At 39.8% G+C, this 57671-nt stretch carries 40 protein-coding genes (1 of these 40 running past the window's edge); 20 read left to right on the forward strand and 20 right to left on the reverse strand.

Annotation, left to right across the window (positions count from 1 at the left end; translation table 11 throughout):
- Positions 1–179: 179 nt before the first annotated feature.
- Together AC0UMU_RS05760 and AC0UMU_RS05765 are read right to left on the reverse strand one after the other, a co-directional pair.
- Positions 180–644 carry an alanyl-tRNA editing protein gene (locus tag AC0UMU_RS05760; protein ID WP_031258594.1) on the reverse strand — a complete coding sequence of 155 codons (465 nt, stop codon included), beginning with the start codon at positions 642–644 and terminating at the stop codon, positions 180–182.
- A 227-nt stretch (positions 645–871) separates the two neighbouring features.
- Positions 872–1330, reverse strand: a complete 459-nt coding sequence (locus tag AC0UMU_RS05765) for a hypothetical protein (RefSeq protein WP_009319636.1) — start codon at positions 1328–1330, stop codon at positions 872–874.
- A gap of 229 nt (positions 1331–1559) precedes the next feature.
- Between AC0UMU_RS05765 and AC0UMU_RS05770 the strand changes: the two genes are divergently transcribed.
- The 4 genes from AC0UMU_RS05770 to gap all read left to right on the forward strand — a co-directional run bounded on the left by AC0UMU_RS05770 (position 1560) and on the right by gap (position 6328).
- On the forward strand, positions 1560–1934 hold the full coding sequence (locus AC0UMU_RS05770; RefSeq protein WP_009319635.1) for a hypothetical protein: 375 nt from the start codon (positions 1560–1562) through the stop codon (positions 1932–1934).
- A 140-nt stretch (positions 1935–2074) separates the two neighbouring features.
- Entirely contained in the window at positions 2075–3727 is a 1653-nt protein-coding gene (locus AC0UMU_RS05775) for an outer membrane protein assembly factor BamD (RefSeq protein ID WP_288641115.1), read from the forward strand.
- Positions 3728–3852: 125 nt separating this feature from the next.
- The gene (panB, locus tag AC0UMU_RS05780; protein WP_009319633.1) at positions 3853–4671 is read left to right on the forward strand and encodes a 3-methyl-2-oxobutanoate hydroxymethyltransferase; all 819 of its coding nucleotides are present in this window, start codon (positions 3853–3855) and stop codon (positions 4669–4671) included.
- Positions 4672–5323: 652 nt separating this feature from the next.
- A complete protein-coding gene (gap, locus tag AC0UMU_RS05785; RefSeq protein WP_009319632.1) occupies positions 5324–6328 on the forward strand; it encodes a type I glyceraldehyde-3-phosphate dehydrogenase in 1005 nt (334 codons plus the stop codon).
- Positions 6329–6388: 60 nt separating this feature from the next.
- Here the strand turns inward: gap and AC0UMU_RS05790 are convergent, their stop codons facing one another.
- Positions 6389–6715 (reverse strand): hypothetical protein, encoded by a 327-nt coding sequence (locus tag AC0UMU_RS05790; protein WP_022601183.1) that lies wholly within the window; start codon positions 6713–6715, stop codon positions 6389–6391.
- Positions 6716–6948: 233 nt separating this feature from the next.
- Here AC0UMU_RS05790 and AC0UMU_RS05795 point away from each other — a divergent pair, with 233 nt between their 5' ends.
- The 4 genes from AC0UMU_RS05795 (at position 6949) to AC0UMU_RS05810 (ending at position 13126) form a co-directional block, all read left to right on the forward strand.
- Complete coding sequence (locus AC0UMU_RS05795; protein WP_009319630.1) at positions 6949–7629, forward strand: LexA family transcriptional regulator; 681 nt, start codon at positions 6949–6951, stop codon at positions 7627–7629.
- Positions 7630–7900: 271 nt separating this feature from the next.
- Positions 7901–11074 carry a glycoside hydrolase family 2 TIM barrel-domain containing protein gene (locus tag AC0UMU_RS05800; protein ID WP_288641117.1) on the forward strand — a complete coding sequence of 1058 codons (3174 nt, stop codon included), beginning with the start codon at positions 7901–7903 and terminating at the stop codon, positions 11072–11074.
- A 162-nt stretch (positions 11075–11236) separates the two neighbouring features.
- Entirely contained in the window at positions 11237–11995 is a 759-nt protein-coding gene (trmB, locus tag AC0UMU_RS05805) for a tRNA (guanosine(46)-N7)-methyltransferase TrmB (protein ID WP_288641119.1), read from the forward strand.
- Between the two features lie 12 nt (positions 11996–12007).
- Positions 12008–13126: an Mrp/NBP35 family ATP-binding protein gene (locus tag AC0UMU_RS05810; protein ID WP_009319626.1), complete on the forward strand. Its 1119-nt coding sequence runs from the start codon at positions 12008–12010 to the stop codon at positions 13124–13126.
- 102 nt (positions 13127–13228) lie between these two features.
- On the opposite strand, the gene AC0UMU_RS05815 is transcribed toward AC0UMU_RS05810, so the two are convergent.
- From AC0UMU_RS05815 to AC0UMU_RS05895, 17 genes are all read right to left on the reverse strand, one after another.
- The gene (locus AC0UMU_RS05815; protein WP_009319625.1) at positions 13229–13822 is read right to left on the reverse strand and encodes an acyl carrier protein phosphodiesterase; all 594 of its coding nucleotides are present in this window, start codon (positions 13820–13822) and stop codon (positions 13229–13231) included.
- Positions 13822–15012 (reverse strand): formate-dependent phosphoribosylglycinamide formyltransferase, encoded by a 1191-nt coding sequence (gene purT / locus AC0UMU_RS05820; RefSeq protein WP_009319624.1) that lies wholly within the window; start codon positions 15010–15012, stop codon positions 13822–13824. Before purT ends, AC0UMU_RS05815 begins: the two co-directional genes overlap by 1 nt.
- 272 nt (positions 15013–15284) lie before the next feature.
- A complete protein-coding gene (locus tag AC0UMU_RS05825) occupies positions 15285–16883 on the reverse strand; it encodes a DUF5123 domain-containing protein (protein WP_009319623.1) in 1599 nt (532 codons plus the stop codon).
- 23 nt (positions 16884–16906) lie between these two features.
- On the reverse strand, positions 16907–18754 hold the full coding sequence (locus tag AC0UMU_RS05830; RefSeq protein WP_022390359.1) for a RagB/SusD family nutrient uptake outer membrane protein: 1848 nt from the start codon (positions 18752–18754) through the stop codon (positions 16907–16909).
- A gap of 34 nt (positions 18755–18788) precedes the next feature.
- Positions 18789–22031, reverse strand: coding sequence for a SusC/RagA family TonB-linked outer membrane protein (locus AC0UMU_RS05835; protein WP_288641122.1), 3243 nt, complete (start codon positions 22029–22031; stop codon positions 18789–18791).
- A gap of 390 nt (positions 22032–22421) precedes the next feature.
- Positions 22422–24056, reverse strand: a complete 1635-nt coding sequence (locus tag AC0UMU_RS05840) for a glycoside hydrolase family 43 protein (RefSeq protein ID WP_288641123.1) — start codon at positions 24054–24056, stop codon at positions 22422–22424.
- Between the two features lie 71 nt (positions 24057–24127).
- Entirely contained in the window at positions 24128–25105 is a 978-nt protein-coding gene (locus tag AC0UMU_RS05845) for a pectinesterase family protein (protein WP_288641125.1), read from the reverse strand.
- A 337-nt stretch (positions 25106–25442) separates the two neighbouring features.
- Positions 25443–25649: a winged helix-turn-helix domain-containing protein gene (locus tag AC0UMU_RS05850; RefSeq protein WP_009319618.1), complete on the reverse strand. Its 207-nt coding sequence runs from the start codon at positions 25647–25649 to the stop codon at positions 25443–25445.
- A 362-nt stretch (positions 25650–26011) separates the two neighbouring features.
- The gene (locus tag AC0UMU_RS05855) at positions 26012–27229 is read right to left on the reverse strand and encodes a glycoside hydrolase family 88/105 protein (RefSeq protein ID WP_022601176.1); all 1218 of its coding nucleotides are present in this window, start codon (positions 27227–27229) and stop codon (positions 26012–26014) included.
- A 48-nt stretch (positions 27230–27277) separates the two neighbouring features.
- Complete coding sequence (locus AC0UMU_RS05860) at positions 27278–29140, reverse strand: GDSL-type esterase/lipase family protein (protein ID WP_278714676.1); 1863 nt, start codon at positions 29138–29140, stop codon at positions 27278–27280.
- A gap of 33 nt (positions 29141–29173) precedes the next feature.
- Positions 29174–31822, reverse strand: a complete 2649-nt coding sequence (locus AC0UMU_RS05865; RefSeq protein WP_473979893.1) for a DUF4957 domain-containing protein — start codon at positions 31820–31822, stop codon at positions 29174–29176.
- Between the two features lie 203 nt (positions 31823–32025).
- Complete coding sequence (locus AC0UMU_RS05870) at positions 32026–35445, reverse strand: pectinesterase family protein (RefSeq protein WP_278714677.1); 3420 nt, start codon at positions 35443–35445, stop codon at positions 32026–32028.
- A 21-nt stretch (positions 35446–35466) separates the two neighbouring features.
- On the reverse strand, positions 35467–37131 hold the full coding sequence (locus tag AC0UMU_RS05875; RefSeq protein ID WP_278714678.1) for a pectinesterase family protein: 1665 nt from the start codon (positions 37129–37131) through the stop codon (positions 35467–35469).
- A 93-nt stretch (positions 37132–37224) separates the two neighbouring features.
- Positions 37225–38826, reverse strand: a complete 1602-nt coding sequence (locus AC0UMU_RS05880) for a LysM peptidoglycan-binding domain-containing protein (RefSeq protein ID WP_022601167.1) — start codon at positions 38824–38826, stop codon at positions 37225–37227.
- A 16-nt stretch (positions 38827–38842) separates the two neighbouring features.
- Positions 38843–39487 (reverse strand): DUF5683 domain-containing protein, encoded by a 645-nt coding sequence (locus AC0UMU_RS05885; RefSeq protein WP_288641127.1) that lies wholly within the window; start codon positions 39485–39487, stop codon positions 38843–38845.
- A 76-nt stretch (positions 39488–39563) separates the two neighbouring features.
- On the reverse strand, positions 39564–40451 hold the full coding sequence (locus tag AC0UMU_RS05890; RefSeq protein ID WP_009319610.1) for a ParB/RepB/Spo0J family partition protein: 888 nt from the start codon (positions 40449–40451) through the stop codon (positions 39564–39566).
- Between the two features lie 51 nt (positions 40452–40502).
- Complete coding sequence (locus AC0UMU_RS05895; RefSeq protein ID WP_022390364.1) at positions 40503–41267, reverse strand: ParA family protein; 765 nt, start codon at positions 41265–41267, stop codon at positions 40503–40505.
- A gap of 291 nt (positions 41268–41558) precedes the next feature.
- On the opposite strand from AC0UMU_RS05895, the gene surE reads away from it, so the two are divergent.
- The 12 genes from surE to AC0UMU_RS05955 form a co-directional block, all read left to right on the forward strand.
- Positions 41559–42344, forward strand: a complete 786-nt coding sequence (gene surE, locus AC0UMU_RS05900) for a 5'/3'-nucleotidase SurE (protein WP_288641129.1) — start codon at positions 41559–41561, stop codon at positions 42342–42344.
- A 9-nt stretch (positions 42345–42353) separates the two neighbouring features.
- Complete coding sequence (locus AC0UMU_RS05905; RefSeq protein ID WP_288641130.1) at positions 42354–43136, forward strand: M48 family metallopeptidase; 783 nt, start codon at positions 42354–42356, stop codon at positions 43134–43136.
- 39 nt (positions 43137–43175) lie between these two features.
- Positions 43176–43595 (forward strand): GNAT family N-acetyltransferase, encoded by a 420-nt coding sequence (locus AC0UMU_RS05910; RefSeq protein WP_022601164.1) that lies wholly within the window; start codon positions 43176–43178, stop codon positions 43593–43595.
- A 511-nt stretch (positions 43596–44106) separates the two neighbouring features.
- On the forward strand, positions 44107–44592 hold the full coding sequence (gene argR / locus AC0UMU_RS05915) for an arginine repressor (RefSeq protein WP_009319605.1): 486 nt from the start codon (positions 44107–44109) through the stop codon (positions 44590–44592).
- 81 nt (positions 44593–44673) lie between these two features.
- Complete coding sequence (locus AC0UMU_RS05920) at positions 44674–45234, forward strand: GNAT family N-acetyltransferase (RefSeq protein ID WP_009319604.1); 561 nt, start codon at positions 44674–44676, stop codon at positions 45232–45234.
- A 29-nt stretch (positions 45235–45263) separates the two neighbouring features.
- Entirely contained in the window at positions 45264–46466 is a 1203-nt protein-coding gene (locus AC0UMU_RS05925) for an argininosuccinate synthase (protein ID WP_009319603.1), read from the forward strand.
- Positions 46467–46529: 63 nt separating this feature from the next.
- On the forward strand, positions 46530–47498 hold the full coding sequence (gene argC / locus AC0UMU_RS05930) for an N-acetyl-gamma-glutamyl-phosphate reductase (protein ID WP_009319602.1): 969 nt from the start codon (positions 46530–46532) through the stop codon (positions 47496–47498).
- 19 nt (positions 47499–47517) lie between these two features.
- Positions 47518–48642 carry an aspartate aminotransferase family protein gene (locus AC0UMU_RS05935; protein WP_288641136.1) on the forward strand — a complete coding sequence of 375 codons (1125 nt, stop codon included), beginning with the start codon at positions 47518–47520 and terminating at the stop codon, positions 48640–48642.
- Between the two features lie 202 nt (positions 48643–48844).
- The gene (locus AC0UMU_RS05940; protein ID WP_288641138.1) at positions 48845–51871 is read left to right on the forward strand and encodes a T9SS type A sorting domain-containing protein; all 3027 of its coding nucleotides are present in this window, start codon (positions 48845–48847) and stop codon (positions 51869–51871) included.
- 448 nt (positions 51872–52319) lie between these two features.
- A complete protein-coding gene (locus AC0UMU_RS05945; RefSeq protein WP_195596374.1) occupies positions 52320–54212 on the forward strand; it encodes a T9SS type A sorting domain-containing protein in 1893 nt (630 codons plus the stop codon).
- Between the two features lie 110 nt (positions 54213–54322).
- Positions 54323–57646: a SusC/RagA family TonB-linked outer membrane protein gene (locus tag AC0UMU_RS05950; protein ID WP_288641141.1), complete on the forward strand. Its 3324-nt coding sequence runs from the start codon at positions 54323–54325 to the stop codon at positions 57644–57646.
- Positions 57647–57661: 15 nt separating this feature from the next.
- Positions 57662–57671 carry the 5' end (the start) of a SusD/RagB family nutrient-binding outer membrane lipoprotein gene (locus AC0UMU_RS05955; RefSeq protein ID WP_288641143.1) on the forward strand. Its footprint extends 2018 nt past the window's final position, so the window shows 10 of its 2028 coding nt (coding positions 1–10); its start codon is at positions 57662–57664; its stop codon lies beyond the right edge, outside the window.

Here is a 57671-nt window from a genome sequence, read left to right on the forward strand (position 1 = left end):
TAACTGCCTGCAAATAACTCAATTATACACAAAACTTTTTTGAATAAAAAGCTACGTGATAGGGATGTTGAGCTTTCTTTATGCTCACTCGGGCTCAGCGTTACCTCTTTTCCGCAAAATCTCATATACCCAACGGTTACATAAAAAAAATTCCTCCGATTACTTTTCTATAGACAGTTTTATTGCACCAATTTAAAACGAATACGCAAACGCCCGTCTGCATAATCATGACTGACAATCACAAACTGTCCTATTTCTGAAGTATTTTTTACATGCAAACCAACACAAAGACAATCATCATAATCTCCAATACGCACAATACGTACCGTTTCACTGACATGATCCGGCAAACGCTTCATATCAAATTTATCGCAAGCGTCTTCTTTAGAAATATAATCAAAAGTCACAGGTAAATTTTGCTTTATAATATCATTTACACATTGCTCTACTTTCTGTATCTGTTCTTTTGTAGGTGCTTCGGCTAAAAGATAATCACACTTTGATTTTTTCTTTTCAATATGTGCACTAACAGCTCTTCCGCATCCAAACAAATTCATCATAGTCCTATTCAAAATATGTTCCACCGTATGCATTGGCGGATATTCTTGTTTATTATGCTCATTCAATTGTAATTGTTGTTCCATAATAGCACTATTTGCCATATAATCTATAGATAAAGATAGCATATCGAATTTTATTTACAATCGGGGAAATCTTTATCTGTAAATAGCTATTCTTTTTTCAAATTTCCATTCCAAAAATAAAATCATCTACACAAATCCATCGTCACAATATAACCGGCGACTATTCCTACAACATAGCCTTTAGAGAGACAAATATAACGACAAAATTCGAGAAAACATCTGCACGGTCACACATCTCCTTTTAAACAAGGAATAATTTTTTGAACAAAATTTATATTTTTACGATCAACACAAATACAAAATGAACAAAGTTCAATATCATAAGAAATCAACATCACAGGTATATGATAGTTTAATTGAATAGCAAACTCATTAGCGAGCAAACGATCTTTCCATTTCATAAAAATCGCCGCACACCCCGTAAACAAATCGACCTTTGCAAACTTACTCAACGCATTACACAAATCTTCTTTTTGACATAATTTATTTATAATCAACGTATAGCAAACTCCAGAACTAATAGTTCGCACAACAGCAACATTAAATTGTTCCAAGACCTGAAATACACGAGTAGAAAACTGATACAATGGCAAACTATAATCAGACTTAACTTTGAGGATAAAAACATCCGGCTCTACCGCCATTAATTTTGTGCTAACGCGACAATCTTCTTTTTCAAGTACCATATTTAAATTATTCCTTTATGAATATTTTCCATTTTAGCAAAATCTCTTTTCCATTTTGAAAAGGTCATTTTCAAAACAAGAAAAAACAAATCCTTCACATCAATCCAACAAACAATTAATAATTAAGATATTAATCGAATAATTACAAAATATGTCAAGATTCTGCACACTGTTTGTTCTTTAATTTTATAAATAAAAGTACATATACCATACCAAAAAAAACAGAATTATGAATCGCAAAGAATTAATGCTTCAAAGTCAATCTGTTACTCAGATAGCGACAGATTTAATCAAAAACACAAATACCCCTTCTTTTACAGTAATATTCATGCAACAATTTACAAATAGCATCATAACTACAGGAGGACTTATCGATGCAATTTGTATGGATTATGCCAGCGTAAACACCCCTAAAAGACTCAATACAGCGATAGAAGAACTACACAAAGCTATCCATATTATACAAATGTTGTCTCAGGCTTCTGCCATAAATGTAACTTTAGCCAAAGCTTTTTTCGAACAAAGTAGCGAATTACTAAAACTAATCTTAACCGGAATATACGAATTTCAAAATAAAAAGAGTCCCGTCCAACAAGAACTATAAAACTTATATATACAGCTTAAAACTCAAAAAAAGAGCAAGATATTTGCAACTTATGATACAAGAATAGTATATTTGCAATTACCAAAAAGTACAAAAATTAAGGAATCTTGATTTAATGCGTATTATAATAATTGAAGATTATGAAACAGCTCATCACTTTTCGACCATACAGTAAAATTTTTTCTTATCTATTTATATCGACATGCTTACTAACATCATTTACGGTTCATGCTCAAAAAGCGAACAAAATATTCGAGTTGCTTCAAGAAAAAAAAATCTCCAAAGCAGTAGAAAAACGAAATAAAGTATATACGACAGACAGTAAAAGCGACCTGATTTTAGTAGATATTTGCGACTGCGTTTTGTTCAATACACCTGAATATAAAGGTTATGATCCATATCGAGCTTATGCTTTACTCAACACCACAATTACACATCAACAAGATAAAGATGTCAAAAAATTTTTGACCAAACACAAAACATCTTTTGCTATAATTAAAAAACAGATCGAAGAAAATATTCTCAACGATGCAAAGAAAAACAATACAGAAGCTGCCTTTGCACGGGCAATCGAAGCCTGCAACGAATGTTTTTATCTTCAAGAAGCCAAACAGCTACAAGAGGATATCGCATATAATAACGCAATAGAAAAAGCAGATATAGATAGCTATAAATATTTTCTAACTCATTATCCCGAATCTGAGAGAGTTCCCGAGATTACCCGTCTCGCCGATAAAATAATATTCTCAAAATTAGACAATACAATAGAGGCTTACAGTGCGTTTATACAACAATACCCACAATCGGAACTTGTCCCCGAAGCACAAAACCGGATTTACCAACTTGCATACAAATATGCAACAGAGCAAAACACTAAAGAAGCATACGTAAATCTTTTACAAAGATATCCGACTCATCCCCAAAAAGATGAAATCACCAAAATTATTGAAGATATCGACTATAACCATTTCATAAACGGAATGAGCTTATATGCTTACAACAAATTTATAGCAGATCACCCGAATTCTCCATATATAGAAAAGCTGAATGAAAAAATGGCCTTGATAAACAAGTCCCAATTTCATACAGAAGCTGAAGGATTGAAAGGCTATGTAAAAACGACTTTCGAAAAAGTAGAAACAAAAAACACAAACGGAAAAACCACTACAAGCAATATAAGAAATACATACAACGAATTGGGGCAGCTAACACTTCACGAACAAACTTCCGGGTCGAGCACACAAGGAAAACAGTATTATTACCACCCTGACAACACATTAAGCTCTGTTGTAACGGCAAAAGGAAATGAAAAATATATTTATAAAGGCTCATTATTACAAAAAATCACTTTCGTCAATACTAAAAAGCGGGAAACGACACAAAGTACTTTCAAATATGATGCAAATAACCGATTAATAGAGCGTACCGATTTCGTAACAGGAGTTAAAGGTGGCATAAAAACACAATATACCTATAACGCAAACGACAGCCTTGTTTCAACTAAAATTTTTAAAGCTAATCTGCCCAAGAATACTACAACGGCAACTTTTAGCAACAACAAAAAACAAAATGAAACAAATATCAATGGAAGGCTCAAAACAGTACATACCTACACATATAATGATAAGGGAGATTTATCCAAAGACAGTATAAATACAAATGGAAAATCAAGCGAGATAACGTATGAATATACCTACGACACACAAGGCAACTGGACAACCCGAACTCAATATAATGACGGGAAAGTAAAAGAGATGATACAACGTGATATAGAATATTATTCTTATAAATAAAAGTAATAAATTTTAGAAATATCCGGTATTCAAAATTTGAATACCGGATATTTCTTTATCATCGGATCTCATAATCCCGAAAATAAGATTTACCTTTGTCGCCAAATAATAATTAAAAGAACAGCATGTCAACTTATACTGAAGATTTACGAAAAGTAACCACCCGTCGCTTAGCTGAAATGAAACAACGGGGAGAAAAAATATCTATGCTTACAGCATACGATTATTCTATGGCCAGCCTTATAGACCAAGCCGGCATGGATGTTATATTAGTAGGAGACTCCGCATCTAATGTTATGGCAGGAAATATAACCACCTTACCGATGACATTAGATCAGATGATATATCACGGAGTTTCTGTAGTAAAAGCAGTCAAGCGGGCACTCGTTGTCGTAGATATGCCTTTCGGATCTTATCAAGGTAATTCCAAAGAAGCAGTCGCATCTGCAATTCGGATCATGAAAGAAACCGGAGCTGATTGTGTAAAGATGGAAGGAGGAGAAGAAATAAGAGAATCTATCGAGAGAATATTAAGCGCAGGAATACCCGTTATGGGACATTTAGGATTAACTCCCCAATCCATTAACAAATTCGGCACTTACACCGTCCGAGCCAAAGAAGAGGCAGAAGCCCAAAAACTGATCAAAGATGCACATCTACTTGAAGAGATCGGATGCTTCTCTATCGTCCTCGAAAAAATTCCCGCAAAATTGGCTGAACGTGTCTCTACCGAGCTAAGTATTCCTACAATCGGTATCGGAGCAGGAAATGGCACAGACGGACAAGTCTTGGTAATGCACGATATGTTGGGAATCAACAAAGGCTTTTCGCCGAGATTTCTGCGCAGATATGCCGATCTACACACAGTAATAACCGAAGCCGTACAAGCATATATTAATGATGTGAAAACACGAGATTTCCCCAACGAAAAAGAACAATATTAAGAATTTGTCTAAAACCGATCGATATAGGACTTTTGAATCCTATATCGATCGGTTTTTTATCTTTACAGATCACAGAAAATCAACCATTCTATCATTCTACAAAACTGAAAATTCTTGGAAATCGCTCCTATTGCAATCCAAATAAAACCCCGAATATCTCTGACAAAAGAAAACGCGTTGGGGAATAATTACCACTCAACGCGCTTATTGTTTTATATAAAATAGTCTTCGCTTACATTTTTAAAAAGAAGGGTTGTCTCCCGACAACCAATTCTTTAATACCTTAAATCTAATACCATGAAAAAACTGATACAAATATACCCGAAGATTTCTTATTCTCCAAATTCATCAAAAGCAAAATGCTAATTTTTAACTATTATTACGCAAAACAAGACAATCAGTTAACACTTCAAGTCAAAAAGATCATTTTGTAATCCGGAGAAAGCAAAATAGAAGGATATAAGCTAAAAGCTTTAATCTGAAAATTTTAATAAAGAATTTTTTCTTTATTTTTAAGCAGAAAATGCGTTGTTTATAAATAAAATGCTTACCTTTGCAACGCAAATAAAAATGAAGTGCTTTGTTTTCTAAACAAGACACGTACAGAGAATAAATTTGTATTTTATAATAAACCCTTAAAAGTTTTATTACAATGATTAAAGTAGGTATTAACGGTTTTGGACGTATCGGACGTTTCGTTTTCCGTGCAGCTCAAAAAAGAAATGACATTGAAATTGTAGGTATCAACGACCTTTGCCCAGTAGATTATTTAGCATATATGCTAAAATATGATACAATGCACGGTCAATTCGACGGTACTATCGAAGCAGACGTTGAAAAAAGCCAATTAATCGTAAACGGAAAAGCTATCCGCGTAACAGCAGAAAGAAATCCCGAAGATTTAAAATGGGATGCTATCGGCGCAGAATACGTAGTTGAATCAACAGGACTTTTCTTGACTAAAGAAAAAGCTGAAGCTCATATCAAAGCCGGTGCTAAACGTGTGGTTATGTCTGCTCCTTCTAAAGACGATACTCCTATGTTCGTTTGTGGTGTTAACCACAACACTTATGCAGGACAACCGATCGTATCTAACGCATCTTGTACAACAAACTGTTTAGCTCCTATCGCTAAAGTTCTTAACGACAAATTCGGAATCCTTGACGGTTTGATGACTACTGTTCACTCAACTACTGCAACTCAAAAAACAGTTGACGGTCCTTCTATGAAAGACTGGAGAGGTGGTCGTGCAGCTTCTGGTAACATTATTCCTTCTTCTACAGGTGCAGCAAAAGCCGTAGGTAAAGTTATCCCTTCGTTGAATGGTAAATTGACCGGTATGTCTATGCGTGTCCCGACTTTGGATGTTTCTGTTGTAGACTTAACTGTAAATTTGGCAAAACCGGCTACTTACGAAGAAATTTGCGCAGCAATGAAAGCAGCTTCTGAAGGCGAATTGAAAGGTATACTCGGATATACTGAAGACGCAGTTGTTTCTTCTGACTTCTTAGGAGATCCTCGCACTTCTATTTTCGATAAGAATGCAGGTATTCAATTAACCCCGACTTTCGTAAAAATCGTTTCTTGGTATGACAACGAAATCGGTTACTCAAACAAAGTTCTGGATTTAATTGCACACATGGATACTGTAAAATAAGTATTTCACGATATACAATAAAAAAGGGCATCAAATTTGATGCCCTTTTTTATAACCAAATTATCCAGTAAGATATTCATTAATAAAACAAATTGCTTTTCGAGCAGCATCCCGGACTGATCCAATAATCTCAACCTCTCCGTCTTCATATCTCAAATCAGCATCAAAACGGAATTGAACAAGTTTCCTCTTCATTTTATCAAACTTTACTTCACACCATAAAGACAAATTCTTGCCCTTAAACTCTACATCATAATCAGATCGATACCGTACTCCACACACATCATCATAAGAAAAAAAAATAATAAAATGACTCGCACATAACAATGCTAATTGTACGGCATCTATTCTCATAATTACAACACCTCCTTTTTCTATTGCGCCCATATCTTCTCATTATTTTACCCCAATTTCATACCCATTACCTCTAAATTACACAAAAGACCGAAAAGGATATAAGCACGTTATTAATTGTTAATTAACCATTTACAAACCATATAAAAGCAAGAATCATATAGTGATATATAATCCTTATCATTATCTTTGACACCACAAAATTATAGTTATAAAACCATACATTTATGCTATAATTATAAAATCATACCCTTAAAAAAATTATTATGCCTCAAGAAGAACTTATATCCCGCATTCGAGAATTAATCAAAGAAATGAATATTTCTCAAAACGAATTTGCCGACCGCATTAAAATAGACCGCTCCAATTTTTCAAAACATATAAATGGAAAACTTCCCATTAGCGATTCCCTATTAAATAAAATTGTTGTCAGTTTGGGTATATCCAAAGAGTGGCTCAATTCCGGTGAAGGAGAAAAATACTATATGGCTGCACACCGCCAAACAATATCTTTACCGACAAATGTCATACACACCAATGGGCAAAGAGGAGCTAAAGTATATGATATAGATGTTACTGCCGGCCCCATAGGAAGGAGTCTCATATTCTCGACAGAAAACCTCATCGGGTCGATAGACGTTCCGTTCATAAATAACGAAAATAGTATCGTCCGGGTAAGTGGAGACAGTATGCAACCGGTCATTTGCAACGGAGATATGGTAGCCATCAGAGAAGTCAAAAATCCTAACCTTATATTTTGGGGACAAATTTACGTAGTATTACTAGACGACTATCGCATGGTCAAATATATACGGAAACACACCGATCGAGATATGGTAATCCTCAGAAGTGCCAATCCCGAATACGATGACATAGAAATTCACAAATCAGAAATTCGGGATTTATTCATTGTCGAGAACATCATTCGTTTCGATAGCCGTATGTAATAAATTACAATTGTTAATAAAATATCAAGTTTTAACTAATTAAATTTAAAACAAAGCAGAAAATTAAGGATTAATTTGGTGGAAAAAACTTTTATAGCTTATATTTGTATCAGTTTTTCATGGTATTTAGATTTAAGGTTAATAACAAAGATTGGTTGCCGGGAGGCAACCATTTCTTTTTTAAGAAATCTGCCATCCTTCGCACTTTTTTCACATTGTAATATTCAGAATAAATTTCTACATTTGAAAACATAACCAATACACACACAACATGAAACACTTTTTTAAAACCGTTTTGCTGTTATCAGCAACGCTTCCCTGTTTTGCACAAACTCCACCAGAAATTCAAGATGCAAACATAATAGGAATCAACAAATTACCGCCACGAACGGCAATCTGGCCAGCTCCCTCGGCACAAGAAGCCCAAAACACAAATTACGAACATTCTGTATGGGTCAAATCTTTAAATGGCAAATGGGACTTTTTCTGGTCTCCCGATCCTCAATCAAGACCCGTAAACTTTTATAAACCAGAGTTCAACCGCAATGACTGGAAAAAAATCGAAGTCCCCTCTATAATAGAACGGCAAGGCTACGGAACACCTTTATATGTCAACTCTACTTATCCATTCAAAGTAAATCCGCCTTTTATTATGGATGAGCCTAATCACAAATATACGACTTTTAAACAGCGAAACCCTGTAGGATCATTCTGCCGGACATTTCTGCTACCAGAGGAGTGGGGAAACGATAAAGAGATTATCCTTCATTTAGCCGGAGCAGGACCTGCAGCATTTATATGGATCAACGGAGAAAAAGTCGGTTACACCCAAGATCCTCGGCTTCCGGCAGAATTCTCAATCAATAAATACCTCAAAAAAGGAGAAAACCTTTTAGCCATCGAAGTCTATAAATATTGTGACGGTTCATATCTCGAAGACCAAGACTTCTGGAGATTAAGCGGCATTTTCAGAGATGTGTTCATTCGTGCCGTGCCCAAAATATCTTTATGGGATATATACGCCCAACCCGAATTAGATTTATCTTCACACAAAGGCAAAATAAACCTACATTACACTCCTGCCAATTTTACCGAAAAAAGAGACAGTGACTACAAAATAAATATATCGGTATTTTCTCCATTAGGAAAGAAACTGGTCAATAAAAATTTTAAGATCAAAGATTTCGCTCCCGGATTCGGGAAAGAGAGCAAATTGCCTGCCATAGAATTAGACACCGTACAACTATGGTACGACGAATCTCCTATACAATATAAAGTTCTCGTTGAGTTGAGCAAAAAAGGAAAAACAATCGAGGCCTATAAACTTCCCGTTGCTTTTCGTAAAATAGAAGTAGACGGGAATAAAATACTCTTGAACGGAAAAAAATTTAAAATCAGAGGAGTAAACCGACATGAATTTTCACCAGATCAAGGGTGGGTAATTTCAAAAGAAGAAATGATCAAAGATCTCGAGCTCATGAAACGAGGAAATGTCAACTTTATACGTAATGCCCATTACCCGAATGACCCCAGATGGTATGAACTGTGCGATCAATACGGAATTATGATAATGGACGAACCGAATATCGAATCCCACGGATTAAGCTACCTGAGAAAAGTTCTTCCTGCCGACCTTCCCGAATGGAGCAAAGCCTGTATCGACAGAATGCAACGAATGGTCATACGAGACCGACAATATCCTTGCGTTACAATGTGGTCTTTGGGAAACGAAGCCGGATATGGAAATGCCTTTGTAGAAATGCGGAAAATAACTCACCGATATGATCCGGAACTCCGATTAATCCAATATGCCGATATGAACAGAGTGGCAGACATAGACAGCCAGACCTATCCCACAGCAGACTGGCTACGGCAACATCTGAAAGGAAAAGCCGTAAGAAAAGGAGAACGAGGAGAATCGACCAGCATAGAACAACATGGAAAATACCCGTCGGGAAAACCGTTCCTGCTAAGTGAATATGCTCATGCCCAAGGAAATAGTCTCGGAGATTTAATCGACTATTGGGAACTGATCTACAAGCACGATATGCTCATCGGCGGATTTATTTGGGATTGGGTAGATCAAGCACTATGGAAAGACCCGAGCAATCCCTCAGCCGGATATTTATACGGAGGGGATTTCGGAGATTTTCCAAATGACAAGAACGGCTGCATCGATGGGTTGATAAGTGCCGATCGCATTCCGCACCCCCACTACTATGAAATGCAAAAAGTTTATCAGCCTGTCGCATTTAGATTGATAGATAGCCAACCGCTCACGATCGATGTGACAAATCGATTGTTAACAACTGATCTCAATAAATACGACTTCAAATACCAGATACAAGAAAACGGGAAAATAACATCAGAAGGCATATTGCCGGAAATCTCCGTTTCCCCATGCTCCTCTCGAAAAATAACATTACCCGACCACATACGATATGACCTTAAAAAAGAAAACTTTCTAAAAATATCCATGCAACTAAGAGAGCCAGAAATCTGGGCAAAAGAAGGCTTTACGGTAGCATGGGAACAATTCAAGCTAAACGATATAAAACCCAGTATCACATTAGCAATGCCAAAAGCCTCAAATCCGGCAATATTATACGAGTCCGACACTCTATATACGATCAAAGGAGACTTTTTCGAAGTAAAATTCAATCGTAAAAACGGAATGTTATCCTCTTATTCGATCAATAACAAAGAACTCATCAAAGTTCCCGTACGATTCAACTTCCGCAGAGCATTGACCGATAATGACAGAGGTTGGAAAGTAGGAGAAAAAATGAAAATCTGGCAAGACGCAGGTCTGTGCTACACCGTACAACAATTCCAGATTATTTCGTCGGACAAAGACAAAACCGTCATCAAAGGAGAATATACATTCACCGATTCTAAAGCAACCGCCACCATAGAACATTCAATTTTCGCCAACGGAACTATTGAAATCGACTATAACATTTCCATACCCCAAGACCTTCCTAACATTCCCCGTATCGGATTACAATTCGAAATAGAAAAAGAACTCCAGAATATAGATTGGTATGGACGAGGACCGCACGAAAATTACATAGATCGAGAATCCGGAGCTGCAATAGGTATATACCAAACGACTTTGGACCAATGGACTACTCCATACGTACGCCCCCAAGAAAATTCGAACAGAGGAGGCATACGTTGGTTACGATTCAGTCAAGGAACTCATCAACTACAATTCTCAGCAGTAGGAGAGCCGTTTTGTGCAAGTGCATGGCCATATACCATAAGCACTCTTGAACAAACCACTCATGATTTTGAACTGAAAATGCATAACAATATCATCGTCGATATCGATTGCAACCAAATGGGTGTAGGCGGAGATTGCTCGTGGGGACTGCCCGTACTGCAAAAATATCAGATAAAACCGGGTAAATATCAATACAAATTCATAATCTCTGCAAAATAAAGATATCTCGATATCTACTGAATTAAGTTGATTCCGCAATCTCTTTTCAGTAGATATCGTATATTACGATTATTCATTCATACTTCAAGGCTCAACGTTCTAATAATTTATCAAAAAATCCGTATCTTCGCTAAGTTTTTAATATTTATCAAGAACAGGTTTATGGGCAAAAACAAACTACAAAAATTTGATGATATGAATTCTTTCTCCCACGTATTCCAATTCCCTTTCTCCACATTACGAGAAAAAGGATTCGAAATGAAAGGAAAATGGAATTCCGATTTTTTCAAAAATAATAATCCTATCGTTCTCGAATTGGGATGCGGAAAAGGAGAATACGCCGTAGGATTAGCCCGAAAGTATCCTGAAAAAAATTTTATCGGAGTAGATATAAAAGGGGCACGTATGTGGACAGGAGCTAAAGACGCCTTGGAAAACGGTATCGCAAACGTTGCATTTCTCCGGACAAATATCGAGCTCATTACAGAATTTTTCGCAGAAAACGAAATTTCAGAGATCTGGATTACATTTCCCGATCCCCAAATGAAAAAAGTCCGGAAAAGACTCACTTCAACCCGTTTTATGGATCTATACCGGCAAATACTTAAACCCAACGGAATCATTCACCTGAAAAGCGACAGCAATTTCATGTACACTTATACTTGTGAAATGATCAAGGCAAATCATTATCCGGTCAATATACAGACCGATGACCTCTACAATTCAGATATAACCGACGAGATACTCGAAATAAAAACCTTCTACGAACAACAATGGCTCGAAAGAGGTTTATCAATCAAATATATACAATTTATCTGCGAACCGAGACCCGTTCTCATCGAACCCCAAGTCGAAATAGAATTCGATAGTTACCGGAGTTTTAATCGCAGTAAACGAAGTGCAAATTCAAGCAGAATATAAATACAAATTATTATGGCATTATATCCTAAACTTATTACAGACGCACTAAGTAAAGTGCGTTATCCGGGAAACGGAAAAGACCTTGTATCTGCCGGTATGGTAGAAGACGATATCCGCATCGACGGAAATAAAGTGAGCTTTTCTCTTATTTTCGAAAAACCGAATGATCCATTCATAAAATCAGTTGTAAAAGCTGCAGAAACAGCAATCCTCACATATGTCGGGGAAGATGTCGATATAAAAGGAAACATCAACATCAAGTCCCGACAAGCCCAACGTCCCGAACCGGGGAAGCTATTGCCACAAGTCAAGAACGTCATTGCCGTATCATCAGGTAAAGGAGGTGTAGGGAAATCGACCGTAGCTGCTAACCTTGCCGTAGCTTTAGCACAACAAGGCTACAAAGTCGGATTATTGGATGCCGATATATTCGGCCCTTCCGTTCCCAAAATGTTCGATGTAGAAGATGCACGCCCATACGTAGAACAAATAGGTGGTAGAGATTTGATTCTTCCGGTTGAAAAATACGGCATAAAAATACTATCTATCGGTTTTTTTGTAGATAAGGATAGCGCAATCATATGGCGAGGCGGAATGGCAAGTAATGCTCTCAAACAATTAATTGCAGATGCCGACTGGGGAGAACTCGATTATTTTATTCTCGATTTACCCCCTGGTACAAGCGACATACATCTGACTATTGTACAAACCCTTGCCATTACCGGAGCAATCGTAGTAACAACACCACAAGAAGTTGCACTTGCCGATGCCCGTAAAGGAATCGATATGTTTACAAACGAGAAAGTTAATGTCCCAGTACTCGGACTTGTCGAAAACATGGCATGGTTTACTCCGGCAGAACTCCCGGAAAACAAATATTATCTTTTCGGGAAAGAAGGAGGAAAACGTTTGTCCGAAGAACTAAATATCGCACTACTGGGACAAATACCGATCGTACAAAGTATATGTGAGGGTGGAGACATCGGCAAACCCGTAGCTCTCGATCCCGACTCGATTACCGGCATGGCTTTTGCCGATTTGGCTCGCTCTGTCGTAGAAGCTACCGATATTCGAAACAAGACACAGAAACCGACCCAAATCGTAGAGACCCATAAAACTGTAAAACCGTAAGAGACTGTTTTATATTATATAACAATAGATTTCACCCTTTCCTGATTTACAGACAGAAAGGGTGAAATTCATTTTTATACTTCTAAAAGCCTGTCTAAATCTTCACCGACTACACTCCTCCGGCCTCATACTCTCTGCATAATTCGTCACATCCGGAAAAAAAGAATAAAAACAATCTTGAAAATAATCATAGTTATCGACAAAATATCGTTGCAATTTATTTATATCGAAAGGCACACCCCGATACTCTACCATAATTCCGACAGACTCCATCAATCCTTCTACGGTACGATAACAGCACAACCGGTTAGTAAATATAAAATGCCACATAAAACGACGGATACGAACAGGCAAATAAGAATAATTCAAAACTAAATCAAAATAAAATTTTCGGGAAAAAGAGGACAAGGAAACTGAGGAATAATTTTCAAAATCTCTTGCTAAATAATGATCGAAAAAAAGATCGGGAAGAATACCGCCATACCGTCCGAACTCCCGATTTAAAAGAGCGACCATCTCCCGTACAAGCGGATGATGGTCGGTATAATTATCTATCAAACGATGCAAACGAATTCCTGATCTCAACTTATACGGATAATGTTCCGGAATACCTCCTTTAACAGCATCTGCGATAAAGCCGCCTACTCTAATTTGCGGAGAACTGCCCGAAAGATAAATATGTGCCAGATAATTCATTATCTGGGAAGAACATTTATTTTTAGTTTCTTATAAGCCCGTTCCGCTTTAGCCAGCGCCTCCTCCACTGTATCGGCACTGGCAAGAATCACGCCCAACCGACGGTGTCCTTTCACTTCCGCTTTACCGAAAATACGCAATTGAACATCCGGTTCGGACAACACTTCTTCCAGATTGTCGAACTCTACCTTATCCGTATCTCCTTCTACAACAATTGCTTTCGAAGCCGAAGGACGATAAAAACGTACTCCCGGAACAGGTAAGCCCAAAACAGCACGGGCGTGTAAAGCAAACTCCGACAAATCTTGAGAAATCATTGTTACCATACCCGTATCATGAGGGCGCGGGGAAACTTCACTGAAAATCACATCATCCCCTTTCACAAACAATTCCACACCGAAAATTCCCCAGCCGCCTAATGCGTTCGTTATTTTCCCGGCAATCTCTTCTGCCCGTTTCAACGCTTCTGCACTCATAGCTTGCGGTTGCCAAGACTCCCGATAATCACCGTCGACCTGATGATGTCCGATCGGTTTAAGAAAGGTCGTCCCTCCTATATGCCGCACGGTCAATAACGTAATCTCGTAATCGAAATCCACAAATCCCTCGACAATTACACGACCAGCTCCCGCCCGGCCGCCTTCCTGTGCATACTGCCACGCTTTATCCATATCTGCCATCGAACGCACAAGGCTCTGTCCGTGTCCTGAAGAACTCATAATAGGCTTCACCACACACGGGACTCCGATTGTTTTAACCGCCTCATTAAACTCTTCCCGAGTCGAAGCAAATTTATATGTCGAAGTCTTTATACCTAAAGTCTCGGCTGCCAATCGGCGAATCCCCTCCCGATTCATCGTCAGATAAGCGGCATTCGCCGTAGGAGTAACATGAAACCCTTCTTTTTCAAGTTCCACCAAAGTAGAAGTAGCGATCGCTTCTACTTCCGGAATAATATAATCAGGCTTCTCCGCCTCTATAATTTCCCGTAAACGTACTCCGTCCAACATCGAAAGGACATATGAACGATGAGCTACTTGCATAGCTGGAGCATTAGGATATTTATCCAGAGCTACGACTTCTACTCCGTACCGTTGCAATTCGATTGCAACTTCTTTACCTAACTCTCCTGAACCGCATAGAAGAGCTTTTTTACCGACTTCAGATAAGGTTGTTCCTATTTTTGTCATATTCGTCTGTTTTGTGTGTCCTCAAAGGTACATCAAAAAATTAATATAAAAATAAGTTTTGAAAATTAAGAGCTTGTCAAAGTTTTACTCGGGGATCGGTTTGAGAATTTCTTTCGTTTTTACGAGGAGGATAGCAGGTTATCCGACAAGTAAAAAATTCGAAAATAACCTGATAATATTTCCTTATCGGAAAATTTAGAATAGAATAAAAACGAAAAGAGGCATCCGTAATATCCGGATACCCCTTCTCTCATCCAAGTATTTAAAGCGTATTATGGTCTCCAAATAGGATCACCGGCACTATCCTTTCCAATAAAGGATGCATCCTTAATCAAGAAATTTCCGGAAGAAGGATCAGTAAACAAATCTGCCGCCGACTTTTCATAATCGATTACACCATCCATCGATGAAGGAGCAAAATCTGTTGTTTTATAACAATTCGTAAATGTCGGTTTGGTCGGAGCTTTAGTCACTTTAGGAGTTCCCGAATAAGCCGACCCGAAAATACAATTTACAAACTCGAATGTAGTCAAAGATTGAGTGGCATTAGCTAAATCTACTAAATATTTGCCATCCAAAACCGTCTTATTAAATGTACAATCCGAGAATGAAATAACATTATAAGCCGTAGGAGCATTCTTTGCCCGTAATAAATACTGAATGCCATCGAACGTCGAATTAGTTACGACAATCGATTTATATCCTCCTCCCGCACTGGCTTCACTTTGGAATACTCCATAATCTTTCAGATCTCTTATTGTCGTATTATTTACCGTAACTTCCGGAGCTAACGGCGACGTACTGCGTAAACTGAATATTCCACGCATATTTTCGATAATGCAATTATCGATCTCTATCTTATCGAGTTGAGTCTGATCTGCCTCACCTTTTATCACATAAGAAGCTTGCGTCCCAGAACCGATAATATGAACATTCTCAAGAGTCAGAGACGGCATTTGAGTAAAATTGAATTCTTTCATTTTAATTATCGGCAAATTGGTTCGGTTCGCTTCAGTAACAATACCTTTTATCGTTACAGATTTACCCACCGGAATGATAAAGCCGGTATCAGAGCCATCTTCCGTTACTACATTCAAAGTTGTCCCCGCAGCAATTTTGATCAAAATATTCCCTTGTGTAGTTGCCGCTATCAATGTATTGATATTCTCAGTAGTCGTGTTATCGATTTCTATAATATCGGTACCCGGAAGCACATCGGGCAAAGTTGTTACATCATCTTCATCGAAGAGTGTCGCCCCGTCATAAGCCTCCCAATGATAAGTCGTCAATGCGGTCAGATTTTCAAAAAGAAGAGTATTATCAGCTAACTCCGCAGCATCCTCAACCGACTTTACGATCGCACCCGCAGCATCTTTTAAAACAATCTTTGTCACATTATTGACCGATCCCTCCGGAACTATCCATGACAAACGTATCCATGTTGCATCTACCGTGGTAGAAAATTCCACGTTTACCAGTTTTTTTGTAGTAAAAGTTATCACCTGAGAATACTTAGATTCAGGTATTCCCTGAGTAGACATACACTTGATACGTGCCCAATAATCCGTATTCGGAGTAAGCCCCGTTGCCGTATAAGCATTTGTTGTTATTTCCTGATTCTCTCCGTATGTTTTATAAACTTCGGCAAAATCTTCCGTAAGACTCAGCTCTATAAGATAATAGCTGGCTGCCGGAATATTTTTCCATGTAAAATCGACAGTCGTCGAAGTTTCATTCGTCGTCTCAAAAGAGACCGGAGAAAACAACCGATTATAGCTTTCATCCACATCGAACTCCGAATCGAGACAAGAAACAAGCCCCGTTGCCAGTACGATGACCGAAGACAAAATTATATATTTTATATTCTTCATTTTCACGTAGTATTAATGGTTAATTAAAATCCGTAACTGTTAGACAGTTTGCCTTGAGATGAGCTGATAGTCGATTCGTGGATCGGGAACAGATGGCGACAATAATAAACTTTATCCAATCCGCCCAAAATAGCATCGATCTTATCACTGGCTTTAGCGATATCCGTATCCTTTTTCTTAAACCAATTCACGCTATCCCAATCTTTTCCTTCTACACCTTCAGGAACACCGTTTTCACCAAAATAATCGACAGACGATTTATCGATAGTAGATCCGTCGGAATTATACTTAAAGTAAACAAGTTCCGGCAGAGTTATCTCATATTCTCCTGCATACATTTGTTTTAAAGTCGTACGATACTCTGCAACTTTCTGACTCAATTCTCCCCAACGTATCAAATCGAATTTACGAATCGCCTCTCCTCCGAATTCAAACATACGTTCATCCTTGATCACCTGCATCAAATCAGAAGCATTATCGACATAAGCATCTACTTTCGTAGCCTGCAAAGCATCAGAGAAATTACGTCTCCGCACCTCTTTCACATAAGCACGGGCTTCACCAAGGTTTCCATCACCGCCATTCTCCGCAAGCCATACATTTGCTTCCGCAGCCATTAACAACACATCCGAATAGCGCATAATACACCAATTGATACCCGTCATCAATTTATTCGTGGCCTCTTTATTCTGTGTAATATAAGCTTTCAAATTACGCACATCCCACTTTGCAAACGTAAATTCATACAGATTACTAAACATCTCTTCTTTTTCCGTTCCCGATTTATTATAATTATACGGAGCGATAGTTACATCACGACGCATATCATCCCGATCAAAACTATACAAATAATAAGCATTGGTCACAACTTGCACCGAATTATTACGCCCATAAATCGCACTTTGATAAAAACGAACACCGGAAGTATATCCTACCTCACCGCTAAGTCCGAGACCAAGACCGACTTCAAACAGATCTTCACTCTTCTCTCCATATTTCTGCTGAGTCTGGTTATCAAACACTTTCGCAAAAGTGTCTTCCAGACCATGAGGATTATTCGGATCTTTAATAATCGCATTGCAATTTTTCAATGCTCTCTCATAATAAGACTTCTGTACAGAAAAATCAGGAGTTTTCAAAGGGAAGCCCGGAAGATTACGCATAGAATATCCGGCACAAGCCAAACTCATACGAGCAGCCAACCCATAAGCAAAACCCTTTGACACACGTTCCACATTAGCAGAAGATTCCAACCAAGGCAAATACCCGGCAGCCTCCTCGGCATCAGCAATAATATGTTCATATATTTCATCTCTATCCGTTGCCGGCAGATAAATATTCGACCCATCACTATTGGTCGGCTCATCCTTAAAAGGAACGTCTCCGAAATTCCGAACTACTTCAAAATAAAGCAGTGCCCGCAAAGTCAAAGCCTCCCCGAGATATTCTCTCATTTGAGCTTGTTCATCAACTGTTCCGGATTTTAACAATTCACTGTTCCGGATACCGTCAATAGCGACACTCGCCATCTCTATCGTCTTATAAATTGCATCCCATTCTTTAGAAATAGCTGTATTATCAGAAGTCCCGTTATAATTTGCCAAACCGGAATTCTTCGTATCCGTAGGATTAGAAGTTCCATAAGTATCACAATCGCTTCCCGATCCGTAGGTAAACTGCAGCCGAGAGCCATAAATCTGATCTTGAGGTAATTGAGCATAAATACCCAAGATTGCCTGATCGGTATATGCAATTGAGTTGTATACGATATCCGGAGACAAATAAGAGGCAGAATCCGTGTCCAAATAATCTTCGCACGAAACCAAACCGAAGCAAAGTACCGACAATAATAAATATGCTGTTTTTTTCATTTTAAATCGATTTTTAGAGTTATACATCCTACGATCAGAAACTTACATTAACACCACCGATGAATGAACGACTCTTCGGATAAGCAGAATAATCTACACCCGGAGTCATGGCCGTACTGTTACGAGTACTTACTTCCGGATCAAATCCGCTATATCCGGTAATCACGCAAACATTATAAACTGTTCCGTAAATGCGAAGATTAGTCAATCCCAGTTTCTTAACCCAACGTTTGGGGAAAGTGTAACCCAATGTCAGATTATTAAACCGTAAAAACGATCCGTCTTCTACTGCCCACGAGTGTAAAACGGCAGTTGTCATATACGGACTCCATATCGTCGCATTTTTATTGATCTCTGCCAATCTTACAGGATCATTATATGCCAGATAACCGGTTGCCGGATCGATATAGGTAAATCGGTTCTTCATCTCTTCTACAAGATTATTGTATTTCCGTGATCCGGAATAACAAGAATTATCTATTTTATTCGCATTATACACATCATTACCAATAGAGAAATTAAAGAATGCCGACAAGTCAAATCCCTTATAACGAGCTGTCAGGTTAAACCCTCCGATCAAATCAGGATTGGCATTTCCGATCACAGTCTTAGCATCCGTACTGGTAGCTATATTTCCATCTTTATCTACCAATTTCAATGATCCAGGACCAAAATATTTAGCACCTATCAAAGAAGCAGCCGCTTCTGTTTTCGATCCGTCAGTATCACCTTTCAATCTATACGGATAAGTCCCCGTTCCTATATAATCGAAATCATCAAAAGTGTACATACCTCCGGTAATATACCCGTACATTTGCCCCACAGCTTCACCTTCACGGATAATATAATCATCAAAAGGAGCAGCACTATTTCCATTCCACCTAGAAGAATATGTTTTATAATTAGATTCTCCGTTCTTAAACTTTTCTACTCTATTCTTATTAAAGCCGATATTGAACGATGCACTCAAAGAAAAATCTTTCTTATTTACGATCAAGGCATCTACATTGAACTCGATCCCTTTATTCGAGGTACGTCCGAAATTCTGATATTGTGTTGTATAACCGCTACTCGAAGCGATAGGAGCTTCGATCAACAGATCATGTGTCGTATTCCAATAAAAATCGAGAGCTCCGGAAACACGAGAATTCCAAAACGAATAATCGACACCGATATTCCGGGTCAATGTCGTCTCCCACTTCAGATCCGGATTTGCCAACTGTTTCCCGGGAACTAAATAAGAAACGATCTCCCCGTTAATATAATAATCCTTCACACTCTCCGTACCATTATAAGTATTTTTCCAAAGGCCATCCGAGATGCGGTTATTTCCGGCAGTACCCACACTTACACGTATTTTCAAATCCGATATCCAGTCATAGTCAACCATAAAAGGCTCACCGGAAACTCTCCAAGCAAAAGCTGCAGAAGGAAAGAATCCCCAACGATTACCCTTTGCAAATTTGCTCGATCCGTCGGCACGGAAAGTTACCGTAGCCAAATAACGATCTAATGCAGAATAGTTAATCCGTCCGAAGAATGAAGACAGACGATTCGGCAAAGCAATCGTCGTTTCCGTAGGCTGAGCCTTTCCCGCCGACATCATAGCCAATATTTCACTGGTTGTCATCGATTGAGGAAAGAACTTTGAGTTAGCTACCAGTTCTTCCGAATCCTGAGCATAAACCTCTTGTCCCAACACGATATTCAAATTATGACCCTTCACAAAATTTCTCTGATCATAAGTCAATGTATTAGCGATACGATATGAAGATCCGTCTACCTTTGTAAAAGTTGCAGATGGTTTACCAGCTTCTCCTTTAGCAGTCGAGGTCGAAGGCCCCCAAACTTGCTCAGTATGTTCGCGCTTAAATTCATATCCCCATTCACTCCGAAAAGTCAACGGCTTGATAATTTTCCAATTAACCGCAGCCTGATAGTTATTTGAGAATCTTTTTCGTTTCTTGTATTCATCATTTGTAGACTCTACCGGATTATACAGCAAACTGGAAGATGTAACATCATCATCGTCATCATACTCCTGATCGACACCGAAAGAACTGATCCCCTTTACCGGCGCATACTTCAGCGAATTACGCAAACGGGTAGTCGAACCGCTCCCCGAAGAAACTCCTGCGCCATCAACAATCTGATAGTTCAAACGGGTATTGAAATCGAAGCTTAAATGCTTATTGATTTCGGTTTTCAACTTAAAATTGATATTGCTCTTCTGAAATCCAGAGCCTATCATTATACTATTCTCATCAATATGATTCAATCCTAAACTGAATTTGGTAGCTTTAGAACCTCCGCTAATATTCAAGTTATAATTTTGCTGAAATGCCGTACGGCCGAAAACCTCTTTCTGCCAATTCGTTCCCTGCTTAGATTTATAAATATCCAAATCTTGATAAGCTCCATAAAGACGATTAAAACCGGTCTCCGGAGTTGTCTTGGAACTGGGATCTAACTCATATTGCCACATTACATAATCATAAGGGCTCATCATATCCAAATATTTGGTGATCTTCTTAGCTCCCCAATAAGCATTAAAATCAACGGTGATTTTCCCTTCCGTACCCTCTTTTGTCGTAATAAGAATAACCCCATTAGCTCCACGTGCCCCATAAATAGCAGTAGACGCAGCATCCTTCAACACACGCATATCCTTTATATCCGAAGGAGAGATATCTCCGATACTATTTACCGGGAAACCATCTACAATATAAAGAGGAGAATTATCTTGAGTTATAGAACCTCCCCCACGTACACGTATCTGTATTTCCGCATCAGGAGAACCTTCCGTCGTCGTCACTTGTACCCCTGACAAACGTCCGGTCAAGGCTTCGGCTGCAGACGCTACAGGAATATCCTTTAACATCTTCTCATTAATAGAAGCCGTTGCACCGGTCAACTCACCTTTACGCACTGTACCATAACCGATTACAACCACCTCATCAAGATCTTTCGCCTCTTCGTGAAGCACGATTTTAAATGTCGATTGTTTTCCCACCGTAACTTCATGAGACTTAAAACCCACATAAGTAAAACGCAGAACCGACTTATCCGAAGGAACTTTAATTTTAAATTTACCGTCGATATCGGTCATAGTACCCTGAGTAGTACCTTTCACTCCGACAGATACTCCGATTTGAGGCTCACCCTTCGCATCGGTAACCGTACCAGAAACTTGTCGTCCCTGAGCATACGCACCAAAGCTTAATAAGCACATCAACAGAAGAATACCCAAACTTCTCAATTTCAGATTTTCGTTCATTAGTACTTGGATTTAATGTTAATGATATATGATTTATTAAATTCATGAAACTATCAAAAAGATATGTTTTCCGGTATTACAAAAGGCATCCGATGAAACGATCGTTTTTTCAGGACAACCTTTTTCTCAAAATAACCACGCACTCGACTTTACAAGTCATACATATTCAATCTTTTATTTTTTATTTCTCCGGAGACTGTTCAAGTCCAATCAAACGACTGTTTTTCTGGACAACTTTCTCTATCGAAAAACTAAAAATGAACTCTTACAATTTCACACGGCTATCATATTACAAGCCCAAAAATACACCGAATACAAACGGCAACATGAGCATAAATTGTCACTTTTATAGGATTTTTTGATAATATCTTCAAATAAAACTTTTAAAAGCTATTTCGTTACTCTAAACCAATCTATATCCACCCAACCTCCATCATTGACGGCTTTAGGGCGAGTAATAAACAATCCCACTTTAGCACCGATCCATTTACCGGGTTTCGCCGTAAAGTTTTCTCCCAAAGAAATAAACTTCTTGCCATCTACACTATAACTGAATGAACAGATAGCTTCTTTCTCGGAATCTTTCTTAACCTTTACTCTAAGAAACAACGTATTATCAGATAACTTTACCGACGCATTTTCCTCTTCCTTTCCTTTCTTATCAGCCTTACGGCACACATTCTGTACCAAGATCAATCCGTCCGCACGATTTTCAATTGCCAACACGGCATAATCTGCCCCCATTACAACCAAACCTGTCCGTTCTCCAGTATATTTAGAAGAAGGCGCAAATGAGACCTTCGTTGTCACCGTAAAATCTTCCGTTGGAAATTTTTGTAGTAACAAATTCGGGACATCCCATAAATTAACCTGATTTTCGGTATAATAAGAGTAAAGCCGTAACAAACTATTACCTCCGTCACAAAAATACCATATCGGTTTAGGATTTGCCTGCCATTGCCATTGCAAACCTAACTCTAAAGAGTCGAATTCATCGCTTTCTGCAGGCGTTTCAATAGAATAAGTTTTCCCGACATTCGGTTTCTTATAAGAATACACAGGACTCCCGCAACCATCCCCATCTTTATCGACTCCGATTACAGGCCATCCGTCAACCCACTTCATCGGCTGCAAATGAACTACGCGACCATACGCTTCTTTATCTTGAAAATGAAAAAACCAATCCTCTTTTCCATCCGGAGTATCTACCCATGCTCCCTGATGAGGTCCATTTATATTCGTATTTCCCTGAGCCATCACAATTTTCCACTCATACGGACCCCATATATTTTTAGACCGTAAAACTGTCTGCCAGCCTGTCGGTACACCTCCGGCAGGAGCAAAAATATAATACCAGCCGTCTCGCTTATAAAATTTAGGACCTTCTATCGTTGCATTGCCAATATGTCCGTCAAAAATAATTCTGGACTCCCCGATCGCCTGTGTCCCGTCCGGAGTCATACGGATCAATCCCAAAATACTTTTCAGACCGGCACGACTTCCGGCATAGCCATGTACTATATAAGCATTACCGTCTTCATCCCATAACGGACAAGTATCGATAATCCCTTTAGCAGCTTTTACCAATACGGGGTTATCCCATTTCCCGGCAGGATCTTTAGATTTTACCATATAAATTCCCGTGTCGGGATCACCATAATAAATATAAAACTCTCCCTGATGATATCTTATACTGGGTGCCCAAACCCCATTTCCATGTTGCATCTGAGAAAAGCGTTCTTCCGGAAGCAAGCGTTCAATAGCTGTTCCTATAATACGCCAATTCACCATATCTTTAGAGTGAAGAATCTGAAGGGCAGGTATACATGCAAAACTCGAAGATGTCATATAATAATCATCGCCTACCCGACAAACGTCCGGATCAGAATAATCAGCATCTAAAACAGGATTCTTATACTTTCCGTTTCCCAAATCGGAGACCCATACTTGCGAGACATAAGATTGTGCAGAAACTGTTCCCCAACAAAGTAATAGGCAAATTACAGCAGTCCATATATTCTTCATAGCACTTATTAAATTAGTTGCAGTGCAAAAATAAACACCATACAAAATCAAAAGGGGGAAATTTCGACAAATTACGAGGATTTTTTATACACACTTTCAACACACGTTTTTCTAAACCAATCCCCTCCCAAAACAGATTCGGGAATATATAAAGACACATCATCTTCATCCAATTGCGATGACCAAGAAACTCTGGATTCAGGGTCTGCACCTTCGCCGGCAGAAGCATACTCGGCATAACGGGCAGTTTTTTCATTTGCTGCATTTCGCCAATTATGCCATCCCTCCGGACGAATATGTTTTCCCATCCTGCATTCTAAAAATACCACCGAGGCATATGGTCTCCAAGGACGACCTAAATACACGTTAACAACTCCTTCTGCAGCAGTCAAATTACACTTATAAAAAACATAACCGTTCTTATGATTCTCCGGCGTAGATGCCGCAGTAATATAAGAATCGGATTTGCTGTGAAGAATACAATGATCAAACCAACATGTCGCCGGACCGAAGATATAATCGGTAGTTCCCTCTATATAACACCGATCGTAATATTGCCGGCTATTCTCATTCCCTGTAAACAATGTATCTTGATTTCCCAACAACCGACAATTACGAACAGCCACACAGTCTCCTTCTACATGCAATGCTACGGCCTGCCCGACTCGTCCCGCCCGATTCTCTACCGTAAGATTTTCCAACGTTACACGATTCCCTCGTATTTGTAAGGTATAAGTACGAAATGTCCCCATCCGGCGCAACGAATCATAATCATCATAATAAATCAAAGTCTCCTCCGGACCGTCACCTTTTAATGTTATGTCGCATTTCCATGAAGGAATCTCTACCTTTTCATAATAAATGCCTTTTTTTATATGTATTACACGGGGTACAGGGGTAAAATCACGGACAGAATTAATAGCATCCTGTATAGTTATAAAGTCTCCGCTACCATCTTGAGCCACTACAATTACCGGATAAGCGGTATCGGCATAAATAGAAAAAACAAGGACAAAACTTAAAAAAAACGTGCAAGCAAATGTTTTCATGGAACATCCTCTATTTATTAATACAATCAGGCTGCAATATACAATTTCTCATTTTTATTATACATAAAAGGGGGCTAATTTTTTCCTGTTCTTTAGAAGCTGTTTAAATTTTCCGATAAAAAATCATATATACAGACTTTGGAGAGATACTTTCGAATATGATTCTCTGAAAACAAAAATTCACACGTAACAGAAGCATAAAACAAATTGTTCTCAAAAAAAAATACTCACAAAGAAAAAGAAACGGTCCAGGAAAACATTCCAAACCGTTTCTTTTACAAACACTACAGAATACTTAATAGCAAAAGGCTCTTTATTCAGAGCCTTTATATAGATATTAGTATTTGATCAAGTTCACCAAAAGGTCACCTTCAACTTCCTCGATAGTAACCTTATCTTCACGTGACAACCAACCCAAAGCAGCATATAACTGCTTATCTTTCAGTTTAGTCACCTTTTTAAGCCCTTTCAAAGTTAAACCTTCGCTTTCATTAAGGGCATTCCATACGAGTCCGGCATTCAAACCGATTTCTTCTCTGTCCATAACTTGTTGATTTTAGAATGAATAAATATTGTAAAATCGTTTTTAGTAACAGTTCTTTGCAAAAATACGACTTTATTTTTATAAATTGAATTTAAAGTCTGTTTAAATTTTATAGAAATATTTTTTAACAGCCTATCCTAATAGTAACAAGTCGATTTTCAAGCCATTAAGATTATTTTAATTTAATATGGGTTATTACCCTTCCACCTTAAACAACCTCGAATTTTCTGAAAATCAATCTTATCCTTTCTTGAATAAACTCTAATCAGGACTTTTAATATACACCAAAGGCCGACTCCATTAACAACAACAGAACGGCCCTTTTGGTTTATTTAATCAACACAAATAAAAGCATTCCACACTTATCTCTCCATTTCAAGACAGAGCATAATAAAAGGTGCGACACCTTTAGGATCATTATCCCTAACGATTTCATTCACATAATAGTCAAACGAACCGTCTCGATAAGGTTTTCTTCCTCCTAACCCGGCGACACCGCAAATACGAGTCAAAGAGACGATACCTTTATCATCCACTACTATAAAATTATCCAAAATACCCTGATAAGCCTTTTGAGCGATCGACAAACTTTTTTCAGGCAAATATCCTTTACGCACACCTTTAGCAATCGCATAAGCATACATAGGCGTACAAGACATTTCCAAATAATTACCTTCCCTTTCCGGCATATCTACGACCTGATACCAAGCTCCCGTACGTTGATCCTGATATTTCGGCAATATTTTCACAAGATCATTTAGAATCAAAATCATTTTATCCCTGCCCGGTTGATTTTCCGGAATAAAATCCAAAGCATCTACAATAGCCATCATATACCAGCCTAATGCCCTACCCCAAACATGCGGAGCTTGCCCGGTTTTTAAGTCAGACCAAGGCAATGCCTTTATCTCGTCCCATGCATGACGATAAAGACCGGTTTTCTTATCATACGTATGTTTCGCAATGATCAAAAACTGACTTACAACATCTGCAAAATCTTCCGGTTCATTAAATGTTGCGGCATATTGAGCATAAAAAGGTGATCCCATATAAATTCCATCGAGCCACATTTGATACGGATATATTTTTTTATGCCAAAATCCTCCGTCCGAAGTACGAGGCTGGGAAGCCAACTGTGCCCGCAATGTATCCATTGCGATTTTATAACGCGGATCTTTTTCCCGTTCATATAGTCTGAACAAAATCTTTCCCGAATTTACATGATCCAGATTATAATTTGTCTTTTTATAGCCATATATCCGACCATTCTCGTTGATCATCGTATCGGCAAACTGTTTTACATATTTATAAAGATAATCTCCTCCATAGCGGTCATAAACATCCAAAAACGCCTGACATTCAAGTCCATGACAATAATTCCATTTCAATTTTGTAGAGAAATCGAGCATCCATCCCTCCGGATTACGAATAATCTCAGACTGACACATCCTTACCGACATCGGAAGTTCGGGATTCACTGCCCATTTTGTTTTCGATTTAGCGAAAATTCCAGAACAAGCCAATAACATCATCAACAAAAATACGGACTTTCTCGTCAGGTCTTTCAAGGTTTGTTTCATATAATTAGCGTTTTAAAATTACTTCGACTGATAAATAAAAATATTCCTCTACTTTTTCAAGACTTTCAACGTCTTTCTTCCCTGCTCTGTTAGCAAAGAAATAAAATAAGTTCCCTTATTCAGCATCGAACCGCCTATGCTCCAATTGTACATTCCGGCACTCTGAACACCCCGATCCCAAGAACGTACAAGCTGCCCGGAAGCAGAGATCAATGAAATTTTTGTCCGGGTTCTATTCTTTAATATATAAGTAAGCGTCAGACTATCCCGAAATGCAGTTTTATCGATCCTTATCTCCGGGGACAATTGCTCTGCCAAAATATTCGAAGGGCTCATATCCTTACTCAAGCCGGAAATCTTGACATCCTTCAAGCAAATCGTTTTCCCATTTGCCACAGAAGAATACCAAGGATATATACGTATATAAAGAATCTCTCCAGCAGATAACTCCAACATCGGATTGACCGAAATTTCGTTCAAGACCCCGTTCGACATATTTTTCTGCTCACTCAATGTCATTACAGCCGAAATATCGGAAGATTTGAAATAACGCGCCCGATAGCACATTCCATTTCCTCCCGAACCGGCAATAACGAAACTGATATTATCTACGGTAAACGTTTTTCCTTCCGGTATAGAAATTCCGAACTGAATATAACGATCTGCGACCTCATCCTCTTCTTTAGGCCATGATCCTCCCAAAATCAAGTTTCGTTGAGATTTTTCCGAAATACCACCCACACGGTTATAATCCGAAACGGACATATTGCTCCAGCTTTCGGGAAGAGCCTCTATTGGTCCGGATACAACGGATTGCTCGTCTCCATCCAGTTTCCAAACGACTTCCGACCGCACTCCGGTCGATGCATCCAATCCCGTTCCGGAAAGGAGTATCTCTTTTTTCATCGCTCCGGTAGTCAAAGCTAAAGTTCCGGTTATATCTCCCGCTATACCAGGGACAAAACGTACATAAAAAGAAGTATAAGCCAACTCTCCGTTTTCATAAGGCAACCTCAAAAAAGAAGTATAATCCCCCTCCTTTATCAAAGAAACTTCATATCCTTCAGTAACAGTTATCGTCACCGAACCGTTAGCCGGACCAAGAGACGAACCGCTGACAGAAAAAAGATACTCCGATGAAGAACCGACATAAACCATTCCGAAATCACACTCCGATGACGGACTGACCATTAAAGACGGAGCAACAGAAAGACAATCCGACAAAATGTTCTGTCTTAACAATTCCTCAGCCGCTAATCGGGCAAAAACAATAGCGCCATTCATCTTAGTATGCGTTCTATCTCCGGAGGCATATAATTCCGAAAGGGCTTTCGTCTCGCCATATTCTTCCACTAAAACTCTTGTCAACTCGGTATGATCGACGACAGGAGTTCCGGTTTCTGCAGCAACCTCGCGAACAGCAGCGGCATAATCTCCGTCCGCCGTTATATGCCGCCCGGTCTCCGAGATCTTATTTCCGGAAAAATTACATCTTACAACAGGGGTAAATAATACGGGTACTCCCCCGGCAGCCTTTGTCTCGGACACGAACATTTTCAAATTCGATTCAAACTCGGGAATAGTAGAACCGGTTCCTTCCACATTTGTCTTCTCATCATTATGTCCGAACTGTATCAAAACATAATCTCCCGGAGATATTTTTGCTTTCGAAGCATTCCATAATCCTTCCGAAATAAAAGATTTACTACTCCGACCGCTTCGAGCATCATCAATTACCGTAGCGGCATCCGACAAGACGAACATAGATAATGTTTGCCCCCAACCCACCTTTTCGGTAGTTGAAGGATCATATTCAGCCATCGTAGAATCCCCGATAGTAATTATCTTTACCTTCGCATGTACGGAAAACGTAAAAAACAAAAACAGTATTACCGATCCCAAAAACCTCATAATCAAAAACACAATAAACCTAAAACAATCTTTTTACCTTACACTCACACGAAATACATTTACTTGTTTGCCCGAGACCACACGCAAAACATAAAAACCCGAAGGCAATTCAAACGAAACACTTTCTCCGTCTCCCGTTTTTTTCAGAACAGCGCTCCCGTTTATTGCAAATACATCTACCGTAACATTACCCGATATACCCGCAAAATGAATCCGATTTCCCGAAACACAAACTCTCATATCGCTATTCTGTTCCAAATCCGAAATAAGACCTCCCGTCTCCGAAGATTTCAATGTCCATCGAGAATCACCCACTTCATCCCCGACAAAATAGTCAGTAGTCAAAATATAAGAATCATAGTCTTTCGAAATGACAGAAGCATTAATCCGCGTATTGATTTTCAAGTCACCGGTTACCTCATTCTCAATCAGGCAATTTTGGATATACGCCTCATCATTCAATACGACTTTTTTCGTTTCAAATCCTGAAATTATACAATTCTCCAATCTATAAACAGAACCGGTACAAGCCCCGGTAGCAATAATCTCATTAGACGCTCTTGCCGCATTTCCGGTCTGAGTCTCATCCGCATCCGTCCCGCAATCCAAAATCGTCACGTTGCTCATTTTGAAATTCAGAGGTACAGCCCCCCCATTTACAAAAACTCCCCCCGAACAATTAAAAAACGAACTATTTGTCAATTCCGTTTCCGAAAGCTCAGCTTTAGCAAATCCCAAAACAGAATAATTGGGGCTTGCCTTACACATATCATGAAAGACCGAATTATCGACTTCCAACTTACCGATTACGGCAATATTCGTCTTGTCATCAGCCCGAACAGCACCACGCCCATATCCGTAAATCTCGCAATTTCTAAACGAAATTTCCGGAATCGTCTGAGCTTCCCCCGTGACGCTGATCAGATATTTGCTGTCAGTCGGTTCTCCATCAGGACGATCATAAAATAAAATAAGACCATCTAAAGCAATACTTGCTCCATTTTTAATTTTAAAAGTCACCTTTTCCAACACCGGAGGTTCTATCAAGCCCGATTTAGCCTTTATCGTGATATTTTTATCTACCGTCAACTCCTTTCCTATAACCTCGCTTGTCACTTCCAGCACATCTCCGGCAGAAGCATTCTTCAACAATGTCTCCAAAGAAGTCGGGACAATAGGCGTATAATCTACAACTTTATTTTGATTCTCGGTAATCTCTGCAACAAGGCTGTTCATATACACTTCAAGATTCGTATAACCCTCAGAGTTAACAATCTTTCCGTCTGCCGCATTATTTTTATTCAATCCGTGAGCCTCTTCCCATACATCGGGAATCCCGTCACCGTCCGTATCTATCAATTCCGCTTCTGTTACTCCTCCGTCCGATAACTCCGGCCATGCACTTGTCGCCCCTTCCGGTTTAACATCATCTGGTAAATCTATTAATCCCAGTTTACTTTTCGCATCCGCAGAAACGCTTCCGGTATAAGTCGTTATCCCGTACTCCGTCTCCCTCACTATGCGGGCATCCACTTCATCCCTTGCAAGAGAGCATCCCGCATACAATAAAACACGCCCCAATGCCTGAGTTGCCGTATGAGTAGTTACAACATCCGTTTCCAAAGGAGTATCTAATTTAATGGTGTCTTTTGTAACCTGAGTATATAATCCGTCACAAGAATTATTGTCGATCTGTTCATAAATACCTTTCGTCCAATTATCTTTCGTTACGTCCGAATAACCTTCGACAACATTTCCATCGACATAATATTTCCCCCAAACATGTTTCATGGGAGCAAAATCAGGGTATTTAGAAACATAGCTTTCCGTACGAATGCCGATTCCGGCAATCCGATACCGCACCTTAGCAGAAGTTGCCGCACTTTTTGTTGCCGGTCCGGGCTTATAATAATTATTTACGATATTTATTTTCATTCCCTCACCACCATAACAACCATTACCCGACCAGTTATAAATTACATTATTCCTCAAATCCATATATTCTCGTGTCTGAGTTCCCGCTTTCGGACCTAAACGAGGAGCTCTGCTGTCATGATGCGCCAATAAGTTATGATGATAAGAGGCCTTAGCACCACCCCAGTTACCTCCATATCCATGCGTGCCTTTTTCATGTCCTGCCGTCCGCAGGCTTTCTGAAATAATGCACCATTGTAAAGTCAAGTTATCAGACCCGTACAACGAACAGCACTCATCTACAGACCAACTGATAGAACAGTGGTCAACAATAATATTCTTTTTTCCCCATCCGCCTAAAGCATCTTCCTCTGTTCCACTCTCATTTCCCATACGGAAACGCACATAACGGATGATAACATTATTCGCCGACACGGATACCGGCCAACCTGCGATACAAATACCTTGTCCGGGAGCTGTTTGTCCGGCAATAGTAATATCGTCATTCGCTATCTTCAACGTACTTTTCAGAAAAATAGTCCCGGCAACATCAAAAACGATTGTTCTCGCTCCTTTCTGCACAACAGCATAACGCAAACTTCCCTTCAATCCGGTATCTTCAAGCGTAGTCACATGATAAACAGTTCCGCCTCGTCCTCCGGTCGTATAACGACCGTGTCCCTCTGCTCCGGGAAATGCCGGCGTTTGCGCCTGCACACAAACCAACGAAAGTATCGAGATTATAATACAGATAGATATGTTTTTCATTTGTAATAAACTTTAATGATACAAAGATATACATGACCAGCACTTAACAATGTGTAGGAATCAACAGAATAGGTGCATTTATTGTTATTCCTTGTTCCTGCTATTCCTCTTCTATAAAACTTTCTAAAAAATAAAAGTCCGGAAGTATAGATTCTTTCCGGACTTTCATCTCAAATACACACATTAATAATTAATAAATGCTATCACAACATTTTGAACACACTTGTCTTTTTTTCTGAAACGATACGAATAATACAAGGCTGAACAGTGCTTATCCGGAAAGTACCGTCCGATACTTTTTCCCGTGCCAAGACTGTACCCGTTAAAGAATAAGCGCTTACTGTCGCCGATTCCGGAATATTTCTAACCACGATCTCATCACCGTTTCGATAAGCAATGTAATCCGGTAAATCAAGAGTTTCTATCCCGGATACATCAGCCTTAACAACTTCCGACAATTCGCTCAACATACCATATTCACTCACTCCCTGAACTGTATATTCATCACCGGACTGCATCAGCTCATCCTCATATACCAACTCCGCCGCATCTGCCTTTACAAAACCTATCGTAGATCCATTCTTTTTTACGACATAACAGATGACATACTTCGAAGCTTCCCAACTTAACGTCTTACCTTCTATCTTCAAACCGGACGGTGCTTCGACACTCTCCGTCATAATCGCCGGATCCCAATCATCACTTCCACTCATTACATTTTCGATCGTATAAGCTGCAGCCTCTTCATCAGTCAGCGAATTTTTGGCGTAACCTTCAATCTTATTCTCTTTCATGGTTACTCCGTTCTCATCTTTTTTCGGTTGTCCGGTAGATTCATCTATAATTGTTTCTCCTTCATAGTAATAATAATAATCATTACGCAATGACACATCGACCGGATCTCCGTATGCATCTACGGTTTTATAGTCTGCCCATATTTCCGGAATACCTCCCATCGTAAAATACCAGCCTTTTGCATAAACAGGGACTTTGCATGTAGTATATAAAAATACCGTCTTAGGCGAATCGTGCCAAGGTCTGCCGAAATAAAGCCCTTCGACATCAGCATTTCCGTCGATAACGCAATGATCAAAGACATAGCCCCACTTTTCTTCCTTCTTATGATTCGGTGCAACGATATATCCTCCCGATTTACGGGTATTATACAATGTACATTTATTAAAGAATACATCCCCGGCTCCATAAATATAATCGACAGCACCTTCGATAAAACATTCGTTCAAGAAATGACGTCTCCCCGTTTTATTCGAAGTAAGGTAAGTATCTTGATAGCTTCTCAACTTACATCTATTCAAGATAGCCCGGTCACTATAAGTACACAGAGCAAGGGCTTGAGGTCCGTCCTGCGCAGTTATTCCGTATTCGTTTTCAAACGAAATGCCCGTCGCATAAAAATTATCTCCGGTGACATATACGGTAGCCCCGTCAGTTGGAGAATAGACAGGCTTGCCCAAATCATTATCCCCGCTGACTCGGTCGTCCGAAATAATAACACTCTCCGCATCCTCCCCGATCAGATGAATATACGGTTTTGCAATTTCAAGATGGCCTTGATATTTTCCCGCTTTAATATAAATCAACCACGGAGATGTACGGTCGGAAGGTGCGGCATCGATTGCTTCTTTTACAGACGTATAATCACCTGAACCGTCCTGTGCTACTACGACATCAAAAACTTTTGCGATCGGGTCGGGACGACTCATTGTCGTAAACGTTACTGAGAAAGCTTCATTAGGTATCCCCGATACATTGGTTACAAAACCGGCCGGAATATCGACAGAATAAGGGGTATTGTACGCTAATTTCGTATAAGGCAAAGTAACAGACGTAGATCCATATTCAGGGACTAAAGAGATTCCGTTCAATACGACATCTCCCGTACCGGCTTTTATTTTTTTGTTAAAGTTCAGAATTAATGCTCCATTCGCAGAAGCTGAAGAAGAACCCTCAGCCGGAACTGACGAAGCCAATACGGGAGCTTCCGGATCATATTCATTCTTAGGATCGGCAAACACGAATACATTAGCCAAAGTCGTACCGTCATTCCCCGAACCCAATATCGTGCTTGTTTCATCAGCAATCCAACGAATATAAACCATAGATTGATCCTCCGCTTCAACAGGAAGTTTTCCGATACAATCTTCCCACAACGACTGTCCATAAACCGAAGAAAGATCTATCGTCACAAGGTCTTTAAAATTTTTATTATCTAACGAATACTGCATTTTTTGCTTAGAATATACTTGATAACTTCCGGACATCAGCGATGTAACCTCTATATTCGTATATCCTTTAGTCGAAAACTGAGCCTGAAAATAACGCCGGGAACTAAAATCTGTCGTCCAAAGCCGAGCATTTGCATGTGCCGGAGTGTATTCTGCAGCATGGTATAACCAATTTACCGATGCTCCGGTCGGTTCATAAGCCGAAAGCAACCCCTGATTCGTAGATTCAGAATAGAACGGTGCGGGAATCTCTTTTCTTTTTTCAGCACTGGCAGCATCATTAAAATCCCAGCCTACAATAAAGTCCTTTTGATCGAAATTCGCTGAAAGCTCTACATTCCCGGTTATCTGAACAGTACGAACTTTTTCTGTCTGACCATCGCTCCAGCCTCCGAATATCGTCACAGGGTTATCTACCACTGAAAGCGTCACGATAGTTCCTTCCGGATAAAAATTATCCTCTGCTTCAGGAGAAAAAGAGATTTTACCCCACCGAGAACCGTTGACAGAAACAGTCAGCTTATACAAAGTCAGTTTATTGAAATTAGCGGTTATTTTCCGATCGGTATTTAAAACAAGTTCCAACTCCGGATCGCTTCCCAGTACCGCACCGCCATCATCATCCGTCCAGTTTACGAATTCATATCCAAAAGCAGCCTCTGCAGAAATTTTTACCGTCGAATTTATATCATAAGTCTCCGATACCGGAAAAACAGATATATTCCCCGCACCTTCGATATTCGTTTTTGTACTCAACGTTACCTGTTCGGCCGTAGAAACATAATCGCCATAAATGTCGAGACTAAGCAGGAATGCATATTGAGAACCATTCAAATTATAAAAGCGGATAGATACATTCTTTTGTTTTTCTTCCGGAATGGAAATAGAGACCAAATGTCCCTGTGTATCTTTATATTTCTCGTTATTAGAATCATAATAGTATGTCCCGTCCAATGGCGTATTGAAAATCGTTTCCCACTCAGACTGACCTTCATACTTTATCTGCACACCCAATCCCCGATCATTTCCGGTAGCAGCTTCTACAAATTCGATCTTCGTAACCGACTCCAAAGCAGAAATTTCGATAGCAGAATTATCCTTCTTTTCTGCCCGAATATAACCGGGAGTCACATAAGAACTGGTAAATTTAGAATCTGTTCCTGTCGGAGAAACAACTACCTGAGACAAAGAAAAAGAAAAATCCTCGTTCGAAAAATGAGTCTTTGCAGGTACAACGACTGCATCATCGCTTGCAGAAGAAGATTCCCAATCTTGAAATGTCGTAGAATACAAAAGTTTCTCTTCTGCACGGATCGAACCGATCACCGACAAACATAAAAGAAATAAAAATCCGAATCGTTTCATCATCTGTTTCATGGTTATAATTTTATATTTATACTATTTAACTGTTCCTATTATCTGAGGATACCACTCATCGTTTCCACCCAATACATTTCTTAAAGTTATCTGATCCGCCTCTTTATTCGTAAGCTGATGCGACCAGCTAACCCGACTTTCACAATTTCCACCCTCACCCCGACTTTTATACTCGCCATAAAAAGTTGTCTTTTCAGCATCGGGTTTCCTCCAATTATGCCACCCTTCAGGAGAAATATGGCTACCCATATCACATTCAATAAACAAAGTCCGGGCAAAAGGACGCCAAGGACGCCCCAAATAAACATTTTCGACAGAGTGATCTGCCGTCAACCGGCAATTATGGAAAACATACCCGTATGCCTTTCCTGCCGGAGTCGCCGCTGCAGTAAGATACCCTTCTGAACGTTTACTGTGAATTGTACAGTTCTCGAACCACGCAGTAGATTTTCCGAAAATAAAATCGACCGTTCCTTCGATATAGCAGCCTTCGTAATATTGCCGGCTATCTTTATCATAAGTATAAAGAGTATCCTGAAAGCCCAGAAAACGACAATTCCGGAATATAGAACGATCTCCGCTCACAAAAACGGCAACAGCCTGTCCGACAGGCCCTGCACTATTCTCGAAAGTCATATTCTCAGCTATAAAATCCGGAGCGTAAACATAAAATGAAGCAGAACCCGAAGTAGACATCTCCTCTCCGAATACATTCATTTTAGAAGCATAATCATCATAAGTCAAAATAGTCTTAGTTCGGGACTCTCCCATAAATGAAACATTTATTTTACTCTCCGGCAAAATAACCTTTTCTTTATAAACACCTTCCCGTATATAGATCGTCGTACGCCCTTTTTTCCTGAAATCAGGTACTGCATCAATGGCCTCTTGTATAGTAAAAAAATCTCCGCTACCATCTTTAGCTACAACGTAATCATACATCACGATATGAGGAGCAAGAGCAGGAATAGTTTCTTTTATCGCCTCGGCGACCATACGGGCAATTAATCTCGCGCCTCGCACATTAAGATGAGTATTATCTTGTTTTCCTTTAGGCAATGCAGCATAAATTCCCGGCTCGACCCAGACAAAAAGAGAAGTAGATTTTTCTGGTCCGTACTTTTCCAATAAACCGGCAGACATTTTATTTAAATCGATTAATAAAACTTGTTTTTCCTTAGCAACAGTTCTTACTGCATCGGTATATTTCCCATGCGTATCTGCTAATGTACCGTTCGGATTAAACTTTCTACGGACAATAGGCGTAAAAAGTACCGGTATCGCCCCGACTTTTCGGGTCTCATCTATATATTTCCCTAAATTTATCTTATAGTCGGTTTCCGCATCTGAATGACGGGCAGTATCAGCTTTTTGATCATTATGCCCGAATTGGATAAACACATAATCCCCTTTACGAAGTTTTTTCCGTACGAGTTCCCAATGTCCTTCATTTCTGAAACTCCGCGTACTGCGTCCATTCAAAGCTCTGTTATCGACATGAATATCCGGAGTCAAAAATCCGGGGAACATCTGTCCCCAACCTCGTTCAGGATTTCCGCCCGAAAGAGATTTATCGGCCATTGTCGAGTCTCCGATCATATAAATGACAGGAATGCGCTCGACATCGAACGAACAAAAAATGCACGTAAATAATGTAAATAAGATATAGTAGGATGTGTTCTTCATTTATAGACATTTAAACATGTCACAAAAATAAGACACACAATCCTATTCAAAAGAGTATTTTTTGACACAAATTGTGGAAATTTTTCCACAGAATCAAACTTCCGGAATTTTAAGGATTTGACCGACCTTCAAGGAGGATGAATGCAAATTATTTATTTTTTTCAACAAATTAGTAGTAACACCCGGGAAACGTTGCGAAATAGTCCATAAACTCTCTCCCCGAGTGACCTTATGATAATGATAACGATCATAGGCAGGATTGCGCGGATTACGTGCCGTCGAAATATTCTTCTTACTCGAAACCGGAGAAATAACGGCAGTTTCGTTTTTTACTTCTTTCGTAGATTGTGCAATAAAAGTCGAATCTTTAGAGATGACAGTTATACTATCCGGTTTCTCGACTTTTTTAGAAGGAGTTTTCCGAGCGAGTTCGGCACGATAAACTTTCAGTCTTCGGCCGGCTACGATATTATTATTCTTTAAATGATTCCAATTACGAAGATTCCGGACAGAAACACCATAACGATTGGCGATAACAGAAAGAGACTCTCCTTTTCTTACACGATGATATACCCAACTGCCGCCTCCGGTCGAAGCATAATAACCTGCAGGTTCGACAGTTGTCCGCCGACCATATATCTCAGATTGATAATTGACAATAGAATCTTTCGCATCGATAAAAGCGTAAGCCTGCTGCGCAGGCAGACACAACGTTCTCAAACGGGTATCTCCCGGAATAATATCTTTTCGATATTGCGGATTAAGCCCTCGTAATAGGTCCATAGGAATCTCCAAAACATCAGCAATCTGCTTCAAATGAATACGATCGCTGATCTGTATCGTGTCGGTCGTCAAAGGCAGGTCGGTAAGAACCGGACAAATATTATGTTCTTGGTAATAATGCATCACATAATTAGCCGCAATAAACGCAGGTACATAGCCCCGAGTTTCTTTCGGCAGGTAATTATAAATTTCCCAATAGTCTTTTTTGCCACCCGAACGGCGGATCGCTTTATTTACATTTCCCGGACCACAATTATAGGAGGCTATGGCAAGAGGCCAGTCTTGATAAATATTGTACAATTCTTTTAAATATCGTACGGCTGTCTCTGACGAACGAACAGGATCTCGACGTTCGTCGATCAAACTATTTACTTCAAGACCTAAAGGCTTTGCCGTACCGATCATAAACTGCCATAACCCGGTAGCTCCTGCACGGGAAACAGCATCCGGACGCAAAGCCGATTCGATGATCGGCAGATATTTCAATTCAAGAGGCAATCCGGCTTTTTCAAGAGCTTGTTCGAAAATAGGAAAATAATAGGCACTCAGACCGATCATCGTTTCTACCAATTCACGACGCTTCTCGGTATAAAGAGTTATATAACTTTTTACAACCTGATTATACGGCATTTCTATAACAGTAGGTAAAGCCGCCAAACGCTGAATATAAACAGAATCCGGATAATCTATATTAACACTGCTTCTTATGCAATTTTCATCGATTATGGCATATTTCTTTAAAAACCAACTGGACAGAAGACTATCGACATCAGCTTCAAGGCTTTCCGGCAAAACGATTTCCTGATCTGAAATCGTATCTTTAGCTGTTTTGATTTTCTGAGATTCATCTATCGTTCCCCAAACAGGGAACAGCAAAACCGAAAAAAGAAATATAAGCACTATTTTCTGCATAATCAATTCATTTTTTTTAAAAAGTTATCGCACATTGCAACCCCAATGAGGTACTCGAAAATGGCGTAGGCTCCATTACAGCCGGAAGCAAATGCATCGAAACATCAGGCGTAATGTCAAAATGATATAATTGAGCATCGACATAAGCATCGATCATGGCCACGACATAAACCCCGATCATAGATATAATACATAAATCCCGATTACGACGGTAAAAATCCTTCTTCCGTTTCATCGCACTTTTCAGCCACTCGGTATTCGATTCGATCCATTCTTTATCATTCCTACGGTTATACGGAAGAAAATTTATATAACTATCGGTAGTCGGATCACTATCCATAACATCCCGATATGCCTGAGAATAATCGGTATAATATCGGCCATTCCATGAGACGGCATACGTTAATCCCATAAACCCGCCTATTACAATCGGCAATTTCCAATATCTCCGATTATAAATCTGTCCCAGACCCGGGACTAATGCCGATAACCAAACGGCTTTCATCGGATCGGGGTTGAACACGACACTATCTCTACGGTCGACCTCCAATCCGGTAGTATCGACAACATCGATAGCCCCCTCTGTACCGATGACATAAAGAGAATCTTTTCCGGTAGAAACTTCCGTCTGTATTTGAGCCGATACCGGGACAACCGACACCGGAATTAAAAGACATATAATTAAAAAGATCCCCAGTATTTTATGTCTGTATATGTAATATATCCCTGTCAAAATACTATTTCAGTTTATCAAAGATAGCGATCAAACGTTCCAACTCCTCTTCATTTTTAAAAGGAATACTAATCCTTCCTTTTCCTTCATCATTACAAGTAAACTGAACTTTTGTATTAAAAAATGAAGAAAGATGTTTTTTCAGAATATCATATTCTTCGCGTGAAGTAGGACGAGAAGGGACTTTCGGCTTTTTCGCTTCTTCTATCGAATGTCCTTCGGAAAGACTTTTCACGATTTCTTCGACTTTACGCACAGAATAACCGTTCTCTTGTATCAATTCATACACTTTCAACTGAAGTGCAGGGTCATCAATCGACAGCAAAGCCCGCGCATGTCCCATATCCAGCAATTTGTTCTTCAGCCCCATTTGAATTTCAGCCGGCAGTTTCAACAAACGCAGATAATTAGCGATAGTCGTCCTTTTCTTACCTACCCGGTCGCTCAACCGTTCTTGAGTCAGATTATACTGTTCGATCAATTTCTGAAACGTCAATGCGATTTCGATAGAATTCAAATCTTCCCGTTGAATATTTTCTATCAACGCCATCTCCATCATCGTCTCATCCTCTGCTGTACGCACATAAGCCGGAATAGTTTTAAGGCCGGCCATGATAGAAGCCCTGTAACGACGCTCCCCGGCAATGATCTGATAAGTTCCGTCCGATATCTGACGTAAAGATATCGGCTGTATAATACCCAATTCTCGAATAGATGTAGCCAGTTCCGACAACGCTTCCTGATCAAATTCCCGTCTGGGTTGGTCAGGATTCGGCTTTATTTTTGAAATTTCTATTTCATTTATCGACGAAGACCCCTCCGTTTTCACCTCATCCATCGTAATGAGTGCATCGAGTCCACGTCCCAAAGCGTTTCTTTTAAATGTAGCCATAGTATGTCGCCCTTTTATACCTGCCGGGCAAGACAGGTTTATCTTATAAAATCAACTCTCTCTTTCGATCAACTCTTTTGCCAGTTGCATGTGGTTAATACTTCCACGAGAATCCGGATCGTACAATATCGCCGGAATACCATGACTGGGAGCTTCGCTCAACCGGATATTCCGCTGAATAACGGTAGTAAACACCATATCCCTGAAATGCTTTTTCAGTTCCTCATAAATTTGATTGGCAAGTCTCAACCTCGCATCGTACATAGTCAGCAAAAAGCCCTCTATTTCCAAAGCCGGATTCAATTTGGATTTGATAATCTTAATTGTGTTCAACAATTTACTGATTCCTTCCAGCGCAAAATATTCGGCCTGAACCGGAATAATAACCGAATCCGCAGCGGTTAAGGAATTGACGGTTATCAAACCCAACGATGGAGAGCAGTCTATCAAAACATAATCATATTCCCGCTTGACCTCATCCAATAACCGTGACAACACTCGCTCCCGGTTTTCTACATTCAAGAGTTCCAATTCCGCACCGACAAGATCGATTCTCGAACACACGATGTCCAATCCTGAAACACAAGATCCGACAATCGCTTCACGCAAAGAATTTCCACCGATCAGACACTCATAAATCGATACAGAAACCGTACGAGGATCTACCCCGAGTCCTGAAGAAGCATTTGCCTGTGGGTCGGCATCGATCACGAGAACTTTTTTGTCCAACGCGGCTAATGATGCGGCCAAATTGATCGAAGTAGTGGTTTTCCCCACTCCTCCTTTTTGATTGGCAATAGCAATAACTTTACCCATAACACAAAATTTTATCGGGAACAAAGTAACCGTTTTTTATGTTCTGCTATTTATCAGCACGCAAAAAAATGTCCCGATTGTTGATAAGTCGGCTTTATTGTTAATAACATCAATAAGATTCCGAATATACGTAAAGTGCTCACTCATCGTGACAAAGATAAATAAATTTGACGGATACTCCCGTGCCTTTCAATTAATTTAGCACTCGAATAAACTACACGTTAAAAAAAAGCGGTCTGAAAGATGTTTATTTTGTACATTTGCATACGAAGAACCAGACAATTAATATATATGAAAGCCCCAGTCACAGAAAAAAGACCGCTTATTTTAGTAACGAATGATGACGGAATAGAAGCAAAAGGTGTTCACGAACTGGTAAAAATGATAGAAGATTTGGGCGACATCGTAGTTGTAGCTCCGGATAGTCCCCGTTCCGGCCAATCGAGCGCACTATCTGTCGGCATTCCTCTAAGACTCAATTTGATCGAACATTACAGAAACATATCTTTTTACCGGACAAACGGCACACCGGTCGATTGTGTAAAACTTTCTATGAACCAACTGTTCGACCGCCGGCCTGACCTTTTATTATCCGGAATCAATCACGGGTCGAACTCTGGCGTCAGCATTGTTTACTCAGGAACGATGGGTGCAGCTCTGGAGGGTTGTATAATCGGAATACCCTCTATCGGTTTCTCTCTTGCCAGCCACGAACCGGATGCAGATTTTTCGCCCTGCCGGGAAATCGTAAGAGAAAGTTGTAAAAAAGTCTTGGAAAAAGGACTCCCGCCTTCGGTCTGTCTAAACATCAATATTCCGGCAATTCCTCGCCCGAAAGGTGCACGCATCTGCCGCCAGGCTCAAGGCTACTGGACCGAAGAGTATGACCACCGTATCGATCCGCACGGGAAAGATTACTATTGGCTGACCGGACGTTTTATGAATTTAGAACCCGAGAATGAAGAAACCGATGAATGGGCACTTGCTCACGGCTATATCTCGATAGTTCCATGCACTTGTGATCAAACAGCCTATTCTGCCATCCCGGAAATGAATGATCTTTTATCTTTAAAATAATCCCGGTTTATGAAAAAAATCGCCATATCGTTTATTATTTTTATCATGCTCGGATGCAGCAGCGTACCGCTGACCGGACGAAGACAACTCAATCTCGTTTCTGATCAAGAAGTTCTTGCGTTAAGTAACCAAAGTTTTTCGGACTACATGAAAACGGCAAAAGTGTCGACAGACTATATGAAGACACTACAAGTCGCACGTGTCGGACAACGCATCGCAAATGCCGTCATGAGTTTTTTGCGGAGCAACGGTATGACTGCCGATGCAGCTTCTTATAATTGGCAATTTGTACTGGTTAACGATAATACACCGAATGCCTTTTGCATGCCCGGAGGGAAAGTGGTTGTAAATACCGGCATACTTCCGTACACTCTCGATGATGACGGATTGGCCGTCGTTCTCGGACATGAGATCGCTCATGCCGTCGCCAAACACAGCAGCGAACGAATCAGCCAGCAAATGCTCGTTCAATATGGCGGAGTAGCGTTAAACACCCTGATGCAAAACAAGTCAGATGCAGCACGAGCTTTGGCAAACCAGATATACGGCGTCGGGACACAAGTAGGTGTCATGCTGCCCTACTCCCGTAAGCAAGAATCCGAAAGCGACCGTATGGGTCTCATTTTTATGGCAATGGCCGGCTATAATCCCGAGAAAGCGCCTGCATTTTGGGAAAGAATGGCTACTCAAGGATCTTCCACCCCCGAATTTTTAAGCACCCATCCGTCTGATGCCTCTCGAATAGCAAATTTAAAGAAATTAGTTCCCGAAGCTATGAAATACAAAAAATAAAAAATTCAGTTCGATAAAAGACTCATGCAAATAAGGAAAATGAAAGCAAAAGACATCGAAGATGTCATGCAACTATGGTTATACACCAACCTGAAAGCGCACGCTTTCATTCCTGAATACTATTGGTACGAGAATTTCAACGAAGTAAAATCGGCACTATCCGAGGCCGAAATATATGTTGCAGACCAAAATAAAAAGGTTATAGGATTCATCGGTCTTATCGATAACTATATTGCAGGAATTTTCGTTTCCGAACACATGCAATTGCACGGTATAGGGAAACAACTGCTAAGTATTGCAAAAAAGCGACACCCGGTCTTACAATTGCATGTTTATAAAAAGAATCTAAAAGCTATCGGATTTTATCAAAAACAAGACTTCAAAATTATAAAATCCGAAATCGACACGCATACCGGAGAAGAAGAACTTTTCATGGAATGGAAAAATAGGCCGTTTTGAGATCAAGAGTCCGGACGGATTTTATGACAAAAAAATCAACAACCAAACAAAAAAATTCTCTAATCCCAAGTAGCTTTTCTATATCATTTTTCCAAAAACCATACACATTCGATTTTCATTTCAATTTAAGAGTCGCACGACTTCCCCCGACAAGACCATTTGCATTTTTTCGCAAAAATATTCAATCACACAACTCATACAACAGAATATTTTTTGTATAAAACGATAAAATGACGAATTTATTCAAAAAAAATTCAAGTTTTATGCAATAACAAAACATTTATTCTTACATTTGCATCCGAATATAGCATAATTATACAAAGAAATAAATTATTGCTTTCAATATAGACTATTTCAAATTTTATCAGATACTGTTCCGAGACTTATTTCGGTGCATTTTGTGTTTTCTAAAAGCATAAAAACACGGTAAGAAACGAAATACGAATCTTGAAAACAGACGAAATAAAAGGAAAGATACTTTAAAACAGACTTTCAAAAAAGGAATAATCTTATGAAAAATAAAGTCGATAGGCTACAGGCTATTAAAGAAATTATCATTTCACACAAAATCAGTAGTCAGGAAGATTTACTAAAGCAACTCACGGAAAGAGGTTTCGACCTCACTCAAGCGACCCTTTCCAGAGATTTAAAACAACTGCAAATCGCTAAAGTCGCAGGCAAAGACGGAGGTTACCTTTACGTTATGCCCGAAACCGCAGGAATCGGCAGATTGGCCAATGCAAAAAATCAACAACACTATGCAGGCCCGGTATCCGGTTTTCTTTCTATCGAATTCTCCGGACAATTGGCGGTTATTAAAACACGTCCGGGTTATGCTAGCGGAATAGCTTGGGACATAGACACTCACTCTGCTGAAGAAATATTGGGAACAATTGCCGGAGACGATACGATATTGTTAATCTTACGCGAAGGAATTACCCGGCCGCAAGTATTGGAAACTCTAAAAACCATAATACCTTCTATCGACGGAGAATAAAAGAGATATTATATTAACATATTAAAATGACCCGATGCGCCTGTTTATTCTACTTAAAAACAGACCAAAGAACAAAAGAAAATGGAAGATACAATTGAAGTAATTGTAGCAAGCGAAAAGCACTTGTCGTATGTAGAAACAATTCTCGATACAATCGAGAAAGCAGCAAAAGTCAGAGGTACCGGAATCGCAAAACGGTCACCGGAATACGTAAAGCAAAAAATGCTTGAAGGGAAGGCCATTATCGCCCTCGACGGAGATAAATTTGCAGGGTTTTGCTATATCGAAAGCTGGAGTAACAAACAGTTTGTAGCCAATTCAGGACTTATCGTCGTAGAGGCATATCGAGGACACGGACTGGCCAAACGGATCAAAAGAAAAGCATTCGAACTTTCCCGATCCCGTTTTCCGGATGCAAAAATTTTCGGACTTACAACCGGACTGGCAGTAATGAAAATCAATTCAGAATTAGGATATCGTCCGGTGACATTCTCAGAACTTACAGATGATGAAGCTTTTTGGAAAGGATGCCAAAGTTGTGTAAACTATGACATATTGCAACGGACAAACCGCAGAATGTGTCTGTGTACGGGAATGCTCTTCGACCCGCACGCCGAAGAACATCATTCCGAAAATAAATAAATTACATCTAAATATAAAATACTCTCGATATGAAAAAAGAAAAAGTTGTTTTAGCATTCAGCGGAGGATTAGACACATCCTTCTGCGCAAAATATCTGACAGAAGACTGCGGCTACGAACTATATACGGCAATCGCAAATACCGGAGGGTTCAGTAAAGAAGAATTGAAATCGATAGAAGAACGTGCCTACAAATTGGGAGCGACCGAACATGCCTCTCTCGATATAACACAAGAATATTACGATAAAAGCATCAAATACATGATATTCGGAAATGTTCTCAGAAACGGAACATATCCGATCTCTGTCAGTTCGGAACGTATTTTTCAGGCAATCGCCATTATCAATTACGCCAAAAAGATCGGAGCAGACTATGTCGCTCACGGCAGTACCGGTGCAGGAAACGATCAAGTTCGCTTCGACCTTACGTTCCAGATATTAGCCCCTGAGATAAAAATACTTACGCCGACACGAGACATGACTCTCACCCGCGAATATGAAATAGATTATCTGAAAAAACACGGATACGAAGCCGATTTCAAAAAAATGGAATACTCCATCAACAAAGGTTTATGGGGAACGAGTATCGGAGGAAAAGAAACGTTGAAAAGTAACCAGACTCTTCCCGAATCGGCATATCCCTGCCAAATGATTGCAAAAGGCGAAGAAACTTTGACAATAGATTTCAAAGAAGGAGAAATCGCTGCAGTCAACGGAGAAAAATATGATGATAAAGTCGCAGCAATACAAGCTATCGAAAAAATTACTGAAAAATACGCGATCGGGCGAGATATGCACATCGGCGATACGATCATAGGTATCAAAGGACGTGTAGGATTCGAAGCTGCAGCTCCGATGGTAATCATCAACGCTCACAAAATGCTCGAGAAACATACTCTTACCAAATGGCAGCAATACTGGAAAGATCAAATCGGGACATGGTACGGGATGTTTTTGCACGAAGCCCAATACCTCGATCCTGTAATGCGGGATATGGAAGCTTTTCTACAAAGCTCCCAACAAAATGTCACCGGCCGAGTTATCATCGACCTGAAACCGTACCGCTATGTCTTGGTAGGTGTCGAAAGCGACTTCGATCTCATGAAATCCGATTTCGGGGAATATGGAGAAGTAAACAAGGCATGGACAGCTGATGACGTAAAAGGATTCACCAAAATCTTGGGTAACCAAATGAAAATTTACCATTCGGTATTGAACAAAAACAAAAAGTAAATTTTTAATAAACCAAAAGCAGAAAAAGATTTATCTTTTTCTGCTTTATTCCAATAATATAATATGATAAAAGCAGGAATTATAGGCGGAGCAGGCTACACAGCCGGAGAATTAATTCGTTTATTGATAAATCATCCGGACGTTGAGATCGAGTTTGTCAACAGCAGCAGTAATGCCGGGAATAAAATTACGGATGTTCATTCAGGACTTTTCGGCGAAACAAACCTGACTTTTACCGCCGAGCTTCCATTGGATCAAATCGATGTGTTATTTTTCTGTACAGCACACGGAGACACAAAAAAATTCATGGAAACTCATTCCCTTCCCGAAAAATTAAAAATAATAGATCTCTCTATGGATTTCCGGATAGAATCTCCCGAACATGATTTTATCTACGGTCTTCCTGAACTAAACCGTAAACGAATAATCCGGTGCAATCGAGTTGCCAATCCGGGATGTTTCGCTACCGCCATACAACTGGCTCTGCTCCCGCTGGCAAAAAACCTGCTGCTTAACAATCCTGTACATATTCATGCGATAACCGGATCGACAGGTGCCGGACAAAAACCTTCGGCAACATCTCATTTCAGTTGGAGAAATGACAATATCTCCATCTATAAACCTTTTACACATCAACATCTGGCAGAAATAAAACAAAGTCTGAGACAACTTCAAAACAGTTTTGATACCGACTTGAACTTCATTCCGGTACGGGGAAATTTCTCAAGGGGAATTTTCGCCACTCTTTACACGGACTGCCCGGTAGAACTCAATGAAATAAAACGAATTTACGAAGAGTATTACGACGATCATTCTTTCGTGTTCATCACCGATAAGAATCCCGATCTGAAACAAGTCGTAAACACAAACAAATGTTTGCTTTATTTAGAAAAATTCGGAAACAAATTGCTGATTACCTCTTTGATCGACAACCTTCTGAAAGGCGCATCCGGACAAGCCGTACACAACATGAATCTACTTTTCGGATTGGAAGAAACCGTTGGTCTGAGACTTAAACCTTCGGCATTTTAACATAATAAAAAAATTCACTATGAAACTATTCGATGTTTATCCTCTTTTCGATATAGAAATAGTCAAGGGAAAAGGTTGTTATACATATGACTCGAAAGGGAATGAATACCTCGATTTATATGGCGGACATGCCGTCATCTCGGTCGGGCACACTCATCCCTATTATACTCAAAAACTTACCGAACAGGCTCAAAAACTTATATTTTATTCAAACTCGGTAATCAACAGTTTACAAATAGAACTGGCAGATAAACTGGGAAAGCAATCAGGATACGACGATTATTCGCTGTTTCTGATCAATTCCGGTGCAGAAGCAAACGAAAATGCTCTCAAACTTGCCTCTTTCCACACAGGAAAAAAGAAAGTCATCGCTTTCAAAAAAGCTTTCCACGGACGTACGTCGGCAGCGGTAAAAGTAACGGACAACCCTAAAATCATAGCTCCTATCAACGATACATTCGAAGTCAGTTACCTGAACCTAAATGACATCGACTCCGTAAAAACAGAAATAGCCAAAGGCGATGTGTGTGCGGTTATTATCGAAGGAATACAAGGAATAGGAGGAATACAAGTTCCCAAAATCGATTTCATGCAACAACTCCGGGAAGTATGTACTCAGAACGGTGTAGTCCTTATTCTTGACGAAATACAATCGGGATATGGACGAAGCGGTAAATTTTTCGCACATCAATATGCCGGAATAAAGGCCGATCTCATAACTATAGCAAAAGGAATGGGAAACGGGTTCCCGATCGGCGGCGTACTGATAAGCCCCATGTTCACTCCGACATACGGGATGTTGGGGACGACTTTCGGAGGAAATCATCTCGGTTGTGCCGCTGCAATAGCCGTACTCGATATTATGAAAAAAGAAAATTTAGTAGAAAATGCGGCCAATACAGGTAACTACCTGATCAATGAATTAAAAAAGATTCCTCAGATCAAAGAAGTACGAGGAGAAGGACTCATGATAGGCCTTGAATTTGATCAACCGGTAAAAGAGATCAGAAGCAAACTGTTATTTGAACAGAAAGTATTTACAGGGGTTTCAGGTACAAATGTAATACGACTGCTGCCCCCATTGGTACTCACAACCGATCAAGCCGATATATTTATAGAACGTTTAAAAAAAGTATTGAATTAAGAACTATACAAAAATGAAGAGAACCCTAAAAGTTAGACAAAAGACTTTTAGGGTTCTCTTCATTTTTGAGGTAGTCTTATTTATAAACTCCGATATTAAACACGATATATTCTCTTTTTAATCTGTATTTAATACATTATTCGAGTATTTCTTAAGAACAGGAGTCTACTTTTGCTTTACATTAATTCAATATCTTACCAAAATGAAAAACTTACGACTACCGATCTTACTCATTTTCGGGCTGCTATCAAGCCTTGCATCAGCAAAAGAAATCTACGTCGCTTCTTTCGGAAAAGACTCGAATCCCGGTTCGCAAAACGAACCCTATGCAACATTGGGAAAAGCATTTACTGTTCTCGAAAACGACGATAAAATTTTTATACTGGACATACTAAGCATACAAAACGAAGCTTCAGGAACCGGAACAGGACAAATGGAAGATGACTGTCTCGGCATCAAATTTCCGTCTGACAAAAAAAACATCGTCATACAAGGGATCTCTCCCGAAACATCCGGTATCGATGGGACATCTCTTATTTTAGGGCAACGGATACTGTTATTGCAAAATGTCGAAAATCTGACCATTAAAAATATCTCGATAACCAATGCCCTGAAAAATATAAATCCCATGGTAATAGGTGGTGGCGCAATCAGTGTCGAAGGCGGAAATGTCTCCATCGAGAATTGCAATTTCGATGCCTGCGGATCATCCACTCTTCGTTACGGAGGAGCCATTCAGGTCGACAACGCCATCGTAACACTGAAAAATTGCAGTTTCGCTCGGAGCAACGCTTCTTACGGAGGGGCTATATACGTCGCATCCGGAAAGTTGATGACAGATAACTGTTCTTTCACACAAGGTAACGCTTCCCTCGGTGGCGCTATCGCTACACAAGCCAATACCGCCAACACGGTTACTCCTGAAGAAAAACAAGTTTCCATCTTTTGTTCTAATTCGTACTTTTACAAAAACAACGGTTCGGCAGGCGGTGCGATAGCCGTAAGCAACTCTACAAATAATAATGCCGTCAAACTTCGAATCGAAAGTTGTACGTTTGCCGAAAATTCAGGACGAGGCGGAGCTATCTCCCTTGAAAATAAAAAAACAACGATCAATGACTATCAGATCATAAATTCCACTTTCTACAAAAACAGCACTTCAAACGATGCCGGAGCAATCATGTTGCTTGCCGGTCAAACAGGAGAAACATTCGATCTGATCAACTGTACCATCACTGAAAATACGACAACCGGGAACGCAGGACATGGGGCAGGAATCCGGTTCTATAACGACGATTCGTCAACCAGCCAGACCGTATTGAAAAGAATATTGAACTGTATTATCGAAAACAACTATGCGACAAACAACGGCAGCAGAAATCAGAATTCCGATCTGTCGTTCCGTCATACGCCCGAAGCCACCTACTTAATCATTAAAAACTCTTTCATAGGAAGCGACGGGAACAATAATATCAACGTAAAATATTACATGGAAGACAACCTCTTCAACTATTTTTCGGCAGTAGAATCCCTTGCCGAATTCGAAGGATCTACTTCCGATCAGATTCAGGCCGAAAAATGTATTCCGGTACTAAGTTCTTCTCTCGCTTCTAATTACGGAAATCCCCAATGGTTACAAGAAGTCGGCATAACCACCGATCAAAAAGGGAAAACAAGACCGTTTACCAATAACCGATGCACTATCGGTTCTGTCGAAGTAGTCTCTACTCTAAACCCGGGAACAAAGCCCGAAGGAACACCGATATACCCAAGTTATGATAATCTGGTAATGGCAGGTTATCAAGGATGGTTTTCTGTAAAAGGTGATGACTCCGGAAACAACGGATATGTTCACTGCGGCCGTGACGGAAAATTCGAACCGGGATATGCCGGAATAGAATTTTGGCCCGACATGACCGAATACACAAAAAAATATCCGGTCGATTTCGTTTACCCCGACAATAGCCAGGCCTATTTTTTCAGTTCTTCCGATGAAGAGACTGTCGATCTGCACTTCAAATGGATGCAACAATACGGAATCGATGGCGTTTTCATTCAGAGATTCATATCTTCCATAACAAGTCAAGCAATAGGAAAAGTTTTGAAACATGCCGTAAAAGCAGCAAAAAAATATAATCGAGCCTTTTCGATTATGTATGATTGCAGCGGACTATCTACTGAGGCAGATATCTATAAAGTATTAAATGACTGGAAAATCATCAATGCTAAATACCGTTTTTCCGATCCGTCTGTATGTCCTACCTATCTCCACCATAACGGAAAACCGATGATTGCATTATGGGGTATCGGTTTACAAGGCAAGGGCAGTACTCCCGCCCAGTTTAAAACAATGATGGACAATCTGCAAGATTTAGACGGGGCTAAACAGAAATTTTCCTACTTACTGGGATCATCTTATCAGTGGAGAACCGGAGGAGGCGACGCCTATCCCGACACGAAAGATCTGGTCGAAGTATTAAAAACAGCAGATATTATTTCTCCTTGGTCGGTCGGACGTTACAACTCTATAGCAGGATTCATGGACCGTGTGGAAAAATTCCTGAAAACCGATATTTTATGGTGTAGAATGAATAATGTAGGATATGCCCCGGTAGTTTTTCCGGGATTCTCATGGAGAAACTTAAAAAATCTGACGGTAGATAAATATGATGAAATACCTCGCCTGAAAGGCGATTTCTTATGGCGACAGATTGCCGAGGCAAAAAAAGCCGGAGCCAAGATGATCTATGTAGCCATGTTCGACGAACTGGATGAAGGGACCTGTATTTTCAAATGTGCAAACAGTAAAAATACACCGATATTCGCAACTTCATCAGACCCTCAAGGTAAATTCTTGGGAATCGACGATGATCTGCCCACCGATTACTATCTGTTCTTAGCCGGACAGGCCGGCGAATGGCTGAAAGGGAATGCAGAATACGGCGATACCAAACCTTCCTACAAACCGATGGGAATGGGACATACAGAAATAGAATCTCCGATAACGATAACTTATGCAAATAATATCCTCTCAATCAAAGCCGTTCGAACCGGAAAAACAATTGTACGAATCTATAATACACAAGGGAATTTAATAGGCACATTAAAAAATAAAGAACAAAATATACCTTTCAATAAAACAATTAATATATCCGCTTTTCCTAAAGGCATATATATTATACAAACCATCCTCGAAGGAAAAACATACACCACAAAAATTCAAAAATAAAAGACTTCACAAGCCATTTAATATAAAAATGAAGTACCCCCTAAAAGTAGATAAAAAACTTTTAGGGGGTACTTCATTAAAAACACTCGACCTATTCTGTATCACCATATAAATATAATTCTCGGTTTAATATATCTTTTTATTACTGGAATCAATAATTATTCCCCAATATAGGTCTCTTTTTATAATAATACTGTTTATCACTAATTTACAGGTATTTACATTATTAACATAGTAGTCCTAAAATTATAATTCTCATATCAGGAATATTAAAATCAATTTAATAAGAATTTAATACAGTTTGTAACAATGTAGTTGAGCATTTTTAATATCGCCAAATTTCTTTTGTAACAAGTTTTAAGAAGAGCCTGATCTAAATTACCGAAAAACTCCGCTTCTTCTTGAAAACATAGAATTCACAATATTCATTAACTCTAATTTTTTACTTATGAGAACTTCTACAAAATTGTGGGCAACAGCCTTACTTTTTTCGTTTTCAGCTTTTTCTTTGAGTGCAAAAGACCTTTATGTTGCGTCTGCTGAGAATGGCGGAGCTGCCGAGAATGATGGTTTAACTCCTGAAACTCCGGTAGCTTATTTAAGCCAATTGAATAGCGTAATTGAAGCAGGAGATGTAATTCATGTAAATGGGATGATCATGATGTCTCAAGACCCTAATCAAAAACCCGATAGAACAAGTGGCTATGTACATCAACAAGCCGGAGCAAAAGGACATCAAGGTTTTGTAATTATGGGTGGCGCATGGCAAAATATCACGATGATCGGTGAGGGTCTGCAATCCGGTTTCGATTCGGAACACAAAGGTCGTCTGTTCCGCTTGAACGGAGGGGGTAATCTTACTTTTAAAAATCTTACTTTCCAAAATGGTCGGGATCTGGTCAACGATGGAGGGAACGGCTTCTGGATCGGAGGTAACTTGGTCGCAACATTCGAAGATTGCAACTTTATGTTCAATACCGTAGCTCACGCAAATCCCGATTCACCTACAGATTATGCAGACTCTAATGGACGAGGCGGAGCTATTCATAAAAATGAACTCGGAGACGTGAGCCTATACAATTGTACGTTTACAGGAAACGAAAACCGGGAAGGTAACGCAATAAACTGGTGCGGAGGAAAACTTGTTGCTGTAGGTTGTTCTTTCATGGGAAATACGACTAAAATCAATGGTACGGGTGGTGCTATCAAGTTTTGGTGTTTAGTAAATGATAAACCGATCCATGCGACTATTGAACATTGTCTGTTCATGGGAAACTCTTCCGGTAACGGAGGCGCTATTGCCATAAATGAAACAGCAAACAGAGATAATGCGGGTAACGATATTACCATCAAAGATTGTTCGTTCATCGCCAACTCTGCAACCATGTGTGGTGGTCTACTAATCAATAACATTGTTAACAAAAATACCAGTAAAGTGAAAGTATTAAATTCAACTTTTGCTTATAACCAGGCAATCAATGATGGCGCTGCAATTAATTTGAGGGCTATGTCTAAAGATAGCGAATTCACGATGGTAAATTGTACGGTAGTGGACAATATCACTCAAGGTAACGGAGGACATGGCGCCGGTCTTTTGATCATGAACGATACTAATAATCCGAAGACAAACTGTACCAAACGCATTTATAATTGTCTTTTCCAAGGGAACTATGCTGTTGACGGTGGTAAAATGACAACTTCTGATTTGACCTTAAGAGATGCGATGGCTGAAGGAGAATTTGAAGCATACAATACTTATTTCGGCAGACTGACCAACAATCCTATTCTTGATGGAGCAGCTATAAATTGCACGGTAAATTATATGCCGGGAAGTACAAAAGACATGGATTGGGATATACATAACGCCTCCGGTTTGTCGGATGACGCCTCTATTTACGCTCCCAGAAGATATATAGTTCCTTTTATCGATGAAAATGCTCCCGGACTTACTTTTGGTAACGCTGAATATCTGACACAATTCGGTATCACAACAGACCAAATGGGTAATCCTCGTAAAATTACCGGGAATTCTTGTGCCGTAGGATCTCTCGAAATGACTGAAGCAGAAATGGATGCCTCTTCCGATCCATGGAATCCTACTCTTACCAGTATCGCAAACACAACCGAAGACAAAGATCAAATCGAAATCTATGTCCGTAATGGAGAGATCGTTGTCGGAACAGGAAATAACGATGCAAACATTCAGTTATATAATATGAACGGAAGCATATTAAAAACAACAACCGGCAGCATGGAAATAACCGGTATCAACAGCGGATTCTATATTGTAAAAGCTGTTTTAAATAATCAAATATCAGTAAAGAAAATCTGGATAAAATAATAAACACAATGATAAGATATAAAGTCGTTAGACCATTCTAACGGCTTTATATCTCTATGAACCTCGATTATACAATATCACACACTAATACAAATTTTAAATTTTTATTTATGGAAATACCTAAAAAAACTACATGGAGAAATATGTTAACGTATTTCTTTCGATGGACATCTTGTTTCCGTATTGCTTGGATAGTGGGGCTGTTTCTCTGCGTACAGCTACTCCACGCCCAGAATTCTGAAATAAAGATTTCCGGATCCGTTCTCGATGCTTCCGGCGAACCCATTACAGGAGCAAACATCTCTGTTGTCGGTTCTACTAAAGGGACAATGACCGATTACAAAGGGAACTTTACTCTAAGTGTTCCACCCAAAGCGACCTTACGGGTAAGTTTTATAGGCTTTGAGCCCCAAACAATCAGAATCGGAGATAAAACTAATTTCAAGATTACATTAAAAGAAAATTCCAAAGCATTGAACGAAGTCGTTGTAACAGCTCTCGGTATCACCCGTGATGCAAAATCATTGTCGTATGCCCGACAAACGGTAAATACGGAATCGATGAGCGATGTGCGTGCGTCGAATATGTTGGATATGCTCTCCGGTAAAGTCGCCGGTCTTCAGGTAATCGGTAACGGCGGACCATTAGCTTCTACTCGTGTAGTTATCCGTGGTAACGGCTCTTTGTCAGGAAATAACCAACCGCTATACGTTATCGACGGTGTACCCATTATGAACGATATGGGAGAAAGCGGAGACCTTGATTATGGTAATCCGGCCAACAGTATCAGCCCGGATGAAATTGAAAGTATAGAAGTGCTGAAAGGGGCAAATGCCTCGGCTCTATACGGATCGGACGGTGCGAACGGGGTTATTTTGATTACGACCAAGAAAGCAACTCGAAAAACCGGATTAGGTGTCAGCTATAACTTCAATATGATGTTCAGTACCCTGATGCAATACCCGACTTATCAGAATATTTACGGAGCCGGACAAAATGTGGGTTTCGAACGGGGATGGAATTATTATTCGGCATCAGGTAACGGTTATACATTTGATCCTAACTTACCTTACGGTATTTTCAATCCCAATATGGCCGGGCAAGATCAACGCTGTTGGGGACTCCCGATGTTGGGATTCGATGTAGTGGGACGTAACGGACAAGTCAAACAATATTCTCCCGCTAAAGAAACGGTCGAAAATATGTATCAAGTAGGTAAAGCCATTACCAACAGCGTATCTTTTGATAAAGTAATGGATAACGGTAGCTTCCGTTTCTCTTATACCAATATCCATGCCGATGACATCTTGAAAAATTTCAACAATTTAGATCGCCACAACTTCAACTTGAACTCTACTGCTAAATTCACAAATTTCTTAAGTATGGATTTAGGCGCTCGTTACGTATATGAACATGCCGACAATCGTGGATTCCGGGGGAATTCGAACCGTAACCCATTATGGGTAATTGCCAACCTGCCTCGTGACGCAACAATGGACGAATTGATCCCTTGGAAAAACCCGGATGGAACGGCAAAAACACAACGGGGATTCAACAATCCGTTCTGGCTATTGAACGAGCTTTCCAATGAAGACTACAAACACTGGTTTATGGGTAACGTTACATTGAATGTAACTTTTACCAACTATTTAAAGTTGAGATTACGTGCCGCTACCGATATGCAAACTTATCGGGCATGGGCATTCACCAACTATAACTCTCCGTGGGATACCGATGGAGAATATAACGTACGTAACCGAATTGCGATGAACAATAACTATGAAGGCTTATTGATGTATAACCAACGTTTCGGGGATCTAAGTATCAACGCCAACGTAGGTATATCGCATCAACAGATAAAATCGGAACAGACCGATTCTAAAGTCAATCAGTTATTGAAAGCCGATTTTATGAGTCTTGCTAATAATGCGGGAAATCCGACTACCAGCGAAGGGGAAAGCAACAAATGGAAAGAAGCTATCTTCGGAATGCTTTCCGTAGGATATAAAGGCGCCTATTTAGACCTTACTGCTCGTAACGAATGGTCTTCGGCCCTACCGATCGACAATTGTTCCTACTTTTACTATTCTGCCGGTGCAGGTCTTGTGTTTACCGATATGATCGAAATAGATAAAAACATTCTTTCGTTCGCCAAGTTACGCGGATCGTATGCTCAGGTAGGTAACGATACCGGATTTGATAACCTGCGCAACGGATATACATATGGAGGCTTGTTTAATGGAATTGCTTACTATAATGGAGAATCACTCCGGAAAAACCCGAATCTGAAACCTGAAAAGACTCTTTCGGGAGAAATCGGTGCAGATCTTCGGTTCTTGGACAGCCGTCTGTCGATAGACTATACTTATTATAACAAGCGGACCAAAGATCAGATCATACGTGGAGACATCTCTCCGGTTTCAGGCTATTCTCAAATGATGTATAACGCCGGTGAGGTTAAAAACTGGGGACACGAATTAACGGTTACCGCTATTCCGGTACAAACCAAATTAGTAACCTGGACCACAACATTCAACTGGGCAAAAAATAAATCTGAAATTGTTTCCCTTATCGATGGAATGGACCGCTATGAATTAGGAAGCGGCGTAAATGGAGTGAAGCTATACGCCGTAGTGGGAGAACCCTACGGAACTCTGTATGGAAATGACTACAAACGGGATGAAGCCGGACGTATCTGTGTACAGAAAGACGGTCGTCCTAAATATGTATCGGACCAGGTGTTGGCAAATGTTCAACCCGATTGGATCGGAGGATGGAGAAACTCGGTTCGGGTATGGGACTTCGACTTCAACTTGATGATCGACTTTAAAAAAGGAGGAAATTTCCTTTCCCGTACAGCTTGGCAAGGTGCTATCGATGGGCAAACCGTACAATCGCTCGAAGGACGTGAGGATTTCTTAATGTCGAAACGTATTCTCGGAGAAACCAGTAATGAAATGCAGGGTGTTATGGACGTTGCAAATACCGTATTGCCGGGAGCCGATTTAGTAGAAAATTTAGTCGTTTATCCTGATTGGGAACGTCCCAAAGGAATACATTTGGAAAATTCCGTTTATGATGAATCCGAAGGTGTCGGATGGGCAGGAAGAATGAACACGTCCTGGGTCAGCCCGGTTACACATTGGACTCATAACAACACGTCGAGTATGAAACGTTATATTTATGACGCCAGCTATATCAAACTGAGAGAGATCAGCATCGGTTATACGATTCCGAAAAAATGGTTACAAAAGACACCGTTGAAAAATGTTCGGATATCGGCAGTTGGTCGTAACGTTGCTATACTGTTCCAAAATACACCGAAAGGAATCGATCCGGAAGCAACCCGTACCACCGGAAATGCTCAAGGATTTGAAGAAGGATATGCACAACCTTCCGCAACTTATGGTTTCGATATTAAAGTATCATTTTAATATATATTATAGTATATGAAAAAAA

The sequence above is a fragment of the Coprobacter fastidiosus genome, from assembly GCF_982245605.1.

Bases quoted from the DNA above. Each gene is read 5' to 3' on its own strand.
- AC0UMU_RS05760 (WP_031258594.1), bottom strand. From the start codon at position 644: ATGGAACAACAATTACAATTGAATGAGCATAATAAACAAGAATATCCG.
- AC0UMU_RS05765 (WP_009319636.1), bottom strand. From the start codon at position 1,330: ATGGTACTTGAAAAAGAAGATTGTCGCGTTAGCACAAAATTAATGGCG.
- AC0UMU_RS05770 (WP_009319635.1), top strand. From the start codon at position 1,560: ATGAATCGCAAAGAATTAATGCTTCAAAGTCAATCTGTTACTCAGATA.
- AC0UMU_RS05775 (WP_288641115.1), top strand. From the start codon at position 2,075: ATGAAACAGCTCATCACTTTTCGACCATACAGTAAAATTTTTTCTTAT.
- panB (WP_009319633.1), top strand. From the start codon at position 3,853: ATGTCAACTTATACTGAAGATTTACGAAAAGTAACCACCCGTCGCTTA.
- gap (WP_009319632.1), top strand. From the start codon at position 5,324: ATGATTAAAGTAGGTATTAACGGTTTTGGACGTATCGGACGTTTCGTT.
- AC0UMU_RS05790 (WP_022601183.1), bottom strand. From the start codon at position 6,715: ATGGGCGCAATAGAAAAAGGAGGTGTTGTAATTATGAGAATAGATGCC.
- AC0UMU_RS05795 (WP_009319630.1), top strand. From the start codon at position 6,949: ATGCCTCAAGAAGAACTTATATCCCGCATTCGAGAATTAATCAAAGAA.
- AC0UMU_RS05800 (WP_288641117.1), top strand. From the start codon at position 7,901: ATGAAACACTTTTTTAAAACCGTTTTGCTGTTATCAGCAACGCTTCCC.
- trmB (WP_288641119.1), top strand. From the start codon at position 11,237: ATGGGCAAAAACAAACTACAAAAATTTGATGATATGAATTCTTTCTCC.
- AC0UMU_RS05810 (WP_009319626.1), top strand. From the start codon at position 12,008: ATGGCATTATATCCTAAACTTATTACAGACGCACTAAGTAAAGTGCGT.
- AC0UMU_RS05815 (WP_009319625.1), bottom strand. From the start codon at position 13,822: ATGAATTATCTGGCACATATTTATCTTTCGGGCAGTTCTCCGCAAATT.
- purT (WP_009319624.1), bottom strand. From the start codon at position 15,012: ATGACAAAAATAGGAACAACCTTATCTGAAGTCGGTAAAAAAGCTCTT.
- AC0UMU_RS05825 (WP_009319623.1), bottom strand. From the start codon at position 16,883: ATGAAGAATATAAAATATATAATTTTGTCTTCGGTCATCGTACTGGCA.
- AC0UMU_RS05830 (WP_022390359.1), bottom strand. From the start codon at position 18,754: ATGAAAAAAACAGCATATTTATTATTGTCGGTACTTTGCTTCGGTTTG.
- AC0UMU_RS05835 (WP_288641122.1), bottom strand. From the start codon at position 22,031: ATGAACGAAAATCTGAAATTGAGAAGTTTGGGTATTCTTCTGTTGATG.
- AC0UMU_RS05840 (WP_288641123.1), bottom strand. From the start codon at position 24,056: ATGAAGAATATATGGACTGCTGTAATTTGCCTATTACTTTGTTGGGGA.
- AC0UMU_RS05845 (WP_288641125.1), bottom strand. From the start codon at position 25,105: ATGAAAACATTTGCTTGCACGTTTTTTTTAAGTTTTGTCCTTGTTTTT.
- AC0UMU_RS05850 (WP_009319618.1), bottom strand. From the start codon at position 25,649: ATGGACAGAGAAGAAATCGGTTTGAATGCCGGACTCGTATGGAATGCC.
- AC0UMU_RS05855 (WP_022601176.1), bottom strand. From the start codon at position 27,229: ATGAAACAAACCTTGAAAGACCTGACGAGAAAGTCCGTATTTTTGTTG.
- AC0UMU_RS05860 (WP_278714676.1), bottom strand. From the start codon at position 29,140: ATGAGGTTTTTGGGATCGGTAATACTGTTTTTGTTTTTTACGTTTTCC.
- AC0UMU_RS05865 (WP_473979893.1), bottom strand. From the start codon at position 31,822: ATGAAAAACATATCTATCTGTATTATAATCTCGATACTTTCGTTGGTT.
- AC0UMU_RS05870 (WP_278714677.1), bottom strand. From the start codon at position 35,445: ATGAAACAGATGATGAAACGATTCGGATTTTTATTTCTTTTATGTTTG.
- AC0UMU_RS05875 (WP_278714678.1), bottom strand. From the start codon at position 37,131: ATGAAGAACACATCCTACTATATCTTATTTACATTATTTACGTGCATT.
- AC0UMU_RS05880 (WP_022601167.1), bottom strand. From the start codon at position 38,826: ATGCAGAAAATAGTGCTTATATTTCTTTTTTCGGTTTTGCTGTTCCCT.
- AC0UMU_RS05890 (WP_009319610.1), bottom strand. From the start codon at position 40,451: ATGGCTACATTTAAAAGAAACGCTTTGGGACGTGGACTCGATGCACTC.
- AC0UMU_RS05895 (WP_022390364.1), bottom strand. From the start codon at position 41,267: ATGGGTAAAGTTATTGCTATTGCCAATCAAAAAGGAGGAGTGGGGAAA.
- surE (WP_288641129.1), top strand. From the start codon at position 41,559: ATGAAAGCCCCAGTCACAGAAAAAAGACCGCTTATTTTAGTAACGAAT.
- AC0UMU_RS05905 (WP_288641130.1), top strand. From the start codon at position 42,354: ATGAAAAAAATCGCCATATCGTTTATTATTTTTATCATGCTCGGATGC.
- AC0UMU_RS05910 (WP_022601164.1), top strand. From the start codon at position 43,176: ATGAAAGCAAAAGACATCGAAGATGTCATGCAACTATGGTTATACACC.
- argR (WP_009319605.1), top strand. From the start codon at position 44,107: ATGAAAAATAAAGTCGATAGGCTACAGGCTATTAAAGAAATTATCATT.
- AC0UMU_RS05920 (WP_009319604.1), top strand. From the start codon at position 44,674: ATGGAAGATACAATTGAAGTAATTGTAGCAAGCGAAAAGCACTTGTCG.
- AC0UMU_RS05925 (WP_009319603.1), top strand. From the start codon at position 45,264: ATGAAAAAAGAAAAAGTTGTTTTAGCATTCAGCGGAGGATTAGACACA.
- argC (WP_009319602.1), top strand. From the start codon at position 46,530: ATGATAAAAGCAGGAATTATAGGCGGAGCAGGCTACACAGCCGGAGAA.
- AC0UMU_RS05935 (WP_288641136.1), top strand. From the start codon at position 47,518: ATGAAACTATTCGATGTTTATCCTCTTTTCGATATAGAAATAGTCAAG.
- AC0UMU_RS05940 (WP_288641138.1), top strand. From the start codon at position 48,845: ATGAAAAACTTACGACTACCGATCTTACTCATTTTCGGGCTGCTATCA.
- AC0UMU_RS05945 (WP_195596374.1), top strand. From the start codon at position 52,320: ATGAGAACTTCTACAAAATTGTGGGCAACAGCCTTACTTTTTTCGTTT.
- AC0UMU_RS05950 (WP_288641141.1), top strand. From the start codon at position 54,323: ATGGAAATACCTAAAAAAACTACATGGAGAAATATGTTAACGTATTTC.